General features: G+C 70.0%; 54 protein-coding genes and 1 pseudogene (1 of these 55 cut by a window edge). 30 read left to right on the top strand and 25 right to left on the bottom strand.

What is annotated here, in order from left to right:
- The 5 genes from ahpC to P6166_RS13400 form a co-directional block, all read left to right on the top strand.
- On the top strand, nt 1-39 hold the 3' portion of the coding sequence (gene ahpC, locus P6166_RS13420) for an alkyl hydroperoxide reductase subunit C (protein WP_277764963.1). 525 nt of this gene lie to the left of the window's left edge; only the last 39 of its 564 coding nucleotides appear in the window; its start codon lies off the left edge, out of view; its stop codon occupies nt 37-39.
- Nucleotides 40-240: 201 nt separating this feature from the next.
- A complete protein-coding gene (gene ahpF / locus P6166_RS13415; protein WP_277764962.1) occupies nt 241-1,833 on the top strand; it encodes an alkyl hydroperoxide reductase subunit F in 1,593 nt (530 codons plus the stop codon).
- Between the two features lie 118 nt (nt 1,834-1,951).
- Nucleotides 1,952-2,947: a LysR substrate-binding domain-containing protein gene (locus P6166_RS13410; RefSeq protein ID WP_277764961.1), complete on the top strand. Its 996-nt coding sequence runs from the start codon at nt 1,952-1,954 to the stop codon at nt 2,945-2,947.
- A 98-nt stretch (nt 2,948-3,045) separates the two neighbouring features.
- Nucleotides 3,046-3,477 (top strand): nucleoside diphosphate kinase regulator, encoded by a 432-nt coding sequence (gene rnk / locus P6166_RS13405; protein ID WP_277764960.1) that lies wholly within the window; start codon nt 3,046-3,048, stop codon nt 3,475-3,477.
- A 68-nt stretch (nt 3,478-3,545) separates the two neighbouring features.
- Nucleotides 3,546-4,511, top strand: coding sequence for a transaldolase (locus P6166_RS13400; protein ID WP_277764959.1), 966 nt, complete (start codon nt 3,546-3,548; stop codon nt 4,509-4,511).
- 619 nt (nt 4,512-5,130) lie between these two features.
- On the opposite strand, the gene msrA is transcribed toward P6166_RS13400, so the two are convergent.
- On the bottom strand, nt 5,131-5,805 hold the full coding sequence (msrA, locus tag P6166_RS13395) for a peptide-methionine (S)-S-oxide reductase MsrA (protein ID WP_277764958.1): 675 nt from the start codon (nt 5,803-5,805) through the stop codon (nt 5,131-5,133).
- An 11-nt stretch (nt 5,806-5,816) separates the two neighbouring features.
- Nucleotides 5,817-6,083, bottom strand: a complete 267-nt coding sequence (locus P6166_RS13390) for a DUF2007 domain-containing protein (RefSeq protein ID WP_277764957.1) — start codon at nt 6,081-6,083, stop codon at nt 5,817-5,819.
- 117 nt (nt 6,084-6,200) lie between these two features.
- Here P6166_RS13390 and P6166_RS13385 point away from each other — a divergent pair, with 117 nt between their 5' ends.
- The 8 genes from P6166_RS13385 (at nt 6,201) to P6166_RS13350 (ending at nt 13,658) form a co-directional block, all read left to right on the top strand.
- Nucleotides 6,201-7,952: a glutamine--tRNA ligase/YqeY domain fusion protein gene (locus tag P6166_RS13385; RefSeq protein ID WP_277764956.1), complete on the top strand. Its 1,752-nt coding sequence runs from the start codon at nt 6,201-6,203 to the stop codon at nt 7,950-7,952.
- Between the two features lie 143 nt (nt 7,953-8,095).
- Nucleotides 8,096-8,833, top strand: a complete 738-nt coding sequence (locus tag P6166_RS13380; RefSeq protein ID WP_277764955.1) for an AraC family transcriptional regulator — start codon at nt 8,096-8,098, stop codon at nt 8,831-8,833.
- 43 nt (nt 8,834-8,876) lie between these two features.
- Complete coding sequence (locus P6166_RS13375) at nt 8,877-9,836, top strand: DMT family transporter (RefSeq protein WP_277764954.1); 960 nt, start codon at nt 8,877-8,879, stop codon at nt 9,834-9,836.
- 60 nt (nt 9,837-9,896) lie between these two features.
- Nucleotides 9,897-10,277: a hypothetical protein gene (locus P6166_RS13370; protein WP_277764953.1), complete on the top strand. Its 381-nt coding sequence runs from the start codon at nt 9,897-9,899 to the stop codon at nt 10,275-10,277.
- The gene (locus P6166_RS13365; protein WP_277764952.1) at nt 10,277-10,837 is read left to right on the top strand and encodes a nucleoside deaminase; all 561 of its coding nucleotides are present in this window, start codon (nt 10,277-10,279) and stop codon (nt 10,835-10,837) included. The genes P6166_RS13370 and P6166_RS13365 overlap by 1 nt, the downstream gene beginning before the upstream one ends.
- Nucleotides 10,838-10,846: 9 nt before the next feature.
- Nucleotides 10,847-11,905 (top strand): 23S rRNA (cytidine(2498)-2'-O)-methyltransferase RlmM, encoded by a 1,059-nt coding sequence (gene rlmM, locus P6166_RS13360; protein WP_277764951.1) that lies wholly within the window; start codon nt 10,847-10,849, stop codon nt 11,903-11,905.
- Nucleotides 11,906-11,929: 24 nt separating this feature from the next.
- Complete coding sequence (locus P6166_RS13355) at nt 11,930-12,838, top strand: SMP-30/gluconolactonase/LRE family protein (protein ID WP_277764950.1); 909 nt, start codon at nt 11,930-11,932, stop codon at nt 12,836-12,838.
- A 103-nt stretch (nt 12,839-12,941) separates the two neighbouring features.
- Entirely contained in the window at nt 12,942-13,658 is a 717-nt protein-coding gene (locus P6166_RS13350) for a hypothetical protein (RefSeq protein WP_277764949.1), read from the top strand.
- A gap of 114 nt (nt 13,659-13,772) precedes the next feature.
- On the opposite strand, the gene P6166_RS13345 is transcribed toward P6166_RS13350, so the two are convergent.
- The 3 genes from P6166_RS13345 to ubiH are packed head-to-tail and all read right to left on the bottom strand — an operon-like array spanning nt 13,773 to nt 17,322.
- Nucleotides 13,773-14,882: a Gfo/Idh/MocA family oxidoreductase gene (locus tag P6166_RS13345; protein ID WP_277764948.1), complete on the bottom strand. Its 1,110-nt coding sequence runs from the start codon at nt 14,880-14,882 to the stop codon at nt 13,773-13,775.
- Nucleotides 14,883-14,929: 47 nt separating this feature from the next.
- Nucleotides 14,930-16,117, bottom strand: coding sequence for a UbiH/UbiF family hydroxylase (locus tag P6166_RS13340; RefSeq protein ID WP_277764947.1), 1,188 nt, complete (start codon nt 16,115-16,117; stop codon nt 14,930-14,932).
- Nucleotides 16,114-17,322 carry a 2-octaprenyl-6-methoxyphenyl hydroxylase gene (gene ubiH, locus P6166_RS13335; RefSeq protein WP_277764946.1) on the bottom strand — a complete coding sequence of 403 codons (1,209 nt, stop codon included), beginning with the start codon at nt 17,320-17,322 and terminating at the stop codon, nt 16,114-16,116. The genes P6166_RS13340 and ubiH overlap by 4 nt, the downstream gene beginning before the upstream one ends.
- Nucleotides 17,323-17,424: 102 nt before the next feature.
- On the opposite strand from ubiH, the gene P6166_RS13330 reads away from it, so the two are divergent.
- From P6166_RS13330 to P6166_RS13290, 9 genes are all read left to right on the top strand, one after another.
- On the top strand, nt 17,425-18,006 hold the full coding sequence (locus tag P6166_RS13330) for a hypothetical protein (RefSeq protein WP_277764945.1): 582 nt from the start codon (nt 17,425-17,427) through the stop codon (nt 18,004-18,006).
- An 11-nt stretch (nt 18,007-18,017) separates the two neighbouring features.
- On the top strand, nt 18,018-18,578 hold the full coding sequence (locus P6166_RS13325; RefSeq protein ID WP_277764944.1) for a cob(I)yrinic acid a,c-diamide adenosyltransferase: 561 nt from the start codon (nt 18,018-18,020) through the stop codon (nt 18,576-18,578).
- 40 nt (nt 18,579-18,618) lie between these two features.
- A complete protein-coding gene (locus P6166_RS13320) occupies nt 18,619-19,527 on the top strand; it encodes a histone deacetylase family protein (RefSeq protein WP_277764943.1) in 909 nt (302 codons plus the stop codon).
- Nucleotides 19,528-19,655: 128 nt separating this feature from the next.
- Nucleotides 19,656-22,043 (top strand): LPS-assembly protein LptD, encoded by a 2,388-nt coding sequence (lptD, locus tag P6166_RS13315; protein WP_277764942.1) that lies wholly within the window; start codon nt 19,656-19,658, stop codon nt 22,041-22,043.
- Nucleotides 22,040-23,422 (top strand): peptidylprolyl isomerase, encoded by a 1,383-nt coding sequence (locus tag P6166_RS13310; protein ID WP_277764941.1) that lies wholly within the window; start codon nt 22,040-22,042, stop codon nt 23,420-23,422. Before lptD ends, P6166_RS13310 begins: the two co-directional genes overlap by 4 nt.
- Nucleotides 23,423-23,425: 3 nt before the next feature.
- Complete coding sequence (gene pdxA, locus P6166_RS13305) at nt 23,426-24,415, top strand: 4-hydroxythreonine-4-phosphate dehydrogenase PdxA (protein ID WP_277764940.1); 990 nt, start codon at nt 23,426-23,428, stop codon at nt 24,413-24,415.
- Nucleotides 24,416-24,470: 55 nt separating this feature from the next.
- Nucleotides 24,471-25,283: a 16S rRNA (adenine(1518)-N(6)/adenine(1519)-N(6))-dimethyltransferase RsmA gene (gene rsmA, locus P6166_RS13300; RefSeq protein ID WP_277764939.1), complete on the top strand. Its 813-nt coding sequence runs from the start codon at nt 24,471-24,473 to the stop codon at nt 25,281-25,283.
- Nucleotides 25,284-25,317: 34 nt separating this feature from the next.
- Nucleotides 25,318-25,701, top strand: a complete 384-nt coding sequence (gene apaG, locus P6166_RS13295) for a Co2+/Mg2+ efflux protein ApaG (RefSeq protein ID WP_277764938.1) — start codon at nt 25,318-25,320, stop codon at nt 25,699-25,701.
- Nucleotides 25,702-25,711: 10 nt separating this feature from the next.
- A complete protein-coding gene (locus tag P6166_RS13290; protein WP_277764937.1) occupies nt 25,712-26,680 on the top strand; it encodes a symmetrical bis(5'-nucleosyl)-tetraphosphatase in 969 nt (322 codons plus the stop codon).
- 224 nt (nt 26,681-26,904) lie between these two features.
- Here P6166_RS13290 and P6166_RS13285 read toward each other — a convergent pair whose 3' ends face one another.
- The 8 genes from P6166_RS13285 to P6166_RS13250 form a co-directional block, all read right to left on the bottom strand.
- Complete coding sequence (locus tag P6166_RS13285; RefSeq protein ID WP_277764936.1) at nt 26,905-27,420, bottom strand: dihydrofolate reductase; 516 nt, start codon at nt 27,418-27,420, stop codon at nt 26,905-26,907.
- A 1-nt stretch (nt 27,421) separates the two neighbouring features.
- A complete protein-coding gene (locus tag P6166_RS13280) occupies nt 27,422-28,216 on the bottom strand; it encodes a thymidylate synthase (protein ID WP_277764935.1) in 795 nt (264 codons plus the stop codon).
- Complete coding sequence (gene lgt, locus P6166_RS13275; protein WP_277764934.1) at nt 28,213-29,097, bottom strand: prolipoprotein diacylglyceryl transferase; 885 nt, start codon at nt 29,095-29,097, stop codon at nt 28,213-28,215. The genes P6166_RS13280 and lgt overlap by 4 nt, the downstream gene beginning before the upstream one ends.
- 46 nt (nt 29,098-29,143) lie before the next feature.
- On the bottom strand, nt 29,144-29,635 hold the full coding sequence (locus P6166_RS13270; RefSeq protein ID WP_277764933.1) for a TPM domain-containing protein: 492 nt from the start codon (nt 29,633-29,635) through the stop codon (nt 29,144-29,146).
- Nucleotides 29,635-30,555 (bottom strand): TPM domain-containing protein, encoded by a 921-nt coding sequence (locus P6166_RS13265; protein ID WP_277765000.1) that lies wholly within the window; start codon nt 30,553-30,555, stop codon nt 29,635-29,637. The genes P6166_RS13270 and P6166_RS13265 overlap by 1 nt, the downstream gene beginning before the upstream one ends.
- A gap of 16 nt (nt 30,556-30,571) precedes the next feature.
- The gene (locus P6166_RS13260; protein WP_277764932.1) at nt 30,572-31,231 is read right to left on the bottom strand and encodes a LemA family protein; all 660 of its coding nucleotides are present in this window, start codon (nt 31,229-31,231) and stop codon (nt 30,572-30,574) included.
- Nucleotides 31,232-31,329: 98 nt separating this feature from the next.
- Nucleotides 31,330-32,079, bottom strand: a complete 750-nt coding sequence (locus tag P6166_RS13255; protein WP_277764931.1) for a TerC family protein — start codon at nt 32,077-32,079, stop codon at nt 31,330-31,332.
- A gap of 27 nt (nt 32,080-32,106) precedes the next feature.
- The gene (locus tag P6166_RS13250; RefSeq protein ID WP_277764930.1) at nt 32,107-32,487 is read right to left on the bottom strand and encodes a diacylglycerol kinase; all 381 of its coding nucleotides are present in this window, start codon (nt 32,485-32,487) and stop codon (nt 32,107-32,109) included.
- A 188-nt stretch (nt 32,488-32,675) separates the two neighbouring features.
- Between P6166_RS13250 and P6166_RS13245 the strand changes: the two genes are divergently transcribed.
- Complete coding sequence (locus tag P6166_RS13245; RefSeq protein ID WP_277764929.1) at nt 32,676-33,374, top strand: SGNH/GDSL hydrolase family protein; 699 nt, start codon at nt 32,676-32,678, stop codon at nt 33,372-33,374.
- 34 nt (nt 33,375-33,408) lie between these two features.
- On the opposite strand, the gene P6166_RS13240 is transcribed toward P6166_RS13245, so the two are convergent.
- The 3 genes from P6166_RS13240 to P6166_RS13230 form a co-directional block, all read right to left on the bottom strand.
- Nucleotides 33,409-34,680 (bottom strand): HAMP domain-containing sensor histidine kinase, encoded by a 1,272-nt coding sequence (locus tag P6166_RS13240; protein ID WP_277764928.1) that lies wholly within the window; start codon nt 34,678-34,680, stop codon nt 33,409-33,411.
- Between the two features lie 181 nt (nt 34,681-34,861).
- The gene (locus P6166_RS13235) at nt 34,862-35,575 is read right to left on the bottom strand and encodes a response regulator transcription factor (RefSeq protein ID WP_057649405.1); all 714 of its coding nucleotides are present in this window, start codon (nt 35,573-35,575) and stop codon (nt 34,862-34,864) included.
- 92 nt (nt 35,576-35,667) lie between these two features.
- Nucleotides 35,668-36,315 (bottom strand): arylesterase, encoded by a 648-nt coding sequence (locus P6166_RS13230; RefSeq protein WP_277764927.1) that lies wholly within the window; start codon nt 36,313-36,315, stop codon nt 35,668-35,670.
- A gap of 61 nt (nt 36,316-36,376) precedes the next feature.
- On the opposite strand from P6166_RS13230, the gene P6166_RS13225 reads away from it, so the two are divergent.
- Both P6166_RS13225 and P6166_RS13220 read left to right on the top strand, forming a co-directional pair.
- Entirely contained in the window at nt 36,377-37,033 is a 657-nt protein-coding gene (locus P6166_RS13225; RefSeq protein WP_277764999.1) for an ATP-binding cassette domain-containing protein, read from the top strand.
- Complete coding sequence (locus P6166_RS13220) at nt 37,030-39,510, top strand: FtsX-like permease family protein (RefSeq protein ID WP_277764926.1); 2,481 nt, start codon at nt 37,030-37,032, stop codon at nt 39,508-39,510. Before P6166_RS13225 ends, P6166_RS13220 begins: the two co-directional genes overlap by 4 nt.
- A gap of 25 nt (nt 39,511-39,535) precedes the next feature.
- On the opposite strand, the gene P6166_RS13215 is transcribed toward P6166_RS13220, so the two are convergent.
- From P6166_RS13215 to P6166_RS13200, 4 genes and pseudogenes are all read right to left on the bottom strand, one after another.
- Entirely contained in the window at nt 39,536-39,880 is a 345-nt protein-coding gene (locus P6166_RS13215) for a DMT family protein (RefSeq protein ID WP_277764925.1), read from the bottom strand.
- A 248-nt stretch (nt 39,881-40,128) separates the two neighbouring features.
- A pseudogene (locus tag P6166_RS13210) lies at nt 40,129-40,482 on the bottom strand (Hemin transport protein); the annotation flags it as partial.
- Nucleotides 40,483-40,711: 229 nt separating this feature from the next.
- A complete protein-coding gene (locus P6166_RS13205; RefSeq protein WP_277764924.1) occupies nt 40,712-40,909 on the bottom strand; it encodes a hemin uptake protein HemP in 198 nt (65 codons plus the stop codon).
- Nucleotides 40,910-41,079: 170 nt separating this feature from the next.
- Nucleotides 41,080-42,051, bottom strand: coding sequence for an aldo/keto reductase (locus P6166_RS13200; protein WP_277764923.1), 972 nt, complete (start codon nt 42,049-42,051; stop codon nt 41,080-41,082).
- A gap of 185 nt (nt 42,052-42,236) precedes the next feature.
- Between P6166_RS13200 and P6166_RS13195 the strand changes: the two genes are divergently transcribed.
- The 4 genes from P6166_RS13195 to P6166_RS13180 all read left to right on the top strand — a co-directional run bounded on the left by P6166_RS13195 (nt 42,237) and on the right by P6166_RS13180 (nt 46,621).
- On the top strand, nt 42,237-43,535 hold the full coding sequence (locus P6166_RS13195; protein WP_277764922.1) for a nucleoside transporter C-terminal domain-containing protein: 1,299 nt from the start codon (nt 42,237-42,239) through the stop codon (nt 43,533-43,535).
- Nucleotides 43,536-43,596: 61 nt separating this feature from the next.
- On the top strand, nt 43,597-44,544 hold the full coding sequence (locus tag P6166_RS13190; protein ID WP_277764921.1) for a ribokinase: 948 nt from the start codon (nt 43,597-43,599) through the stop codon (nt 44,542-44,544).
- 230 nt (nt 44,545-44,774) lie between these two features.
- Nucleotides 44,775-45,773, top strand: coding sequence for a tRNA dihydrouridine synthase DusB (dusB, locus tag P6166_RS13185; RefSeq protein ID WP_277764920.1), 999 nt, complete (start codon nt 44,775-44,777; stop codon nt 45,771-45,773).
- Nucleotides 45,774-45,793: 20 nt separating this feature from the next.
- Nucleotides 45,794-46,621 (top strand): class I SAM-dependent methyltransferase, encoded by an 828-nt coding sequence (locus tag P6166_RS13180; protein ID WP_277764919.1) that lies wholly within the window; start codon nt 45,794-45,796, stop codon nt 46,619-46,621.
- Here P6166_RS13180 and P6166_RS13175 read toward each other — a convergent pair.
- The 3 genes from P6166_RS13175 to P6166_RS13165 form a co-directional block, all read right to left on the bottom strand.
- Nucleotides 46,615-47,664, bottom strand: coding sequence for a metal-dependent hydrolase (locus tag P6166_RS13175; protein ID WP_277764918.1), 1,050 nt, complete (start codon nt 47,662-47,664; stop codon nt 46,615-46,617). The two genes, P6166_RS13180 and P6166_RS13175, sit on opposite strands and share 7 nt — an antisense overlap.
- Nucleotides 47,665-47,730: 66 nt before the next feature.
- Nucleotides 47,731-48,537 carry a UDP-2,3-diacylglucosamine diphosphatase gene (locus P6166_RS13170; RefSeq protein WP_277764917.1) on the bottom strand — a complete coding sequence of 269 codons (807 nt, stop codon included), beginning with the start codon at nt 48,535-48,537 and terminating at the stop codon, nt 47,731-47,733.
- Nucleotides 48,534-50,240 (bottom strand): GNAT family N-acyltransferase, encoded by a 1,707-nt coding sequence (locus P6166_RS13165; protein WP_277764916.1) that lies wholly within the window; start codon nt 50,238-50,240, stop codon nt 48,534-48,536. Before P6166_RS13165 ends, P6166_RS13170 begins: the two co-directional genes overlap by 4 nt.
- Before the next feature lie 216 nt (nt 50,241-50,456).
- On the opposite strand from P6166_RS13165, the gene metK reads away from it, so the two are divergent.
- Nucleotides 50,457-51,668, top strand: coding sequence for a methionine adenosyltransferase (gene metK / locus P6166_RS13160; protein WP_277764915.1), 1,212 nt, complete (start codon nt 50,457-50,459; stop codon nt 51,666-51,668).
- Nucleotides 51,669-51,729: 61 nt separating this feature from the next.
- Here metK and P6166_RS13155 read toward each other — a convergent pair whose 3' ends face one another.
- A complete protein-coding gene (locus P6166_RS13155) occupies nt 51,730-52,728 on the bottom strand; it encodes a DUF4105 domain-containing protein (protein ID WP_277764914.1) in 999 nt (332 codons plus the stop codon).
- A 22-nt stretch (nt 52,729-52,750) separates the two neighbouring features.
- A complete protein-coding gene (gene ppc / locus P6166_RS13150) occupies nt 52,751-55,459 on the bottom strand; it encodes a phosphoenolpyruvate carboxylase (RefSeq protein WP_277764913.1) in 2,709 nt (902 codons plus the stop codon).
- Nucleotides 55,460-55,918: the final 459 nt, after the last annotated feature.

Genomic DNA, 55,918 nt, shown 5'->3' with positions numbered 1-55,918 from the left:
ACCCTGGCCCCGTCGCTGGACCTGGTCGGCAAGATCTAAATCAGATCCAAGCCAGCCCCACCCCTCCCCTGCACGCAGGGGAGGAGGTGAACCGGAACCGGTGCGCGCCGGCACGGCGCTCTCTCTCCCGCCTGCCGGCACGTCGCCGGTTGCGGTTCACCCCCTCCCTCCCCACGTTGGCGTATGCCCTGCGGCATCGACGCCCCGCCCTCCCCTTGCCGATCGACAGGAGCTGACACCATGTTGGATACGAATCTGCAGACCCAGTTGAAGTCCTACCTCGAGCGCCTCACCCGCCCGGTGCACATCACCGCGCAGGTCGACGACGGCGAGAAATCGCAGGAAATGCTGGAGATGCTCAACGAGATCAAGGCGCTGAGCAACGTGATCGGCCTGGAGGTGCGCCGCGACGCGGAAGCGCGCAAGCCCAGCTTCAGCCTCAACAGCCCGGGCGAGGACATCTCGCTGACGTTCGCCGGCCTGCCGATGGGCCACGAATTCACCTCGCTGGTGCTCGCCCTGCTGCAGGTGGGCGGCCATCCGTCCAAGGCCGCGCCTGACGTGATCGAGCAGGTGAAGAACCTGGAAGGCGAGTACGTCTTCGAAACCTACTTCTCGCTGTCGTGCCAGAACTGCCCGGACGTGGTGCAGGCGCTGAACCTGGCCGCCGTGCTGAACCCGAACATCAAGCACGTCGCCATCGACGGCGCGTTGTTCCAGGACGAGGTGGAGGCACGCCAGATCATGTCGGTGCCGACCGTCTTCCTCAACGGCCAGGTGTTCGACCAGGGCCGCATGAACCTGGAGCAGATCGTCGCCAAGCTCGACACCAACGCCGGCCAGCGCGATGCGGAGAAGATCAACGCCAAGTCGCCGTTCGACGTGCTGGTGGTGGGCGGTGGCCCGGCCGGCGCGGCGGCGGCGGTGTATGCGGCGCGCAAGGGCATCCGCACCGGCGTGGCGGCCGAGCGTTTCGGTGGCCAGGTGCTGGACACGATGGCGATCGAGAACTTCATCTCCGTCACCGAGACCGAGGGCCCGAAGATGGCCGCCGCGCTGGAACAGCACGTGCGCCATTACGACGTGGACGTGATGAACCTGCAGCGCGCCGAAGCACTGGTGCCGGCCGGCGATGACGGCCTGGTGCAGGTGAAGCTGGCCAACGGCGCGGTGCTGAAGTCGCGCACCGTGGTGCTCTCCACCGGCGCGCGCTGGCGGCAGATGAACGTGCCCGGCGAAGACGAATACCGCAACAAGGGCGTGGCCTACTGCCCGCATTGCGATGGCCCGCTGTTCAAGGGCAAGCGCGTGGCGGTGATCGGCGGCGGCAACTCCGGCGTGGAAGCGGCCATCGACCTGGCGGGCATCGTCTCGCACGTCACGCTGGTGGAGTTCGACGACAAGCTGCGCGCGGACGAAGTGCTGCAGCGCAAGCTGCGCAGCCTCGGCAACGTGCGCGTGCTGACCAGCGCACAGACCACCGAGGTGCTGGGCGATGGCCAGCGGGTCACCGGCCTGGTCTACAAGGACCGTGCCGGTGGCGATTCGCACCGCGTCGAATTGGAAGGCATCTTCGTGCAGATCGGTCTGCTGCCGAACACCGAGTGGCTCAAGGGCGTGGTGAACCTCTCGCCGCGTGGCGAGATCGTCATCGACGATCGCGGCCAGACCAACGTGCCGGGCGTGTTCGCCGCCGGTGATGCCACCACCGTGCCGTACAAGCAGATCATCATCGCGATGGGCCAGGGCGCGACCGCCGCGCTCGGCGCCTTCGACCACCTGATCCGCAGCACGGCCCCGAAGGCCAGCGGCGCGGTGGCCGAGGCCGCCTGACCGCACCGGGCGGCCCGCGACCGGGCGTCGCTGGCCGCCTCCCTGCACGGGGGCGTAAGCTGTCCCCGGGCGTGGACCGCCCTGCGCCGCATACGCGCTCCCCACGGAGGCCCTGCAGATGAACCTGCGTGATCTCAAGTACCTGGTGGCCCTGGCCGACCACAAGCATTTCGGTCGCGCGGCGGCGGCCTGTTTCGTCAGCCAGCCGACGCTTTCCACCCAGATCAAGAAGCTCGAGGACGAGCTGGGCGTGCCGTTAGTCGAACGCGCGCCGCGCAAGGTGATGCTCACGCCGGCCGGCCGCGAGGCCGCCAGCCGGGCGCGCGGCATCGTCGCCGAGGTGGAGCAGATGAAGGAGGCGGCACGCCGCAGCCAGGACCCGGAAGCGGGCACGGTGCGGCTGGGCATCTTCCCCACGCTGGGCCCCTATCTGCTGCCGCACGTGGTGCCGCGTATTCGCGAGCGGTTTCCGCAACTGGAACTGCTGTTGATCGAAGAGAAGAGCGACCAGCTCCTGCGCCAGTTGCGCGAGGGCCGGCTGGACGCGGCGGTGTTGGCGTTGCCGATCCACGACGACCAATTGCACACCGAATTCCTGTTCGAAGAGCCATTCGTGCTGGCCGTGCCCGACAGCCATCCGTTGTCGCGCCGCCGCACGTTGAGCCTGGACGAGCTGTCCGAGCAGCGCCTGCTGTTGCTCGAAGACGGCCATTGCCTGCGCGACCAGGCGCTGGACGTGTGCCACCTGGCTGGCGCGCTGGAGAAGTCCGAGTTCCAGGCGACCAGCCTGGAGACGCTGCGCCAGATGGTGGCCGCCAACGTGGGCGTGACGCTGTTGCCGCTGCTGGCGGTGAAGCCGCCGGTGGCGCGCTCGGAAAACGTGCAACTGATCGGCTTCGACGCCGAGCGCCCGCCGAGCCGGCGCATCGCGCTGGTGTGGCGGCGCAGCTCGGCGATGGGCGAATTCCTCCACCGCCTGGCGCAGTTGTTCCAGGAATTGCCGCCGCACCTGCTGCAACTGGATGGCGCGATCGCCGAACCGCGCGAGGCGGCCCACGGTCGGGGAACCCACGCGGCCGAATCGCCCGCCGAACGGGTGCTGGCGAACAGCTGAATTCCCCTTCCGCCGCCGGTTCCTTCGGCGCGCGATTCTTCCGACAATGGACCGGGCGGCCAAGCGGGCCGCCCGTTTTTCATCCACAGGAGAAAGCCTTGAATACCCTGCACAACAGCGGCCTGCCGCCTTCGATCATCGTCTCCAGCCGCGACCTGGCCCGCCTCGAGGCCCTGCTTGAATCCCCCGCGCTGAGCCGGCTGCCGGCCGCGATCGCGCTCTCCGGCGAACTGGGCCGCGCCCAGGTCCTGCCGCCCGAACAGATTCCCCCTGGTGTCGTGACCATGCATTCGCGTGTGGAATGCATCGACGAGCTTCACGACGAACCGCATACCCTCACCCTGGTGTACCCGCAGGAAGCCGACGTGGAGCGCAGCCGTGTTTCGGTGCTGGCGCCGGTCGGCAGTGCGCTGCTGGGCCTGTCGGTGGGCCAGTCGATCGACTGGCAGGCGCCCGGCGGGCGCGCGTTGCGGCTGCGCGTGCGCGCCGTGCACTACCAGCCGGAGGCGGCGGGCGACTTCCATCGCTAGGCGCGCTAACGTAGCGCCCCCGCTCCTCGTTTTTCCTTCCGTATTCCTCCGCTTCGCGAGAACCGATGATGACTTCGCAACCTTCCAAGCTGGCCCAGCTCCGTGAACTGTCCGTGGTGGTGGCCGATACCGGCGACTACGACGCGATCAAGCGCCTCAAGCCGGTGGATTGCACCACCAACCCGACCCTGGTGAAGAAAGCGCTGGACCTGCCGGTCTACGCTGAGCTGATCGAGCGCGAGCTGGCCTGGGGCAAGCAGCAGGGCGGTGGCGGCGAGACGGTGGTGAACGAGGTGGCGGACCGGCTGACGGTCGGCGTGGGCACGATGCTGGCGGCGCTGGTGCCGGGCCGGGTCTCGACGGAGGTCGATGCGGACCTGGCGCACGACACGGCGGCCACCATCGCCAAGGCGCACAAGTTCATCCAGATGTATGCCGAGCGCGGGGTGCCGCGCGAGAAGATCCTGATCAAGGTGGCGGCCACCTGGGAAGGCGTGGAAGCGGCGCGCCAGCTGCAGCAGGACGGGATCGACTGCAACCTGACGCTGATCTTCAACCAGACCCAGGCGCTGGCCTGCGCGGAGGCGGGGGTGTTCCTGATCTCGCCGTTCGTGGGCCGCATCCTCGATTGGTACGTGGCCAACGGGCAGACGCCGGCGAACATCGACGAGGACCCGGGCGTGAAGTTCGTGCGCGGGGTGTATACCGAGTTCAAGAAGCGCGGTTCCTCGACGGTGGTGATGGGCGCTTCGTTCCGCTCCACGGCGCAGATCGAGGCGCTGGCCGGCTGCGACAGGCTGACCATTTCGCCGGATCTGCTCGAGAAGCTCGACGAAGACCATGGCGAATTGCCGCGCAAGCTCTCGCCGGTGGCCGCGGACGGCGCGTCGGTGACGGCGATCGACTCGGCGAAGTTCGCCCGCGACCTGGCGGCCGATCCGATGGCGACGGAGAAGCTCTCCACCGGCATCGATACCTTCGCCAAAGACCTGCACGCGCTGCGCGAGACGATTCGCGGGAAGTTGGCGGGTTGAGGGAGGAGGTTTTTTTGTGGGGCGGCCGGTGGCCGCCCTTTTTGTTTGGGCTGTTGCCTGTTGTCGTGTTCGGGGGCCTTCGAGGTGGATCGGCTCGCGGGGATCGCGCGCGGCCTGCGGGGGCGGGACCGTTTCGGGACACGCCGTGAATCCATCCATGGAGGCTCGTAGGCGACATCCATGTCGCCTACGGTCCCGAAACGGTCCCGCCCCCGCAGTCCCTCAATATCTCCATGACCGGAGCCACTGCCCGCCAAGCGCCACGCCGACCTCGTGCTTTGGCTTTGGCTTTGGCTTTGGCTTTGGCTTTGGCCTTTGCTCTTCCATCCACGCCTCTCGGCGCGTTGGTATCGAAGTGGGGCTGCTGAGGCGCCTTGCGCCGGCCTGACGGATAGCTTCGTCAGCGGGCCATGGATGGCCCGCGGCGGCGAGTCAGACAGGATGTCTGACCGAGCCGCGACGAAGCTATCCGTCAGGCCGGGGCCCGCACCGCAAGCCGACCTCACCCACCGCCCCACAGCAAAGCGCCCCCAAAAACACCACACCTGCATCAGGCAAAAAGAAAGCCGCGCTGTCACCAGCGCGGCTAACCAAACCCAGCCGGGTCAACAAAGCCCGATCAGACTTCCAACCCGATAGGACAGCTCACCCCGGTCCCGCCGATCCCACAATATCCATTGGGATTCTTCGCCAGATACTGCTGGTGATAATCCTCGGCGTAGTAGAACGCGGGTGCCGGATACACGATCTCGGTGGTGATATCGCCATAGCCGGCGGCCCGCAGCTGCTGCTGGTAGGCGTCGCGGCTCTTCAGCGCGGCCTCGTACTGCGCCTGCGTATGGCAATAGATCGCCGAGCGGTACTGCGTGCCGGTGTCGTTGCCTTGGCGCATGCCCTGGGTGGGATCGTGGTTTTCCCAGAACGTGCGCAATACCTCGTCCAGCGAAACCTTCGCCGGGTCGAACACCACCCGCACCACTTCCGCATGCCCGGTCATGCCCGAGCACGCTTCCTCGTAGGTCGGGTTCGGGGTCTGCCCGCCCTGGTAGCCCACGGCCGTGGTCACCACGCCCGGCAACTGCCAGAACTTGCGCTCCGCACCCCAGAAGCAGCCCATGCCGACCTCGAGCACTTCCAGCCCGGCGAAGTCGCCCTGCAGCGGCTGGCCGTTGACGAAGTGGACGTTGTGCAGCGGCAACGGGGTGTCGCGGCCCGGCAGGGCCTCGCCGTCGCGGGGCAGGCGCTGTTTGAAGGCGCCGATGCCAAGCTTCAGCGCCGATCCGATTCCAAGCATGGGGGACCTCCTCAGGCCGGCAGGAAGCCGGGTTCCGGGTCGCCGTCCGATATGGGGTCGTCCAGGCCGCCGGCCAAGTCCAGCCCGGCCACGACATCCTGGGCCTGCGGCAGCAAGGGGTCGGGCACGCACACGCGCAGCACGCCGAACAACGGCAGCTCGCCACCCGCGCCCAGCAGGGATTCGCCGAAGACGAAGGCCGGGATGCCGGCGTCCTCCAGGGCGTGCTTGACCAGGTGGGCGTCAAACAGGTTCTCGGCGCGGTAGGCAACCTGCATGGGGCGGCTCCTGGGGAACGAGGGTCCAGCATAGCGCGCGGCACCGGCGCCGGGCCCAGGCCACAGCCGGGCGCACGGCCTTGTTAAACTGGCCGTCTTCCCGATTTCCTGCCCGGCATGTCCACCTCCCCCGATTCCGCAGCCCCCGCCTCCGACACCGCCGCGCCCGAAAAGCGCGACTTCATCCGCCAGATCGTTCGCGAGGACCTGGCCAGCGGCAAGCACCAGGCCATCCGCACGCGCTTCCCGCCCGAGCCCAACGGTTATCTGCACATCGGCCACGCCAAGGCGATCTGCCTGGACTTCGGCATCGCCGCCGAATTCGGCGGGCGGTGCAACCTGCGCTTCGACGACACCAACCCGGCCAAGGAAGACCCCGAGTTCGTGCAGGCGATCCAGGACGACGTGCGCTGGCTGGGCTTCGACTGGGCCTCGCTGCGCCATGCCTCGGATTACTTCGAGGTGTACTACCGCGCCGCGCAGAAGCTGATCCGCGAAGGCAAGGCCTTCGTGTGCGACCTGTCAGCCGAGCAGGTGCGCGAGTACCGCGGCACGCTGACCGAGCCGGGCCGCAATTCGCCCTACCGCGACCGCAGCGTGGAGGAGAACCTGGACCTGTTCGCGCGCATGCGCGCCGGCGAGTTCCCCGACGGTGCGCGCACGCTGCGCGCCAAGATCGACATGGCCAGCGGCAACATCAACTTGCGCGATCCGGCGCTGTACCGCATCAAGCACGTCGAGCACCAGAACACCGGCCACGAGTGGCCGATCTACCCCATGTACGATTTCGCCCATTCGCTGGGCGACGCGGTGGAAGGCATTACCCACTCGCTGTGCACGCTGGAGTTCGAGGACCACCGCCCGCTGTACGACTGGTGCGTGGACAACGTCGACCTGGCCGGCGACGCGTCGCTGGTCGAATCGCTGCTCGCCAAGGGCTATCCGAAGGAAGCGGCCAAGCCGCGCCAGATCGAGTTCTCGCGCCTGAACATCAATTACACCGTGATGAGCAAGCGCAAGCTCACGCAGTTGGTCGCCGACAAGCTGGTGGACGGCTGGGACGATCCGCGCATGTATACGCTGCAGGGCCTGCGCCGCCGCGGCTACACGCCGGCCGCGCTGCGCCTGCTGGTGGACCGCGTGGGCATCAGCAAGCAGAACTCGGTGATCGACTTCTCGGTGCTGGAAGGCTGCCTGCGCGAGGACCTGGATGCGAGCGCGCCGCGCCGCATGGCGGTGATCGACCCGCTCAAGTTCATGCTGACCAACCTGGACGAACAGCACGAGGAATCGCTGACGTTCGCCAACCATCCCAAGGACGAATCGCAGGGTACGCGCCAGGTGCCGTTCTCGCGCGAAGTGTGGATCGAGCGCGAGGATTTCGCCGAGGTGCCGCCCAAGGGCTGGAAGCGCCTGGTGCCGGGCGGCGAAGTGCGCCTGCGCGGTGCGGGCATCGCGCGCGTGGACGAGGTGGTGAAGAACGAGGCCGGCGAGATCGTCGAGCTGCGTGGGTGGCTGGATCCGGAATCGCGCCCGGGCATGGAAGGCGCCAACCGCAAGATCAAGGGCACGATCCACTGGGTCAGCGCGCGCCATGCGGTGCCGGCGGAAATCCGCTTGTACGACCGCCTGTTCTCGGTCGAGAACCCGGACGACGAATCGGAAGGCAAGACCTACCGCGACCACCTCAACCCGGATTCCAAGCGCAGCGTGCGCGGCTACGTGGAGCCGGCCGCGGCGCAGGCCGCGCCCGAGCAGTCGTTCCAGTTCGAGCGCATGGGTTACTTCGTGGCCGACCGGCGCGACCATACGGCCGCCGCGCCGGTGTTCAACCGCAGCGTCACCCTGCGCGATACCTGGGCCAACTAATCGGGCCCGCTGGGCGGGCGGCTGTTCTGCAGCCGCCCGCCCACGCCTCACGCCCGAGCTCCCTCGATTCCGCTGCGCACGCCGCGCGACCGGCCGTGCCAAAGCCTCCTAAGATAGGCAGGCCCTTTCCCGCCTGGCCGCCAGTGCCCTCCTCCACCGCCCTCAGCTTGCGCAGCTACGGCCCGGACGCGTCCCGCCACGCGCACGACCACGTGCAGGTCGTATTGCCACTGGCCGGCGGCATGCACCTGGAGGTCGGCGGCCGCGGCGCCGCGCTGGACCTGGCCCACGGCGCGTTCATCGCGCCGGGCACGGCCCACGCGCAGGCGGCGCCGCAGCCCAACTGCTTCCTGATCCTCGATTGCGGCGTGGACGACATCGGGGCGGCTGCGTGCGAGCGCCTCGCCGGCCAGCCGTGGCTCGGCGTGTCGCCGTCGCTGCGCCACCTGCTGGACTACCTCCACCTCCGCCGGCAAGGCAGCGCGCTGCCCGCGGCGCTCGCCCGCCACTGCGTGCCGCTGCTGCTGCGGCAGCTGGCGCCGGACGCGCCCATCGCCGCGCGCCTGCATCGCTTGCTGGAACGCGTCGAGGCCGCGCCCGGCGCGGCGTGGCCGGTCGAGCGCATGGCAGCCGAACTGCACGTCAGCGCCAGCCGCCTGCACGCGCTGTTCAAGCGCGAGCTGGATACCACCCCGCAGGCCTGGTTGGCCGAACTGCGCCTGCGCCACGTGATGGACGCGCTGGCCGCCACCGACGTTCCGGTCGCCACCTTGGCGCTCGACGGCGGCTGGGCGGACCAGACCACCCTGACCCGCGCCATGCGCCGCGCTACCGGGTACACCCCGGCCGCGTTCCGCCGTGCGCGGCGTGCGATGCAGTAGTCCGGGCCAAGAAATACCCTCGCGCGGGCGGCATGCTGCGCCGATGCTCCCTGCCCCCGCCCGTCCCGCCCGTCCCCTCGCCGCCGGCGTCACCAGCGGCGTGATCGCCGGCGCCCTGTGGGGCCTGGTGTTCCTCGCCCCGCAGTGGCTGCGCGATTTCACCCCGCTGCAGATGTCGGTCTCGCGCTACCTCGCCTATGGCCTGATCGCCCTGCTCGTGCTCGCCCCGCGCTGGCGACGTGCGGTCGCGCCGATGCGCGCGGCCGATTGGTGGACACTGGCGTGGCTGAGCCTGCTCGGCAACCTGCTCTACTACGTGTTGCTCGGCACGGCGGTGCAATGGGCCGGCGGCGCGGCCGCCTCGTTGATCATCGGCCTGCTGCCGGTTTCGGTGACGCTCGTCGGCTCGCGCGCGGCCGGGGCGATGCGGCTGTCCGCGCTGGCGTGGCCGCTGGCCGCGTGCGTGCTGGGCGTCGCGCTGGTCGCCGTCCAGGCGTTGGCCGGCGCGCACGACGACGCCCACGGCCTGGGCACCCGCCTGGCCGGCCTGGCATGTGCGTTCGGCGCGCTGCTCTCCTGGACCGCATATTCGGTGGGCAATGCGCGCTGGCTCTCGCGCCGGCCCGAGATTTCCAGCCAGGACGGCTCGCTGCTCACCGGCGTGGTCACCGGCGCCCTGGCGCTGCTCGGCGCCGTACCGGCGTTCGTGAGCGGCGCGACGCACGCGCCGGCGGATTGGGCGCGCTTCTGGGGCGTCGCGCTGGTCATCGCGCTGTTCGCTTCGGTGATCGGCAACGCGCTGTGGAACCGCAGCAGCCGCCTGCTGCCGCTGACCCTGGTCGGGCAGATGATCGTGTTCGAAACCGTATTCGCCCTGTTGTACGGCTTCCTGTGGGAACAGCGCTGGCCCAGCCTGCTGGAGGCATTGGCGATCGCCTGCCTGCTGGCCGGCGTCTACGGCTGCACCGCCGCGCACGTGGAGCGCCGACGCGCGCCGGCCTAACGAGGGCTTTGCGGCCCTCGGCTTAAGATCGCGGGCCACGCCGCCGCCCGGACCCTCGCCATGCGCCCGCTGATCTGCCTCGCCCTTGCCCTGCTCCTGGCGGCCTGCAGCGCCTCCCCCGCCCAGCCGGCCGACAAGCCCGCGCCCCGCCCGTCGTCGGCGGCCGCGGCGGCGCCTGTGAACCTGAGTTGCCGCACGGATGCCGATTGCACCGTCAAGAACGTGGGCAACTGCTGCGGCGCCGCGCCGGCCTGCGTGAACGTGGACAGCCCGACCGATCCCGCCGCGGTGATGGCGCAATGCCAGGCCAGCGGCCGCATGAGCGTGTGCGGCTCCCCGGCGATCACCGGCTGCCAGTGCGTCCAGGGCCAATGCAGCGCGGCGGCGTCCAGTGCCGATACACTGCGCCGCCCGATCGAACCCACGGAACCCGTCCGCTGATGCTGTACGCGCAAGTCCACCTCACCCTGCCCGCCTGGGTCCACGAACATGTCGACCTGTCCGAGCGCTATCCGGGCGACGCGATGAAGGTGGCGCTGGCCATCGAGTTGTCGCGCCTGAACGTGGACGCGCGCAGCGGCGGCCCGTTCGGCGCGGCGGTGTTCGGGCCGGACGACCGCATCATCGCGGTCGGCGTGAACCGCGTGGTGCCGCACACCACCTCGCTGGCGCATGCCGAAAACATGGCCTACATGCTGGCGCAGCAGCGCCTGCAGACGCCGCGCCTGAACGACGTGCTCAAGCCGATCACCCTGGCGACCTCCTCCCAGCCGTGCTGCCAGTGCTACGGCGCCACGATCTGGGCCGGCATCGACCGCCTGCTGATCGGCGCGCGCGCCGAGGACGTGATGGAACTGACCGCGTTCGACGAAGGCCCGCTGCCGGCCGATTGGGTCGGCGAACTCAACCGCCGCGGCATCGAGGTCGTGCGCGACCTGCATCGCGACGACGCGCGCGCGGTGCTGCGCGCCTTCGGGGAAAGCGGTGGCGACCATTACTGAGGCGTCGCCATGAACGGCTTGCTCTGCTACTGCCGCCCCGGCTTCGAACCGGAACTGGCCGGCGAACTGACCGAACGCGCGGCGCAGGCCGGCGTGCCCGGCTACGCGCGCGCGCAGCGCAACGAAGCCCACGTGCTGTTCGTCTGCGAAGACCCCGCCGTCCTGTCGGCCAGGTTGCCGTGGCGCTCGCTGATCTTCGCGCGGCAGAAGCTAGTGCTGCTGGCCGAGTTGCGCGGCATCGACCCGCGCGACCGCATCGCCCCGGTGCTGGCCGCGTTGACCGCGCTGCCGCCCGAGCAGCGCGTGCGCTACGGCGAGCTGTGGGTGGAGCATCCGGATTCGGACGCCGCCAAGCCGCTGGCCGGCCTGGCCCGCAGCTTCGGCAACGCACTGCGCCCGGCACTGCGCAAGGCCGGCCTGCTTACCGACAAGCCGCAGGGCCGGTTGCCGCGCCTGCACCTGTGCTTCCTCGATGGCGACCACGTGCTGCTGGCCCAGGCCGACCCGGCCGACAGCGCGCCGTGGCCGCTGGGCATCCCGCGCCTGAAGCTGCTGCCCGACGCGCCCTCGCGCTCGGCGCTGAAGCTGGAGGAGGCGCTGATGACCCTGCTCACGCCCGAGGAACGCGAGCGCCTGCTGCGCCCCGGCATGCGCGCGGCCGACCTGGGCGCCGCCCCGGGCGGCTGGACCTGGGTGCTGACCCGCGAACACCTGCATGTCACCAGCGTGGACAACGGCCCGCTGCGCACACACGTGCTCGACACCGGCCTGGTCGAGCACCTGCGCGCCGATGGCTTCCGCTGGAAGCCGGAAAAGCCGCTGGACTGGATGGTCTGCGACATGGTCGAGCAGCCCCGGCGCGTGGCCGAGCGGATGGGCGAGTGGATCGCCCAGGGCTGGTGCCGCCATGCGATCTTCAACCTCAAGCTGCCGATGAAGAAACGCTGGGATGAAACCCGGCTGTGCCTGGACCTGTTCCAGGAACGCGCCGGCCGCCCCCTGTTGATCCGGGCCAAGCAGCTGTATCACGATCGGGAAGAGATCACCGTATTCGCCAGCCCGGCCTGAGCCCGGCAACCCAAAGGGAATTCCATGCGCGTCCTCCATCCGCTGTCGCTGTGCCTGCTGCTCCCCTTCGCTCCCGCTGCGTTCGCCGAGCAGACGCCGGCCACCTACCAGGCGTGGGATTACGTGGGCGATGGCGTGTTCACCTCCGACATCGAAGGCCCGGCCGTGGGCCCGGACGGCACGCTGTACGTGGTCAATTACGGCCGCAACGGCACTATCGGCCGCGTCCTGCCCGACGCCGGCAAGGGCGATGCCAAGCTGTTCGTGGTCCTGCCGGCGGGCAGCGTGGGCAACGGCATCCGCTTCGCCGCCGACAAGACCATGCGCGTGGCCGACAAGGCCGGCAAGCAGCTGCTCAAGGTGGACCCGGTCACCGGCGCCATCACCGTGCTGGCGCGCCTGCCCGATTCCACCGGGCCGAACGACCTGGCCATCGGCCCGGACGGCAGCGTCTACCTCAGCGACCCGGACTGGGAGAACACCACCAACGGCCGCCTGTGGCGCGTGGCCCCGGACGGCCAGGTGCAGCTGCTGGAGGACCACATGGGCACCACCAACGGCGTGGAGGTCAGCCCGGACGGCAAGCGCCTGTACCTCAACGAGAGCATCCAGCGCGCGGTGTGGGTCTACGACCTGGTCGACGGCCAGCCGAAGAACAAGCGCCTGCTGCACCGCTTCGAGGATTTCGGCCTGGACGGCATGCGCTGCGACCCGGCCGGCAACCTGTACGTCGCGCGCTACGACGGCGGGCAGGTCGCCGTGCTCTCGCCCGCCGGGCAGGTGCTGCGCACCGTGGCGCTGAAGGGACGCAAGCCCAGCAACGTCACCTTCGACGGCGCCCAGGTGTTCGTGACCCTGCAGGATCGCGGCGCCATCGAGACCTTCTACGTCGACCCGTCCCCGGTCCCCGCCGCGGCCGCGCCGACCCACTGAACCGCTCAGCCGCCGGGTCATCCGGCGGAGACGGCGGTCACGCCGGGTCTCAGCCGGCGCTACGGCCGCGGTCCATGCTGGCGTCCTAGCGGAGGGGTGTGCCATGCAGACGATCCAACTCAACGATGCGGCCGGTTTCGGCGAGGAATTCCTGCGGCTGACGCTGCTGCAGGGGTTCCAGTCGCTGACCAAGCGCGACCTGGAACTGCTGATCTTCGTGCTGCTTGAGCGCGACGGCGCGATCTCGCGCGCGGATTCCAACGCCGCGGTCGCGCTGAAGCTGCGCGTCACCACGGCCAAGGTGAAGGCCTTGCGCCGCGATGGCTATGCGCGCTGGCGCGCGCTGGTGCCGGAGGACGCGGAAGCGGCGCTGCGCCGCATCGTGGCCACGGCGCTGTCGGAAGCCAACATCGATGCCGGCGCCAAGCACGTCAGCGAACGCAGCCGCAAGGAAGGTTTCATCGCGGTGCGCATCGAGCATCCGGACGATGCGCAGCAGTTCGAGCAGGCGATCCTGGAGGTCGGCGCGTTGCCGGTGTACGAGCGCAACCGCGAGGTGGTCGCGGTGCGCTTCGACACGCTGCTGAAGATCGCCGAGCGCTGGGGCTACCTGCAGGCCGACCCGGAGGCGGTGGTGTCGCAACTGCGGCACCTGGCCCCGGCAAGCGAGGAACTGGCCGACCTGTTGAAGAAGGATGTCAGCAAGCTGCGCTGGGAAGACGTGCGCCGCGCGCTCAACGGGCTGGGCGCCAAGGCGGTGGCCGATGGCGCGGGCAGTGGATTGAAGGCGCTGTTGCGGCTGGTGTTCCCGTTCGTCTGAGGGCAGCCAGGCGCGGGGTTGCTCTTGCAGGCGCGGCTTGAGCCGCGACCGGTAGGCGCACGGTCACCGCTCAAGCCGTTCCTGTGGAAAGGGCGCGTGCCTCCTCGTCGCGCCCTAGCCGGCGATCGTCACCTTCTTCCCGCCCGCCTTGGCCGAGGCGAAGATCGCATCCATCACGCGCATGTCCGCCAGGCCCTCTTCACCCGGCGCGCGCAGCGGCGTGCCCTGCATGATCGCCAGCGCGTCCTCGTCCATCTGCAGGGCCTGCTGGTGTTGCACCTTGGCATCGAGCACCTTGCCGTCGCTGGTGCGGCCGCGGATGCCGTCGTAGCTCTGGAACGGTGCCAGTTCGTACCAGCCGCGCTCGCAGTCCACGCGCAGCTGGTTCATGTTCTCTCCGAAGCTGGTGGCGCACTCGGCGACGATGCCGCCGGGGAAATCGAGCGTGAAGCGCGTGGTCTCGTCCACGCCATTGAAGATCTGCGGCCGGCGCGTCTCGTGCCGCGCGCTCACCGCCAAAGGTTCCAGGCCGGTGGCGTAGCGCGCGCCATTGAGCGAGTACACGCCCATGTCGTACATCGCCCCGCCGCCGCGCGCCGGGTCCAGCCGCCAGTTGCCCTTGTCGTTATCGTCGAAGGCGCTGAAGCCGGCCTCCGCGCGCACGCGGCGGATCGCGCCATAGGGCTTCTCATCCACCCAGGACATGATCCGGCGCGTGTTCGGCTCATGGTGCATGCGGTAGCCGATCGCCAGCTTGACCTTGTTGCGCGCGCATACGTCGATCATGCGCTGCGCCTCGGCGGCGTTCATTGCCATCGGCTTCTCGCACCACACGTGCTTGCCGGCCTCGGCCGCGGCGAGGGTGAACTTGCCGTGCAGGCTGTTGGGCAGCACGACGTACACCACGTCGATGTCCGGATTGTCGGCGATCGAGGCGAAGTTGTCGTAGTCGTAGATGTTGCGGTCGGGCAGCTTGTAGCGCGCCTGCCAGGCCTGCGCCTTGGCCGGCGTGCCGGTGACGATGCCGGCCAGGCGGCAGTGCTTGGTCAGCTGCAGCGCCGGCGCCAGCCGTCCCTCGCTGTAACCGCCGAGCCCGACCAGCGCCACGCCCAGCGGCTTGCGCGGGGGTGGCGCGGCCAGCGAGCGCAGCGGCCACGCCGATGCGGCCATCGCGCCCAGGGCGCCCTTGAGTACCTGCCTGCGGGACCACGCGTTACTGCTCATCACGTCCTCCGGGGTGAGCACGGCCGGTGGCCGCGGGAAAGGGTCGATCAACCGGGCCCGATGCCGGCGGCGCGCCGCCACAGCAGGTCCACCAGCGGCGGCAGCCGCCCGGCCGCCCCCAGGGCGAGACCACGGGCCAGGGTCAGGTGCATCTGGTCGTTGGAAAACACCTGGTTGATCGCATCGAAACTGTAGGCCGCCACGGTGTTCTCGCTGCGTCGCGTGCGCGCCCAGCGCTGCAGGCGGTGCGGGGCGGCGAAATCGGCGCGGCGCTGGCGCGCGTCCAGCACCATCGCCTGCAGGGCGGCCACGTCGCGCAAGCCCAGGTTCACGCCCTGCCCCGCCAGCGGATGCACCACGTGCGCGGCATCGCCCAGGGCCAGCACGCGGCCGGCCACGTATTGGCCGACCAGTTGCCGGCGCAGCGGGAACGCCGCCCGCGGCGAGGCCAGGCGCACCTCGCCGAGCCGGCCGGCGAACGCGGTGGCCAGCTCGCGCTCGAACGCGGCCTCGTCGGTCTCCAGCAGGCGCGCGGCCTCGGCGTCGGGCAACGTCCACACGATGGAGCTGCGGCCCTCGGTGAACGGCAGGAACGCGAGCGGGCCGGTGACCAGGAAGCGTTGCCAGGCGGTGTCCTCGTGCGGGTGGCGCGTGTGCACGTAGGCGACCAGCCCGCGCTGGCCGTAATCCTGGCGCGTCACCGGCATGCCGGCGAGCGTGCGCAGGGTGGACTCGGCGCCGTCGGCGGCGATCGCCAGCGCGGCGTCCACGCGGGTGCCATCGTCCAGGCGCAGGCGCACGCCGCGTTCGTCCTGTTCCAACGCGGTCAATCGCGCCGGGCAATGCAGCTGCACGCCGGCGCCGGGCAGCGCGGCCCACAGGCGATCGACCAGCAGGTCGTTCTCGACGATCCAGCCCAGCTGCTCGCGGCCAAAGGCGTCGGCATCGAAGGCGAGTTCGCCGCCGCCGGCCGCATCCCACACGCGCATGCGCCGATACGGCTGCGCGCGCGCGGCGCGGATCTGCGGCCACACGCCGAGACGATCGAGCAGCGCGGCGTTGTCGGCCGCGAAGGCGTACACGCGCAGGTCCGGGCGGGCGGCCTGCCACTGCGGCGGCGGCCGGCCCTCGATCAACGCCACCGACAACCCGGCCTCGGCCAGCGCCAACGCGCACGCCGCGCCGACCACGCCACCGCCGGTCACCGCGACATCCATGCCCCCGCGGCGATTCACGATGCGCTCCGGCACAGCTGCGGCACTTCGCCGCGGAACCCCATTGCGCCGCCGACCAGCATCGACTGCAACGGCGTATGCCGCGCGGCGGCGAACAAGCCCAGGCTGCGCAGCGGCCGCAGCAAGGGCGAAGACTGGGCGGTGAGCCGCGCCAGTCCGCCGGAGAAACCGATGGTCTGCTCGCGATCCGGACGCCGGCGCGCGACGTAGGCGGACAGCAGATCGGCCGCGCCCGCATCCTCCCGGCCGGCCTCGATCAACTCGGCCAGGGTCAGCGCGTCGCGCAGGCCCAGGTTGAAGCCCTGCGCGCCGAGCGGATGCACGGTCTGGGCGGCGTTGCCGAGCAGCACCACGCGCTCGGCGACCAGCTGTTGCGCCAGCACCTGCACGATGGGATAGGCGCTGCGTTCGCCGCTGGACAACAGGCGGCCGGCACGCCAGCCGGCGGCATCCTGCAGGCGCGCGAGCCAGGCCGCTTCGTCCAGCGCGGCCACCGCCTCGGCCTCGTGGCGCGCAACGCCATGCACCACGCCGTAGTGGCGGTCGCCACGCGGCAGCAGGGCGGTCGGGCCGGTATCGCGCAGGCGTTCGTAGGCGGTGCCGTCCGGCGCACGCTGCGCGCGCACCCGCGCAACGAACAGCGTCTGCAGGAAATCGTGCTCGTCGGTGCCGATGTGCAGCAATTCGCGCACCGCGCTGCGGGTGCCGTCGGCGCCCACCAGCAGGCGCGCGCGCACTTCGATCTCGCCCTCGGCGGTGGCGATGCGCGCCGGCCGCAGGCCTTCGTGCACCGCACCGGTGCCGATGAAGCGCGCCGGGCGATAGCGCGTGAGCCCGGTGGCCTGGCCCAGCCGCTGCTCCAGCGCCTCGCCGAAATCGCGCGCGACCACCACCTGGCCGAAGCTGTCGCGGCCATAGTCGGCGGCCTCGAGCACCACGCGGCCGAAATCGCCTTGCCGGCTGACATGGATGCGCCGGATCGGGCCGCCCGGCTGGCGCAGCTGCGCCATCACGCCCAGCGCGGTCAGCGCGTTGACGGTGGCGGCGGCGAAGCTGAGGTTGCGCTGGTCGAACACCGCCGGCAACGTGCCCGGCGCGGTGGCTTCCACCAGGCCCACGTCCAGGCCGAGGCGGTCCAGGGCGATCGCCAGGCTGGCGCCGACCAGGCCGCCGCCGACGATCACGACGTCATGTATCTGGGTCATGCCCGCATGATAGTGCCCGCCATGGGGCCCCGGCGACCCATGCCGGTGCGGGCGGTGAGGCCTTAGAATCGCCAAGGCCCTCTTTACTCTCCTGGAAACCCCATGAACGACCGCAGCCAGCGCGCCTTCGTCCTGCTCCTGCTCGCGCTGCTCATGACCGCCACCCGCATCAACCATTTCGCACCGGTGCCGGATGCGTCGTGGGCGGTGTTCTTCCTGGGCGGCCTGTACCTGCGCGCGTGGACGCGCTGGGCGTTCCCGCTGCTGATGGCGTTGGCGGTGGTGATCGACTGGCTGGTGATCTCCGCGCAGGGGCTGGCGTTCTGGCAGCACTACTGCGTCTCGCCGGGCTACGTCGCGCTGGTGCCGGCTTACCTGGCGTTGTGGACCGGCGGCGCGTGGCTGCGCGGCCTGCCCCAGCGCACGACGTGGATGACGCTGGCGCGCGGCGCCGCGGTGCTGGTGGTCTCGGTGGCGCTGTGCCACCTGATCGCGCAGGGCGCGTTCTACTGGTCCAGCCGCAGCGTGGCCGAGCCGAGCGTCGCCGGCTGGCTGAAGAACTATAGCGACTGGTTCGCACCCTATCTGCGCACGACCTGCGCCTATGTCGCGGCCGCCTTGCTGGTCCATGCCGGCGCGCGGGCCGCCGCACGCCGCGCCGCGCCGCGCGCGGCGGCGCACTGAAGGACGCCCGCATGGGGCACCGGCTCTCGAAGATCTACACCCGCACCGGCGATGACGGCAGCACGGGCCTGGGCGATGGCTCGCGCATCGGCAAGGACGCGCCGCGGGTGGAGGCCTACGGCACGGTGGACGAGGCCAACTCGGCCATCGGCCTGCTGCTCGCCGCCCCCGGCCTGCCGGGCGATGCGGTCGCCTTGCTGACCGCGATCCAGCACCAGCTGTTCGACCTCGGCGGCGAACTCTGCATTCCCGGCCACGCGGCGATCACCGCCCAGGACGTGGCCTGGCTGGAGGAGCGCCTGGATGCCTGGAACGACACCTTGCCGCCGTTGAAGGAATTCATCCTGCCGGCCGGGGGCGAGGCCGCCGCGCGCTGCCACGTGGCCCGCACCATCGTGCGCCGCGCCGAACGCGCCGCGGTGGCGCTGTCGCGACAGGAAGCGGTGCGCGCGGAGGCCATCGGCTACCTCAACCGGCTCTCGGACCTGCTGTTCGTGCTGGCCCGCGTGCTGGCCCGCGCCGCCGGCGAAGGCGAGGTGCTGTGGCAGCCCCAGCATCGTCGCCAGGCCTGATGCGCCCGCGCCGCGGCCCCCCGACGGGCTAGAGTGGGCCATGCTGGTCTTCACCCATCCCGCCTGCCTGGGCCATGACCCCGGCCCGGACCATCCCGAATCGCCCGCCCGCCTGGAGGCGGTGGTATCGGCGCTGCGCGCGCATTTCCCCGACCTGGAATGGCGCGAGGCGCCGCAGGCCAAGCTGGGCGACCTGTGCCGGGTGCACGAGCGCGAGCTGATCGACGCGGTCCTCGAACAGCCGATCCAGGGCCACCGCATGCTCGACGTGGACACCGTGATGTCGCCCGGCTCGCCGGCGGCGGCGCTGCGCGCGGCCGGCGCGGGCATCGCGGCGGTGGACGCGGTGATGGCCGGCCAGGCCGACACGGCCTTCTGCGCGGTGCGCCCGCCCGGCCACCACGCCACCGCGCAGACCGCGATGGGCTTCTGCCTCTTCAACAACGTGGCGGTGGCCGCCGCCCATGCCCGCGACAAGCACGGGCTGGAGCGCGTGGCGATCGTCGATTTCGACGTCCACCACGGCAACGGCACCCAGGCGATCTTCGAGCGCGACCCGGCGGTGCAATACCTGAGCACCCACGAATCGGGCATCTACCCGCACTCGGGCAGCGTGTACGAGCGCGGCGTGGGCAACATCCACAACGCCCTGCTGCCGCCGGGCAGCGGCGGCTTCCGCTTCCGCAACACCTGGGCCGACCAGATGCTGCCGATGCTCGATGCGTTCCGCCCGCAGCTGCTGCTGATCTCCGCCGGCTTCGACGCGCACATGCGCGACCCGCAGGCCGACCTCATGCTGGAGGCCGAGGATTTCGGCTGGCTCACCGCCGAGCTGCGCAAGCTCGCGGTGCGCCACGCGCGCGGCCGGGTGGTGTCCATGCTGGAAGGCGGCTACGACCTGCAGGCCCTGCGCGAAAGCAGCGTGGCGCACGTCGAGGCCCTGCGCTGAGGCACCCCGCGGGCAGGCACCAACCTGACCGCCGATGAATCCGGCCGGCACCCCGGTCCCGGCCTTCATTGCCCCCATGCAGCCTATGGGGCAAGCTAGCGGCCGTTTTCCACGTCGATTCCCCCCGCGTGCGCCGAGCTCTTCGCCTGCTACCCCTGCCCTTGAGCATCGCCATCTGCCTGCCGGCGATGGCCGACGAAAAGCCATTGAACTGGGACCTGTGCCCGGCCGTGGAGCCGCTGCCGGGCTTCGATGGCGCCCCGCCGGCCGACAAGGCCGCCGCGGCCAACCGGCAACAGCTGCCCACCAACGTGGAGGGTGACCAGCTTTCCGGCACCACCACCCTGCCGGAATACCAGGGCAACGTGACGCTCAAGCGGGGCGACCAGTTCCTGCACGCGGACTCGCTGCGGATGGACACCGAGTCGGGCAACTACGTCGCCGAGGGCGACGTGCGTTACCAGGACTCCTCCTTCCGCATGATCGCCGACCGGGCCGAGGGCAACCAGGAGACCGACACCCACAAGGTCACCAACATCCGCTACCAGTTGGTGGACCGCCGCGGCAATGGCGGCGCGCAGTCGGTGGACCTGCAAGGTTCGGTCGGGCAGATGCACCACTCCACCTACACCACCTGCGACCCCTCGCAGCCGGTGTGGCGGGTGCGCGCGCCGGAGATCGACGTCGACAACGAGGAAGGCTTCGGCACCGCGCGCAACGCCGTGCTGCAGATCGGCAAGGTGCCGGTGCTGTACATGCCGTGGTTCAAGTTCCCGATCGACGACCGCCGCCAGACCGGCCTGCTGTACCCGCAGCTGGCCATTTCCGGCCGCAACGGCTTCGACTACACCCAGCCGATCTACCTCAACCTGGCGCCGAACTACGACGACACGCTCTACCCGCGCTACATGAGCAAGCGCGGCTTCATGCTGGACAACGAGTTCCGCTACCTCTACGAGGGCGGTCGCGGCGAGCTGCGCACGGCCTACCTGCCCAACGACAAGCTGCGGGACAAGGACCGCGGCCGCGTCGAGTACGTGGGCTACCACAACGTCGATGCGAACTGGCAGGCGCGCGCCAGCCTGGCCTGGGTGAGCGACGAGCGCTATACCGAGGACTTCTCCAGCCGCCTCAACGGCGTGAGCGTCTCCAACCTGCAGAGCGTGATCGGCATCTACGGCACTGGCCAGTACTGGACCGCCGGCCTGATGGCCGACTACTGGCAGCTCACCGATTACACGCTCACCGAGGCCTCGCTGCCCTACAACCGCCAGCCGCGCGCCTACTTCAACTGGGACCGGCCGTTCGGCTTGTTCGACGTGGGCATCTACAGCGAGGCGGTGCGCTTCGTCCACGACGACATCCACCCCAAGTTCGTCGATGCCGACGGCGAGTACCAGCGCACCGGCCAGGTGATCGAGCAGGCCGGCGGCTCGCGCCTGGACCTCAAGCCCTACGTGTCGATGCCCCTGGCCGGCGCGGCTTGGTATGTCACCCCGACCCTGGCCTACCGCTACACCGCCTACCAGCTGGACCGCGAGCTGGCCGAGCAGCTGCGCGCCACCGGCGGCGATGGCGACCGCAGCCCCACCCGCGGCCTGCCGATCGCCAGCCTGGACGCGGGCCTGTTCTTCGACCGCGACGTCAAGATCGGCGATACGTCCTACCTCAACACCCTCGAGCCGCGGCTGTACTACCTGTACACCCCGTACCGGGACCAGGACAACCTGCCGCTGTTCGACACCCGCGCCTTCACCTTCAGCTGGGGCCAGCTGTTCCGCGACAGCCGCTACACCGGCGCGGACCGCCAGAACGACGCCAACCAGCTGACCGTGGCGGTCACCAGCCGCCTGCTGCGCCAGTCCGACGGCCGCGAGAAGCTCTCGGTCAGCCTGGGCCAGATCCTCTACTTCGAGGATTCGCGCGTCACGCTCAACAGCAGCGAGCCGCCGGTGGAGCAAGGCAAGTCGGCCTGGGTGACCGACGTGAACTACATGATCAACGACCGCTGGACGCTGGGCGCGACCTACCAGTGGAACCCGAACTACCGCCAGGAGGACCTGGCGAGCTTCCGTACCCGCTACCTGCTGGGCAACGACGGCATCGTCAACCTGTCCTACCGCTACCGCCGCAACACCACCGACAACACCGACCAGCTCAAGCAGGCCGACTTCTCGTTCCTGTACCCGATCAACCCCACCTGGAGCGTGGTCGGCCGGTACTACTACTCGCTGCTGGACCGCAAGCCGCTGGAAATCATCGGCGGCGTGCAGTGGGACAGCTGCTGCCTGGCGGTCCGGGCGCTGGTGCGGCGCTACGTGCGCAACCGCGAGGGCGACATGAACAACGCCTTCCAGCTGGAGTTCGTGCTCAAGGGGCTGGGCTCGGCAGGCCAGGACACGGAGCGCACTTTGCGCCGTGCTATTCTCGGTTATTACCGCGACGACCTGTATCTGGTCCCGCCCAGCAACACCACGACCAATCCGGACGATTACGATCCGAACCAGATTCCATGACCAGACTCATTCCTGCTTTCCTCGCTTCGCTGCTGGTCGTGGCCAGTGCCCTTCCGTCTCCCGCCGCCGCGCAGGCCGCCTCCCAGCCGCTGGACCGCATCGCCGCCATCGTCGATGAGGACGTGATCCTGCAGAGCGAGCTGGACCGCGCCGTGGCCAACGTGCGCGCCCAGTACAACGGCCGCGAGAACCAGCTGCCGCCGGCCGACGTGCTGCAGCGCCAGGTGCTCGAGCGCCTGGTCCTGGTCAAGCTGCAGGTGTCGCGCGCCGAGGGCAGCGGCATCAAGGTCAGCGACGACGAGTTGAACCGCGCCATCGCCAGCATCGCCCAGCAGAACGGCACCACCGTCGACGGCCTGCGCCAGAAGCTGGCGGCCGATGGCCTGACCTACGGCGACTTCCGCCGTTCGGTGCGCGAGGAAATCACCGTCCAGCGCCTGCGCCAGAGCTTCGCCCAGAGCCGCATCTCGGTCAGCGAGGGCGAGGTCGACGCGGCCATGGCCCAGCAGAACAACGGCAGCAGCACCCAGTACCACCTGGCCCACATCCTGGTGGGCCTGCCGGAAGGCGCCACGGCCGAGCAGATCGCCACGGGCCAGCAGAAGATCGACGGCGTCAAGAGCCTGATCGACAAGGGCGAGCTGGATTTCTCCGCCGCCGCGGTGCGCTACTCCGACAGCCCCAACGCGCTGGAAGGCGGCGACCTGGGCTGGCGCGCGGCCGACGAGATTCCCAATGCGTTTGCCCAGCTCATCAAGGACATGCAGCCCGGCCAGGTGGTCGGCCCGCTGCGCGGCCCCAGCGGCTTCCAGCTGCTGAAGCTGGTCGAGGTGCGCAGCGGCAGTGGCAACGCCGCCCCGCAGATGGCCACCGAGTACCACGCCCGCCATATCCTGGTGCGCGTCAACGAGAACCAGAGCGATGCGGCCGCCAAGGCCAAGATCGACACCCTGCGCGCCCGCATCGAAGGCGGCGCCGACTTCCAGGCCGTGGCCAAGGAGTCCTCCGAGGACGCCAACAGCCGTGGCCAGGGCGGCGACCTGGGCTGGTTCCCGGCCGATGCCTTCGGCCCGGACTTCGGCCGCCAGGTGACCTCGCTCAATGACGGCGGCCTCTCGCAGCCCTTCCGCACCGAGGCCGGCTGGCACGTGGTGCAGCTCGTGGGTCGCCGCGAGACCGACGTGGGCAACGAGAACCAGCGCGCCCAGGTCCGCGAGACCATCGGCCGCCGCAAGCTGGAAGACGAGTACAACCGCTTCCTGCAGGAAATGCGCGGCGAAGCCTACGTGAGCTTCCGCACCGGCGACCGCGCCGACGACAACGCCAGCGCGCAGCCGACGCCCGCCGCGCCGACCCCGGCGCCCGCGCCCGGCAACTGAGCCATGACCCTTCCCGCCCTCGCGCTGGTACCGGGCGAGCCGGCGGGCATCGGGCCGGAGCTATGCGTCCGGCTCGTGCAGCAGCCGCGCACCGATTGCCGGCTGCTCGCCTTCTGCGATCCGCAGACGCTCGCCCAGGCCGCCGTGGCGCTGGGCCTGCCGTTCCGCGCGCTTCCGCCCGACGCCCTGGCCGAACGCCCCGGCGACCTGCCCGTGCAGCCCGTGCCGCTGGCGCGTGCCGCCCGGCCCGGCCAGACCGACCCGGCTAACGCCGCCGCCGTGATCGCCGCCCTGCACCAGGGCGCGGCCGCCTGCCTGGCCGGTGCGCTGGACGGCATCGTTACCGGGCCCGTCCACAAGGCGGTGATCAACGAAGGCGGCATCGCCTACACCGGCACCACCGAGCTGCTGGCCACGCAGGCCGGCACCGAGGTGGTGATGATGCTGGCCAACGACATCGTGCGCGTGGCCCTGGTGACCACCCACCTGCCGCTGCGCGCGGTGGCCGATGCGATCACCGGCCCGGCGCTGGTCCGCTGCCTGGAGATCACCTGGCAGGCCCTGCGGCGCGACTTCGGCCTGGCGGCGCCGCGCATCGCCGTGCTCGGCTTGAACCCGCACGCCGGCGAGGACGGCCATCTCGGCCGCGAAGAGCTGGACGTGATGATCCCGGCGCTGGATGCGCTGCGCGCGCGGGGCATGGACCTGATCGGCCCGCTGCCGGCCGATACCGCCTTCCTGCCGCAGAAACTGCGCGGCTTCGACGCGGTGGTAGCGATGTACCACGACCAGGGCCTGCCGGTGCTCAAGTACAGCGGTTTCGAGCAGGCGGTGAACATCACCCTGGGCCTGCCCTACCCGCGCGTGGCGGTGGACCACGGCACGGCGCTGGACCTGGCCGGCCGCGGCATCGCCAACCCTTCCAGCCTGCAGGCGGCCACCGCGCTGTGCGCGCGGCTGGGTGCCGCACGCCGGCGCGCACGCGGCGCGTGAGGCCATCGCGGCGGAATTCCGGCGCAAGGCACGCCTTACCCTCTAGAATTTCCCGATGAACCGTTCGCTTCCCCCCGCGCCGGCCACCGGCTTCGGTGCCCCGGCGAAGAAGTCGCTGGGCCAGCACTTCCTGGCCGACCGCCACTATATCGACCGCATCGTCCAGGCCGTGGACCCGAAACCGGGCCAGCGCCTGGTCGAGATCGGCCCCGGCCAGGGCGCCATCACCTTGCCGCTGCTGCGCCGCCACGGCGAGCTGACGGTGATCGAGTTCGACCGCGACCTGATCGCCCCGCTCACCGAGGCCGCCGCGCCGGTCGGCGCGCTGACCATCATCCACCGCGACGTGCTGTCGGTGGACTTCACCGAACTGGCCGCCGGCACGCCGATCCGCCTGGTCGGCAACCTGCCCTACAACATCTCCTCGCCCATCCTGTTCCATGCGCTGGACCACGCCGCGGCCATCGCGGACATGCACTTCATGCTGCAGAAGGAGGTGGTCGACCGCATGGCCGCCGCGCCGGGCAGCAAGGTGTATGGCCGGCTGAGCGTGATGCTGCAGGCCTGGTGCGAGGTGACCTCGCTGTTCGTGGTGCCGCCGGGCGCGTTCCGGCCGCCGCCGAAGGTCGACTCGGCGGTGGCACGGCTGGTGCCGCGGCCGGCGTCGCAGGTGGGCATCGACGACCGCCGGCGCTTTGCCGACGTGGTGCGCGCCGCGTTCGGGCAGCGCCGCAAGACGCTGCGCAATGCACTGAACGGCGTGTGCGACGCACGCCACTTCGAGGCCGCCGGGGTGCGCCCGGAGGCGCGCGCCGAGCAGCTGGAAGTGGCCGATTTCATCCGCCTGGCCAACGTGGTGGTGGATTGACGTGACGCAGATGCGCTTTGCATACACTGGGCCCATGTCCACCCAGCCGCGCTACCAGGTTCAGGTCGAGGTGAGGCCGCGTTTCGTCGACGATCCGAGCGCGGCCGAGCGCGGGCGCTACGCGTTCGCCTACGACATCCGCATCCTCAACACCGGCGACATCGGCGCGCGGCTGCTCAAGCGGCATTGGGAAATCGACCACGGCAACGGGCGCATCGAGCACGTGCATGGCGAAGGCGTGGTGGGCGAACAGCCGTGGCTGCGGCCGGGCGAGGATTTCCGCTACACCTCGGCCGTGCTGATCGATACCGAGGACGGCCGGATGCAAGGCCACTACGAGCTGGTGGCCGACGATGGCACCCCCTTCACCGCGCCGATCGCCGCCTTCGTGCTGGCGACGCCCCGGACGCTGCACTGAGGGGCCGGGCATGAGCGTATGGGCGATCGGCGACCTGCAGGGCTGCTACGACGTGACCCAGCGGTTGCTGGAGAAGATCCGCTTCGACCCGGCGGTGGACCGGCTGTGGTTCTGCGGCGACCTGGTCAACCGCGGCGGTCAGTCGCTGGAGACGCTGCGCCTGGTGCATTCGCTGCGCGAGCAGAGCGTGGTGGTACTGGGCAACCATGATCTGTCGTTGCTGGCGGTGGGTGCGCGCAGCGAGGAGGAGCAGCGCAAGGTCAACCCGGACCTGCTGCGGGTGGTGCAGGCCGAGGACCGCGACGTGCTGCTGGACTGGCTGCGCATGCAGAAGCTGTTGCACACGGACCGCGAGCTGGGCTGGTTGATGGTGCACGCGGGCCTGGCGCCGAAGTGGACGACACAGCTGGCCGAGAAGCATGCGCGCGAGGTCGAGCAGCAGTTGCAAGGCGGTGCATACCGCAAGCTGCTGCGCAACATGTACGGCGACCGGCCGAGCTGGTCGCCGGGCTTGAGCGGCCACGACCGCAGCCGGGCGATCATCAACCTGCTGACGCGCATGCGGTATTGCACGCCGCGCGGGCGCATCGCCAACGAAGAGAAAGGCACGCCGGGGACGCAGGCGCAGGGGCTGTACCCGTGGTTCGAAGTGCCGGGCCGGGTGGAGCGCGACCTGAAGGTGGTGTGCGGCCATTGGTCCACGCTGGGGCTGACCATCACCCAGGGCGTGCATGCGATCGATACGGGTGCGGTGTGGGGCGGGAAGCTGACCGCGCTGCAGCTGGATACCGAGGAGCTGCGGGTGGTGCAGGTGCCGGGGCGCGAGGTGGAAGGGCCGCCGCCGATTCCGCGCGCGCCGCGGCCGCCGCGCGAGGGGCAACGGCAGAATCCGCATCGACGCGGTGGGCGGCCGTCAGGCCAAGGCGGGCAGAAACCGCAGGCTGCGGGGTCTTCCGAGCCGGGTGCTGAGCAGGAGTGAGGCTCGCTGTTTGCGGGGGTATCGGTAATGCCCCTTCGCTCCATGCTTGCCGCGCGGCGACCGGGGCGCAGGCCTGATCGGGACACGCCGTGAATCCATCCATGGAGGCTCGTAGGCGACATCCATGTCGCCTACGGTCCCGATCAGGCCTGCGCCCCGGTCACCCGATGGGTCAACGCGGCTGGTCGAACGGCCAACGCGCGCTGTTCTGCCCTGCGTTCGGGTCAGGTGCCCTTGCGCTGGTATTCGACGAAGTCGAATGCGAAGGCGTGGCGGTCGTCCGCTGGATGCGGTGTGCGCTGCACTTCATGCCACTGGCGCCTGTCCCATTCGGGGAACCAAGCGTCCGCGCGCTCGATCTCGGTGTCCACTTCGGTGAGTTGCAGCACGTCGGCCAGGGGCAGCCATTCGCGGTAGATCTCACCGCCTCCGATGATGCACAGCTCGCCCGCTTCGAGTTCGGCGGTCACGGCCAGCGCCTGTTCGATGGTGGCGACCGGGCGCATGCCGTCGAACGGGGCGCTGCCCTTTCGCGTCATCACCAGGTTCGCGCGGCCCGGGAGCGGGCGGCCCAGCGATTCGGCGGTGCGCCGGCCCATCAGCACGGGCTTGCCGAGGGTAAGGGCCTTGAAGTGCTTCAGGTCGTCCGGCAGGTGCCAGGCCAGGGCGTTGTCGCGGCCGATGGCGTGGCGGCGGTCGAGTGCGGCCACCAGGCTGATGCGCGGTCCGGCGGTCGCCATGTCAGACCGCCACCGGCGCCTTGATCGCCGGGTGCGGGTCGTAGTCCTCGATGGCGATGTCCTCGTAGCGGAAACCGAACAGATCCGTCACTTCCGGGTTGAGACGCAACTTCGGCAGCGGGCGCGGGCTGCGCGTGAGCTGCTCGCGCGCCTGTTCGTAGTGGTTCGAATACAGGTGGGCATCGCCCAGCGTGTGCACGAAATCGCCCACGCCCAGTCCAGTAGCCTGCGCGACCATGTGGGTCAGCAGGGCGTAGCTGGCGATGTTGAACGGCACGCCGAGGAAAATGTCGCCGCTGCGCTGGTAGAGCTGGCAGCTGAGCTTGCCGTCCACGACATAGAACTGGAACAGGCTGTGGCACGGCATCAGCGCCATCTGCGGCAGCTCGGCCACGTTCCAGGCGCTGATCACCAGCCGGCGCGAGTCCGGGTTGCGCTTGATCTCCTCCACCAACCATTGCATCTGGTCGATGTGGCCGCCCTTCCCGTCCGGCCAGCGGCGCCATTGCTTGCCATACACCGGGCCGAGCTCGCCGTGCTCGTCGGCCCACTCGTCCCAAATGCTGACCTTGTGCTCCTTCAGGTAGGCGACGTTGGTGTCGCCCTGCAGGAACCACAGCAGCTCGTGGATGATCGAGCGCAGGTGCAGCTTCTTGGTGGTGACCAGCGGGAAGCCTTCGTTGAGGTCGAAGCGCATCTGCCAGCCAAACACGCTGCGCGTGCCCGTGCCGGTACGGTCGGCTTTCTCCGCGCCGTGCTCCAGCACGTGCCGCAATAGGTCCAGGTACTGCCTCATGCGGTCTTCTCCGTGGCCACTACTGGGGCCGGCTGCAGCACCGGGGCGCGGCGCGATAGCCACAGCAGCCACAGGCCTAGCGCGATCAACGGCAGGCTGAGGATCTGGCCGCGGGTCAGCCAGCCGAAGGCGACGTACAGGCCGTTGTCGGGCATGCGCACGAACTCGATCAGGAAACGGAACACGCCGTACAGCAGCGCGAACAGGCCCGACACCGCATAGCGCGCGCGCGGCTTGGCCGAGTACAGCCACAGCACGGCGAACATCACCACGCCTTCCAGGAACGCTTCGTACAGCTGCGAGGGGTGGCGCGCGAGCGCGTTGAGCGCGCCGCTGGCGTACTGGGCCTGCACCTGCTCCCACGGCAGGTTCTGCAGCGCGGCCTCGGCGCGCGGGAAGATGACGCCCCAGTCGCTGCCGGTGTACTTGCCCCACAATTCGCCGCCGATGTAGTTGCCCAGCCGGCCAAAGCCCAGGCCGAGCGGCACCAGCGGGGCGATGAAGTCCATGACGTCGAAGAAGTGCAGCCGCTGGCGGCGCACCCACCACAAGCTGCCGGCCAGCACGCCGAGCAGGCCGCCGTGGAAGCTCATGCCGCCTTCCCACACCTTGAACAGCAGCAGCGGGTTGGCGATGAAATCGCCGAAGGCGTAGAACAGCATGTAGCCCACGCGCCCGCCGATCACCACGCCGAGCATCGCGTAAAACAGCAGGTCGGAAAAGCCGTTCATGTCCACGCCGGGCAGGCGGCCGGCGCGGATGCGCACCCGGCCCAGCGACCAGGCAGTGAAGAAGGCCAGCAGGTACATCAACCCATACCAGTGCACCTGCACCGGGCCGAGCGAGAAGGCGATGGGGTCGATGTGGTGGAGATAGATCACGGTGCGGCCCGTCTGGAACGAGCCGCTATTCTGCCACCGCCCGGGTCTAGCCGAGGACCTGCGGGCGGTTCGGCAGTTCGTCGGTGTTGGGCTGCCCCGCCACGGCCGGGTAATGCGCGGCGATCAGCGCCGACACCGCCTCGATGGCACCGATCACCGCGCGCTCGGGCTCGCCGGCCTGCAGCAGCGCCTGCATGCGCCGGCACACTTCCTGCCACTGCGCGGGGGAAACCCGCTCATGCAGGCCGCGATCGGCGACGACCTCGATGGCATGGTCGGCCAGCAGCAGGTACACCAGCACGCCGTTGTTGGCGTGGGTATCCCAGGTGCGCAGCTGGGCGAAGGCCGCCTCGGCACGCTGGCGCGCCGTCACGCCCGCCCACAGGGCCCCCAGGCCCAGGTCGGCCTCGACGGCGAACATCACCTGCCCGGCGTGCCGGGTCTCGCCCTCGGCGATCGCGCGGGTGATGGCGTCCAGCGACGCCGGCGGAAACAACCGGCGTGCCGAGGGGGCGAACAGATGGCGGAGCCAGCGCATCACCAGCTCCCCGAGGCGCCACCGCCTCCGGAAGAACCGCCGCCACCGCCCCAGCCGCCACCACCGAAACCACCGCCGCCACCAAAGCCACCGCCTCCCCCGAAGCCCCCGCCGCCGAAGCCGCCGCCGCCCCAGCCACCCCACCCGCCCTGGCGCACGAAGCGCCCCGGGGTGCCGGAGCTGAGGCCGAGCAGCAGGCCGATCAGGCCGGCCAGGCCGCTGGCGAAGAACAGCGAAGTGAGCAGCAGCGCGGCGCCGCCGGCAGCCACGCCGGTCAGCACGGCACGGATGGGCCGCGGCGCGGCGGCGAACACGCCCCGCGCGATGCTGGCGGCGACGAAACCCACCACCAGCGCCACCAGCCAGCCACCGCCGGAACGTTGGCCATGGCCGGCGGGGTTGTCGGCCACGGGCTCGGGCAGCGGTTCGCCGTCGATCAGCTTGACCAACATGCCGCTGGCTTCGCTGATGCCGCCAGCGTAATCGCCCGCCCGAAAGCGCGGCACCATGTACTCCTGGATGATGCGGTTGGCGATCGCGTCGGGAATGGCGCCTTCCAGGCCGTAACCGGGCTGGATGCGCACGCGGCGGTCGTCCTTGGCGACCACCAGCAGCACACCGTCGTCTACGCCCTTGCGCCCCAGCTTCCACTGGTCATACACCCGCTGGGTGTAGGGCGCGATGTCCTCCGGCTGCGTGGTCGGCACGATCAGCACCTGCAACTGGCTGCCCTTGCGTTGCTGCAGGGCCAGGGCCTGCTGCACCAGCTGGTCGCGCTGGGCGGCATCGAGCGTGCCGGTGGTGTCCACCACCGGCGAGTCGAGCGGCGGGATCGCCGCCAGGTCCTGCGCCCACGCGGGCAGCGCGGCCAGCGCCAGCCAGCCGGCCACCAGCACACCGCGCCACGCCCGCGCGATCATCCGCATCGGCGTCGGCTCACTGGCCCGGCTGCGGCGGCGGCGGGTTCTGCTGCGGCTGCGGCTGCGGCTGCGGCTGCGCGGGCGTGTTCGCCGGCGCGGTGCCGAAATCCACCGACGGCGGGCGCGCGATCTGCGCTTCGTTCTCCACCGTGAAGTTCGGCTTTTGCTTGTAGCCGAAGATCTTGGCGGTGATCACCTGCGGGAACGAACGGATGAAGGTGTTGTAGTCCTGCACCATCTGGATGTAGCGGCCGCGCGCCACGGTGATGCGGTTCTCGGTGCCTTCCAACTGCGCCTGCAGGTCGCGGAAATTCTGGTTGGACTGCAGCTGCGGGTACGCCTCGCTCACCACCATCAGGCGGCTCAGCGCGCTGCCCAGCTCGCCCTGCGCCTGCTGGAACTGCTTGAGCGAATTCGGGTCGTCGGCGTTGACCTGGATCTGGCCCACGCGCGAGCGCGCGTTGGTCACCTCGGTCAGCACGCGCTCTTCCTGCTGCGCGTACCCCTTCACCGTATTGACCAGGTTGGGGATGAGGTCGGCACGGCGCTGGTACTGGTTCAGCACCTCCGACCAGCCCGCCTTGACCTGCTCGTCCTTCTGCTGGATGGCGTTGTAGCCACAGCCGGACAACGTCGCGGCAAGTACGATCAGCAACAGGGAACGCAACAGCGACATGGCACGACTCCGGCCGGATAGGTGGGAGGCCAGCTTGCCACGGCCGGGGTTAAAGCGCATTCACCGTCCGGCACGGGGTGGCCGTGCCGGACCGGCGCTCACCACTTGCCGGCGCCGGGCACCTCGTGGGCGGCGGCGCGGCGGCGCATCAGCAGGTTCAGCCACTCCACCAGCACCGAGAAACCCATCGCGGCGTAGATGTAGGGCTTGGGCACGTGCACGTCCAGGCCGTCCAGGACCAGCACCACGCCGATCATCAGGATGAAGGCCAGCGCCAGCATCTTCACCGTCGGGTTGGCGTCGATGAAACGGCCCAGCGGGTTGGCGGCCAGCAGCATCAGCGCCACGGCCACCAGGATCGCGGCGATCATCACCGGGATGTGCTGGGCCATGCCGACGGCGGTGATCACCGAATCCAGCGAGAACACGATGTCGATCACCGCGATCTGGGCGATCACCATCCAGAACACGCCCGACGCCTTGTGGGTGGTGGGATCGTGGTCCTCGCCGCCGGAGATCAGCTCGCGGATTTCCATCACGCCCTTCACCAGCAGGAACACGCCGCCGAGGATCAGCACCAGGTCGCGCACCGAGATGCCCATGCCGCCCACCACGAACAGCTCGCTCTGCATGCGCGCCAGGAACGCCAGCGACACCAGCAGCGCGATGCGGGTCAGGCAGGCCACCGCGATGCCGAAGCGGCGCGCGGCCGGCCGCTGCGCTTCGGGCAGCTTGCTCACCGCGATGGAGATGAACACCAGGTTGTCGATGCCCAGCACGATCTCCAGCGCGCTCAGCGTGAAGAGGGTGATCCAGGTATTGGGATCGGCAAGGAATTCAAACGACATGGGAAGCCCTGGGGAAACGGAAGGGAATCAGAACAGGCGCGGGCCGAGGATCAGGCCCCAGCACACCAGCACGTTGAGCATCAGCACGAACACCGCCGCCGAGCCCATGTCCTTGGCGCGCCCAGCCAGCTCGTGGTGCTCGGCGCCGTAGCGCTCGATCACCGCCTCGATCGCCGAGTTGGCCAGTTCCATCGCCAGCACCAGCAGCAGCGAGCCGATCATCAGCGCGCGCTCGATGGCGCCCTGCCCGAGCCACAGCGCCAGCGGCACCAGCACCACCGACAGGTAGACCTCCAGCCGGAACGAGGACTCGTGCAGCCACGCCGCGCGCAGGCCCTGCATGGACCACACCGCGGCCTTGAAGATGCGCGCCGGCCCGCGCGGCAGATGCCCGGAGGTGTCTGCCATCTCAGCGCTGCCCGCGCACGCGGCGCGACCGGGGATACACCAGGCAAATGCCCATGGAAGCCAGAAGGAACAAGGGAAAGTATGGATTTTGCCATAAGCGCCGGGGCCGGCTGGTGGGAAAAACGTCGGCTGGGCCGTCACGGCCCATCGGGTTAAGGTGTCGGCTCACTGAAATTCGAGGACATTCCGTGACCGCACGCTTGCTGCGCACCTGTGCGCTGTTGCTCCTTCTGGCCGCCCCGCTGGTCCAGGCCCGCGCCCCCGCGCCCGCCCCGCGCATTCCCGAGCAGGTCTCCAACCCGGACTGGGAAGGCGACATCGCCCGCTTCCAGGCGCTGGACGCGCAGCAGCCGCCGCCGAAGGGCGCGGTGCTGTTCGTGGGCAGCTCGTCGATCCGTTTCTGGGATTCGCTGGCCACAGACTTCCCCGGCCAGCCGGTGATCAACCGCGGCTTCGGCGGTTCGGAGGTGCGCGACAGCACTTGGTATGCCGACCGCATCGTCATTCCCTACGCGCCGCGCCTGGTGGTGTTCTACGCCGGCGACAACGACCTCAACGCCGGGCGCACGCCGCAGCAGGTGCGCGACGACTTCCTCGCCTTCGTCGCCCGCGTGCGCCGCGACCTGCCCAAGACCCGCATCGCCTACATCTCGATCAAGCCCAGCCCGTCGCGCGCGCAGCTGATGCCGCAGATCGCCGAGGCCAACCGCTTGATCCGCCAGGCCAGCCAGCGCTTGAAGGACGTGGACTTCCTGGACATCTACACGCCGATGCTCGGGGCCGATGGCCAGCCGCGCCCAGAGCTGTTCCGCGAGGACATGCTGCACATGAAGCCGGCCGGCTATGCCATCTGGCGCGAGGTGGTCGCGCCGGAACTGGCCCGCTGAACCCCGCGGCGGCGCGCGCACCGCGCCGCCGAGGTCAGATGAAGATCACCGAGACTGTGGTCCCCACTCCGGGCTCGGTGACCAGTTCAGTGCGCCAGCCGAAGCGGTCGCACAGCCGGCGCACGATCGACAGGCCCAGGCCGGTGCCCTGCGGGCGGGTCGGGTCGGCGCGGTAGAAAGGCTCGAACGCGCGCGCGGCCGCCTCGGCACTCATGCCGATGCCGGTGTCGCGCACGGTAATGCGGTCGCCGCCGATCTCCACCTCCACGCTGCCCTGGTCGGTATAGGCGCAGGCGTTGCGCAGCAGGTTGCTGAGCACCACGCGCAGCACGCGCGGCGGGGCGTACAACTGCAGGTCGGCGGTGCGGGTGATGTGCAGCGCCACCGGCCGCGCGCCCACCAACTCGCGCGCGCTCTGCACCTCTTCCTCCACCAGTTCGAAGGCATCGAACGCTTCGCTCTGCGGCTCGATCTCCGCCTCGCGGGCGAGGATCAGAAACGCATCGATCACCGCTTCCATGTCGCGCCCGGCGCGCTGGATGCGCCGCAAGCTGCGTTCCAGCCGGGGCGGCAGGTCCGGATCGGCGGAGGCCATGTCGCTGGCCACGCGGATCACCGTCAACGGCGTGCGCAACTCATGGCTGGCATCGCGGGTGAAATTGCGTTCGCGGGCGACATGGTCGCGCACGCGCACGCCCAACGAGTGCAACGCGGAGGCCAGCTGGCGGGTTTCGCCTTGCAGGTCCGGCGGCAGGCGCGCCGGCGCCAGCTCCTCGACGTCCGGGTTGCGCGGATCCCAGCGCGCCACGCGCCGGGCCAGCCAGTTGATCGGCGACACCAGCCGCTTGGAGGATCGGTAGGTGAGCCAGGAGACCGCGTAGATCGCCAGCAGCACCAGCAACACCGGCACGATGCCGAACCAGAACGCCATGCGCTCGGCCTGCGAGCGCATGAACACCAGGTACAGGCGGCCGCCTTCGCGCTGGTCCACCAGCACGAGCTCGTTGTCCTCGGCCAACTCGTGGTAGCCCGGCGCCAGCGGGCGCAGGTTCTGCGGCAGCGACAGGCTCGAACGTCCCGCGGGCACCAGGTAGCCGCGGATGTTGGCGGTGTTGGGCGGTGGCTGCGCGGCCGAGGCCTCGTACAGCTGCCAGTAGTGTCCGGCTTCATCCTGCAGCACCGAGCGCACCAGCCCGTGCTTGATCACCAGCGAGACCAGGTAGCCGCCCATCACGATGGCGAGGCTGGCGAGTACGGTCTGCAAGATGAAAGCGAGCCGGATTTTTCGCGGTAGGCCGTGCGGCATTGCGGCTTCCTGGGTGCGCGGCGGATATGGCTACCGCACGCGTGATCCCGTTGTCAGCCGCGCGTGCATGCGGGAAACACGCATGCGGCGACCCTCGGTGGAAAGAACTCGCGCATCCGGCGCGGGTGCGCCGGATGCGCTGTCGCCGGCCACCTCGCGGCGGCCGGCGACGGGTATGGCATCAGCCCATCGGCTGGGCGATATCGGCGATGCGGTAACCGGCGCTCTGCACGGTGTGCAGCAGCGGACGGTCGAACGGCTTGTCGATGATCTTGCGCAGGTTGTACAGATGGCTGCGCAGGGTGTCCGAGTCCGGCAGGCCGTTGCCCCAGATCTCGCGCTCGATTTCCTGGCGGGTGACCACGCGCGGCGATTCGCGCATCAGGATGGTCAGCAGGCGCAGGCCGATCGGCGAGAGCTGCAGCTCGGTGCCGGCGCGGGTGGCGCGCATGCTGACCGGATCGAGCACCAGGTCGGCGACCTTGAGCACTTCCGAGCCGACCTGGCGGCGCTCGCGGCGGATCAGCGCACGCAGGCGCGCTTCCAGTTCCTGGATCGCGAAAGGCTTGGTGAGGTAGTCGTCGGCGCCGAAACCCAGGCCGGTGAGCTTGTCGTCGAGCGTGTCGCGCGCGGTGAGCATCAGCACCGGCGTGGACTTGCGCGCGTCGTTGCGCAGGCGGCGACACACTTCGATGCCATCCAGGCGCGGCAGCATCAGGTCGAGCACCACGACGTCATAGCTGTTCTCGGCGGCCAGGCGATAACCATCCAGGCCGTCGCAGGCGTAGTCGACCTCGAAGCCACGGCCTTCCAGGTATTCGCCAATCATCTCGGAGATATTGCGGTTGTCTTCGACGACCAGCACGAGGCCGGACGTTTCCTTGGTCTGACGCATGGAGGTTCCTCGGGTCTTCAGCTTTGTGAAACATGCCCGATCGAGGGTGGATGCGGCGTGAAGGCAAATCCGGAACTTTTCACCCTTTCAGATCAATTGCTTAGCAAGGGCTTCAGGGCCGGCCAGACGTTCTCCAACACCTTCGGCTGGCCGGCGGCGGTGGGATGCAAGCCATCGGCCTGCATCAGTTTCGGGTCCAGCGCGACGCCTTCCAGCAGGAACGGGACCAGGCCCACGCCGTGGCGCTTGGCCAGGTCGGCATAGACCTGCTTCAGGCGTTGGCGGTAGGCGGGCCCGTAGTTGGGCGGCACGTCGATGCCCAGCAGCAGCACCTTCGCGCCGGCGCCCTGGCCGAGCACGATCATCTTCTCCAGGTTGGCCTGCAGCTGGGCCGGGGTGAGCCCGCGCAGCGCATCGTTGCCACCCAGCTCGATCACCAGCACGCCCGGGCGATGCTTCTGCAGCAGGCCCGGCAGGCGGGTCAGCGCGCCGGAGGTGGTCTCGCCGCTGATGCTGGCATTGATCACGGCGGGAGGCGCCTTCATCTGTTGCTTGAGGCGCTGCTCGAGCAGGCTCACCCAGCCCGACTGCACCGGGATGTTGTGGGCCGCGCTCAGGCTGTCGCCGACCACCAGGATCGGGCCGGCCGTACCTTTGGCATACGCAAGCCCCGGCAGGAGCAGCCAGCATGCGAGCAGCCAGCCCCAGCCCCATCCGCGCAACACCGGGTTTCCACGCATCGGAGAATTCCTCATCGACAGTCTGACTGCCTCCCAGCCTACCGTGATCGACGCGCGCGGCGTGGGCAAATCCGTCAGCGGCCCCGAAGGCACGCTGCACATCCTCGACGACGTCGCGCTGAGCGTGGCCGCCGGCGACAGCGTGGCGATCGTCGGCGCGTCCGGTTCCGGCAAGACCACCCTGCTCGGCCTGCTCGCCGGGTTGGACCTGCCCAGCCGCGGCTCGATCGTGCTGGCAGGCCAGGCGCTGGACGCGTTGGACGAGGAGGCGCGCGCGGCGCTGCGCGCGCGCGAGGTCGGCTTCGTGTTCCAGAGCTTCCACCTGCTGCCTTCGCTCACCGCCGAGGAAAACGTCGCGCTGCCGCTGGAACTGGCCGGCCGCGAGGATCCCGCGCGCGTGCGCGAAGTGCTGCAGGCGGTCGGCCTGTCCGCCCGCGCGCGCCACTACCCGCGCCAGCTCTCCGGCGGCGAGCAGCAGCGCGTGGCGCTGGCACGCGCGTTCGTGGCCCGGCCGCGCATCCTGTTCGCCGACGAGCCCACCGGCAGCCTGGACCACGCCACCGGCCGGCAGATCAGCGACCTGCTCTTCGCACTCAACGCCGGCAGCGGCACCACGCTGGTGCTGGTGACGCACGACATGCACCTGGCGCAGCGCTGCCAGCACGTCTACCGCATCGACGAAGGGCGCCTGCAGCGCCAGGACAGCGTGGCCGCATGAGTCCCTGGCGACAGGCCGCGCGCGCGACGCGGCGCGAATTCCTCGCCGGTGACCTGCTGACCGTGTTCGCCGCGCTCGTGCTCGGCGTGGCGGTGATGACCGCCGTCGGCACGCTGGTCAACCGGGTCACGCTGGCGCTGACCAGCAGCGCGGCCGAAGTGCTCGGCGGGGACCTGGGGCTGAGCGGCCGCCAGGACATCCCGCGCAGCTTCGATGAAGAAGCCGCGCGGCGCGGGCTGCGGCATACGCGCATGGTCAGCTTCCCGAGCGTGCTGTTCCATGGCGAGGCCAGCCAGATGGCCGGGATCAGCGCGGTCGAGGCGGGCTATCCGCTGCGCGGCACGCTGGAGATCAGCGGCGACACGCCGGGCAACACCGCCCACGTGGCCGAACCGCCGCCGCCCGGCCAGGCCTATGCCGATGCGCGCCTGCTCGACGCCCTCGGCCTGCGCGTGGGCGACGATCTCGAATTCGGTGCCGGCCATGTGCGCATCGCCGCGGTGCTGGCGGCCGAGCCCGATGCGTCGGGCGAGTTGCTGCAGCTGGCGCCGCCACTGATGGTCAACCGCGCCGATGTCGATGGCGCCGGCCTGCTCGGCCCCGGCAGCCGGGCCTCGTACCGGCTGATGTTCGCCGGCGAGGCGGACGAGATCGCGCGCTTCCGCGAATGGCTCAAGCCGCGCGCCGGCGACTGGCGCCTGCTCGGCATCGAGGACACCCAGCGCGGGTTGCGCAGCGCGTTCGATCGTGCCGGCCGCTTCCTCTCGCTGTCGGCGCTGCTGGCCGTGCTGCTTTCCGGCGTGGCCACCGCGCTGGCGGCCAACCGCTTCGCGGTGCGGCGCATCGACCAGGTCGCCGTGTTGCGCTGCCTGGGCGCGCGGCAGAACGACATCCTGGCCACTTTCGCATTGCAGTTGCTGTTCACCGCCGTGCCGGCATGCGTGATCGGCGTGGCGCTGGGCATGGCGGTGCAGGCGGGGCTGGTCGAACTGCTGGGCAGCCTGGTGCCCGACCGCCTGCCCTTGCCGCAGGCCATGCCCGCGCTGGCCGGCGCCGGCATCGGCCTGCTGCTTCTGCTCGGTTTCGCCTTGCCGCCGTTGCTGCGCCTGCGCGGCATCCCGCCGATGCGCGTGCTCAACCGCAGCTTCGCCGCGACGCCACCGGTTTCGGTGCTGGCGTACGCCGCCGCGCTGGTCGCCACGCTCGCGCTCACGGTGCAGGCCACCGGCGATGCCCGCCTCGCGGGCTGGGTGCTCGGCGGCCTGGCCGCGCTGGCCACCCTGGCCGGGCTGGCGGGGCTCGGGCTGCTGTGGCTCTTGCGCCGGCTGCAGCATCGCCTGCACGGGGCATGGCGGCTGGGGCTGGCGTCGCTGGCGCGGCGCCGCGCGCTGAGCGTGTTGCAACTGGTGGGCCTGTCGTTGTCGCTGTGCGCGCTGCTGTTGCTGGCGGTCGTCGGCCCGGGCCTGCTCAACCAGTGGCAGGCGCGCCTGCCGGCCGACACGCCCAACTACTTCCTGATGAACATCCAGCCCGACCAGGCCGGCGCGGTGCTCTCCAAGCTGAAAGCGCTGGGCGTCGCCGCGCCGGAGGTGGAACCGTTCGGTACCGGCCGGCTGGTGTCGATCAACGACCGTGCCCCGCAGCGCCTGGACCGCGAAGCGGACGACAACGACGACGGCAATCGCCCGGTGAACTTTTCCTGGCGGCACACCTTCCCGCCAGCCAACACGCTCGTCGCCGGCCGCTTCTGGGCACCCGGCAGCCGCGCCGCGGAAGCCTCGGTGGAGGAAGGCTGGGCACAACGCTATGGCGTCAAGCTCGGCGACCGCCTCACCCTGCTGATGGGCGAGCAGCAACGCAGCTTCACCGTCACCAGCCTGCGCAAGGCCGAGTGGGATTCGTTCCGGGTGAACTTCTTCCTGCTGCTCAACGAGGGCGCGGTGGGCGATGCGCCGTACAACCTGATCTCCAGCTTCCACCTGCCGCATGCGCGCGCCAGCGAACTGGGCGCGATGACGCGGGATCTCCCCAACCTCTCGCTGCTGGACATCGACGCGATCCTCTCGCGGGTGCGCGAAGTGATGGCGCGGGTGGGCCAAGCAGTGCAGTTGGTGATGGGCTTCAGCCTGATGGCCGGCCTGCTGGTGCTGCTGGCGGCACTGCAGTCCACCGCCGGCGAGCGCCGCTACGACAGCGCCGTGCTGCGCACGCTGGGCGCGCGGCGCGCCCAACTGCGGGGCGCGGTGCTGGTGGAGTTCGGCGCGCTCGGCCTGAGCGCGTCGATCCTGGCGGTCGGCGCAGCCGCGGCGATCGGCACGCTGGTGGCGCGGCAGGTGTTCGAACTCTCGCTGCCGGCGCCGTGGCCGGCGCTGTGGCTGGGCGGGCTGATCGGCACCGCGCTCAGCATGCTGGCCGGCTGGTGGGGTACGCGCCGGGTATTGCGCGTGCCCCCGGCGCTGGCCCTGCGCGAGGAATGAAGGCGGGGCGGCGCGTGCGCCGCCCTTATTCCTTGAACATGAAGAACGCCGCCACCGCGATCAGCACGAACGCGACCCAGTGGTTCCACTTCAGCGACTGCCCGAGGTAGGTCGCCGAGAAACCCGCGAACACCAGCAGGGTGATCACTTCCTGGATGCCCTTCAACTGCGGGGCCGAGTACACCGCGCTGCCCAGGCGATTGCCCGGCACCTGCAGGCAGTATTCGAAGAACGCGATGCCCCAGCTGGCGAAGATCACCAGCAGCAGCGGCGCGCTCTTGTACTTGAGGTGGCCGTACCAGGCGAAGGTCATGAAGACATTGCTGGCGAGCAGCAACAGCACGGGGTAGACGTAGGCGGTCCAGGGCATGGCGCATTGCACGATGGGGGGAAGTGCGCAGCATGCGGCATCGCCGCGGCGGGCTCCAGAGACCGGACGTGAATGCATCGGCGCCCGCGCACGCCGCGCGACCGGCGCGACGCGGTTGCTCAGGTGCCAGGCGGCTGCGCCAATGAAGCCACCGCCAGCGTCTCGCCAGGGGGCCAGCGCCGCGCGACCTGCCGCCCGAGCGCCGAAGGCGTGGCCGCCTGCGCCGCCAGCGTCATGCCCAGCGGCCCGGCCGCTCGCAGGCGCAGCACGGTGCCATGCCAGCCATCACCTCCGCGGAAGCGATTGGCCAGCCGCCGCCAGAGCCGCTCGGCGACACCGCCGCCGGCTTCCGCCAACGCCGGCACGCCGGCCAGCAGGCGGTCCCAAGCCAGGAAATCGCTGTCCGGCAGCAGGCACAGTTGCCAGCAGCACTGGCCGTGTCCATCGAAGAATTCCAGCCGCTCGCGCAGGCCGTCGCTGTCCAGTTGCTGGCAGGCGGCGATGGCGCGGGCGCGCCGCCAGCCTTCCAATTCCGAACCCAGCGCGGGCCGGTACAGGCACAGGACGATGCCCAGCGCGGCCAGTTGCCCTGGGTGGGGCATGCCGGGCGCGGGCAGGTCACCCGGGCCGCGCCAGCGCAGGGCGTCGGAGAGGGCGGGAAACTCGGGCACCACGTCAGGCAACCCGGTGACATCCGGCCCCGAAGGGAACGAAACGTGCAACATCGGCGCTTCCTGGACAGGGCCGTCCGGCGAAGACCCCGGCCGGGGTGCACGCAGGCAACCGCCGGCCGAGGGGAGAGAGCGGGCCTTCGCGGACGAACGCGGAGGATTACTTGGTGAGGATCAGCTTGTCGTTGCTGGTATGGCGCAGGCGATAAACGCGATCGCCATGCTGGATCAGCACTTCGCGGCGGCCCTTCAGCAGGGCCTCGCTGCTGAGCACGTCCTCGGCGGGCACGATGCGCGGCGCCGGGCGCTCGCGCAGGTGCAGGGTGTCGGTGTGCAGCAGGATCGGGGTGGCGTTCATGGGTCGTCTCCTTGCGATGACGACTTGATGATAATGATTCTCATCTCAACATCAATAGCTATTCTCGTCTTTTGCCATTTATTTGCCTGATCGAACGCGGCCGAGCGGTAGGCACGCGGCATCGCCCGGCGCTGGCGCCGGGTCGCCTCGACTGCGCGGGAAACCGCCGGCTAGCGGGCGGTGGCGGCCTCCAGGCGGCGCCAGGTCGCTTCGTCGTAGCGATCCACCAGATCGAGCGCGCCGAGGTTCTCCAGCAACTGGGATACCCGGCTGGCGCCGAGGATCACGCTGGAGACGTGCGGGTTGCGCAGGCACCAGGCGATGGCCAGGCGTGCCGGGCTTTCACCCAGTTCGGCGGCAACCGCGCTGAAGCGGCGCGCACGCTCGACCCGCTGCTCGGCGGGCTCGCCGATCACCATGTCCCGCAGCCACTCGCGGCCGGGTTGGCCCAACCGGGCGCCGGCGTCGATGCCTTGGTTGTACTTGCCCGTCAGCAGGCCCGAGGCCAGCGGCGACCAGATCGTGGTGCCCATGCCGCCGGCGCACAGCGCGGCATATTCGCGCTCCACGCGCTCGCGGTGCAGCAGGTTGTACTGCGGCTGCTCCATCGACGGGGCGAAGGCGCCGCTGGCGCGGGCGATCGCATGCGCCTGCTCCAGCTGCGCGGCCGACCACTCCGAAGTGCCCCAGTACAACACCTTGCCCTGGCGCACGAGCAGGTCCATCGCGCGCACCGTCTCTTCGATCGGCGTATCCGGGTCTGGGCGATGGCAGTAATAGAGGTCCAGGTAATCCACGCGCAACCGTCGCAGCGCGCCCTCGCACGCATCGACCACATGCTTGCGCGAAAGCCCGCGCTGGGTCGGGCGCGGTTCGGCGGCGCTGCCGAAGAACACCTTGCTCGACACGCAGTAGCCATCGCGCGGCAGGCGTAGGTCGGCGATGACGTCGCCCATCACCTGCTCGGCGCGGCCCTGCGCGTAGACCTCGGCGTTGTCGAAGAAGTTGATGCCGTGGTCCCACGCGGCGGCGATGAGGTTGCGCGCTTCGTCCCGGCCGACCTGCCCGCCGAAGGTGACCCAGGCGCCGAAGGAGAGCGCCGACAGCTGCAGGCCGGTGGATCCAAGACGGCGGTATTGCATGGCATTGCTCCTGTGGGCCACCGCGACGTCCGCCGCGGCCGGGGCGGCAGTGTACCCGCCCCTGCATGCGCGGCGGGCCAATGCCTTGAGCGCAAAGGGAAAGCCTCCAGCTGAACCTGTCGTCCTTGCCCGCCCTGTTCCCCTGCTCTAGGCTTTCTCCTTTTGCCGGGGTCCGGGGGACGCGCATGCTCGAAGGTTTGGGAAGGATCGGCTTCGGCCTGTTCGGGTTGGCGGTGCTCATCGGCATCACCTGGCTGTTCTCCAACAACAAGCGTGCGGTGGACTGGCGCCTGTTGCTGACCGGCGTGGCGCTGCAAATCGGCTTCGCCGCCCTGGTGCTGCTGGTGCCGGGCGGGCGCGACGTGTTCGACTGGCTCGGCCAGGCATTCGTGAAGGTGCTGAGCTTCGTCAACGAAGGCTCCAACTTCATCTTCGGCAGCCTGATGGACGTCAAGAGCTACGGCTTCATCTTCGCCTTCCAGGTGCTGCCGACCATCATCTTCTTCTCGGCGCTGATGGGTGTGCTCTACCACCTGGGCGTGATGCAGGCGGTGGTCAAGGGTATGGCCTGGGCGATCACCAAGGTGATGCGCGTGTCCGGCGCGGAGACCACCAGCGTCTGCGCCAGCGTCTTCATCGGCCAGACCGAAGCCCCGCTGACGGTGCGCCCGTACATTTCCAAGATGACCCAGTCCGAGCTGCTGACGATGATGATCGGCGGCATGGCGCATATCGCCGGCGGCGTGCTGGCGGCGTACGTGGGCATGCTCGGCGGCGGCGATCCGGTGCAGCAGGCGTTCTACGCCAAGCACCTGCTGGCGGCGAGCATCATGGCCGCGCCGGCGACGCTGGTGGTGGCCAAGCTGCTGGTGCCGGAGACCGGCACGCCGCTGACGCGCGGCACGGTGAAGATGGAAGTGGAGAAGAACACCTCCAACGTCATCGACGCGGCCGCCGCCGGTGCGGGCGACGGCCTGCGCCTGGCGCTGAACATCGGCGCGATGCTGCTGGCCTTCATCGCGCTGATCGCGCTGATCAACGCGCCGCTGACCTGGCTCGGCGACGTCACCGGCCTGGCCGCGGCCATCGGCCGCCCGACCAACCTGTCGACCATCTTCGGCTTCGTGCTCGCGCCGGTGGCGTGGGTGATCGGCACGCCGTGGGCGGATGCCACCACCGTGGGCTCGCTGATCGGCCAGAAGGTGGTGATCAACGAATTCGTCGCCTACACCGAGTTGTCGCGTATCGTGAATGGCCAGGTGCCCGGCGTGTCCCTGAGCCAGGAAGGCGGCCTGATCGCCACCTACGCGTTGTGCGGCTTCGCCAACTTCAGCTCGATCGCCATCCAGCTCGGCGGCATTGGCGGCCTGGCGCCGGAGCGCCGCCACGACCTGGCCAAGTTCGGCCTGCGCGCGGTGCTGGGCGGCTCGATCGCCACCTTCATGACCGCGACCATCGCCGGCGTGCTCTCGCACTTCGGCTGATCGCGTCCGCGTCCTGCGTTGTAATGGCATTACCCCCGAAAGCAATAGAAAGAGAAGCCTTATGAGTTCGGTCGTCGTCGTCGGTTCGTTCAATGTCGATCATGTGTGGCGGTGCGAATCGCTGCCGGCCCCGGGCGCGACGATCGCCGGTCGCTACAGCACCGGCCCGGGTGGCAAGGGCTTCAACCAGGCGGTGGCCAGCGCCCGTGCCGGCGCGCGCACGCATTTCGTGTGCGCGCTCGGTGACGACGCCGGCGGCGCGATGGCGCGCGGCCTGGCCGCGCAGGACGGCATCACGCTGATCGCCGAAGCGAGCAGCGAGCCGACCGGCACCGGTGGCATCTATGTCGATGCACATGGCCGCAACACCATCGTGATCGGCCCGGGCGCCAATGCGGTGCTGAGCGAAGGCTTCATCGCCGCGCAGCAGCCGCTGGTGGCGGGCGCGCGCGTGCTGCTGGCGCAGTTGGAGTCGCCCGTGGAGACCATCGAGGCGGCGCTGGCACTGGCCCGCGATGCGGGCGTGACCACGGTGCTGAACGCCGCGCCGGCCAACGCACCCAGCTCGATTGGCCTGCTGAAGCTGGCCGACGTGCTGACCCCCAACGAGACCGAGTTCGCCGCATTGCTCAGCCGCCATGTCGGCGAGCGGGTGAATGCCGATGACGTGGCCGCGCTGGATGGTGGTAGCCTCCACGCGCTGTGCCGCAAGCTGTCGGCCGGCACGGTAGTGGTGACGCTGGGTTCGGTGGGCTGCTTCGTGTCGCACGCCGACGAGCAGCTGCGCGGCGACAGCCAGCCGTATTACCGCGTGGCCGCCGAGGCGGCGCAGACGATCGACACCACCGGCGCGGGCGATGCGTTCAACGGCGCACTGGCGGCCTCGCTGGCGCAGTTGCCGGCCGAGCCGTTCGCGCAGCACGTGCGCTTCGCCACGCGCTTCGCCGGCCGCTCGACCGAGGCCGAAGGCGCTGCGGTGTCCATGCCGCGGCTTACGCCTTCGGCGTAAGGGGTGCGGCCATGCCTGCGATGCAGGCATGGCCCCCAAGGTTGTGCTTCGCAAAACCTTGGGCCCCGCTTCCTCCCTCGCCTATCCCCCGCGCCTTCGGCGCGCCCCCCTTAACAAAGGGGGGCTCTGCTCCAGCTCGTTTGATGCGGTCTGGTGCGGAGCTTTGGGGCGCTCCTTGTCACGCTGGCTTCATGGCCGACCGCCGCTCACCTCGGCGGTACAATGACCCCATGCGCATCGGCCCCCACCTGATCGAACCCCGCGTGATCCTGGCCCCCATGGCCGGCGTCACCGACAAGCCGTTCCGGCAGCTGTGCAAGCGGCTCGGGGCGGGCTTGGCGGTGTCGGAGATGACGATCAGCGACCCGCGCTTCTGGAACACCCGCAAATCTCTGCACCGCATGGATCACGCCGGCGAGCCGGACCCCATCAGCGTGCAGATCGCCGGCACCGAGCCGCAGCAGCTGGCCGAGGCGGCGCGCTACAACGTCGACCACGGCGCGCAGATCATCGACATCAACATGGGTTGCCCGGCCAAGAAGGTGTGCAACGCGTGGGCCGGCTCGGCGTTGATGCGCGACGAAGCCCTGGTGGCGCGCATCCTGCAAGCAGTCGTCGGCGCGGTGGACGTGCCGGTGACGCTGAAGATCCGCACCGGCTGGGATGGCGACCATCGCAATGGCCCGGTCATCGCGCGCATCGCCGAAGATAGCGGCATCGCCGCGCTCACCGTGCACGGCCGCACCCGCGACCAGCACTACACCGGCCAGGCCGAATACCAGACCATTGCGGCGATCAAGTCGGCGCTGCGTATTCCGGTCATCGCCAACGGCGATGTCGATTCGCCGGAAAAGGCGCGCCGGGTACTCGATGAAACCGGCGCGGACGCGGTCATGATCGGCCGCGCGGCCCAAGGCCGCCCGTGGATCTTCCGCGAGGTGGCGCATTACCTGGCCACCGGCGAACGGCTGCCGCCGCCGACGCTGGCCTTCGTGCGCGACACGCTGCTCGGCCATCTGGTCGACCTGCACGCGTTCTACGGCGAGCCGCAAGGCGTGCGCATCGCGCGCAAGCACCTGGGCTGGTATGCGAAGGACCACCCGGAAAGCGGCCAGTTCCGCGCGGTGGTCAACCGCGCCGAAACCCCGGACGCGCAGCTGGCGCTGACGCGCGATTACTTCGACGCGCTGATCGCCGGGGTCTCCCCGCCGCTGCAGTCCGCCGCCTGATCTTTCCCCCGGAGCGCCCCATGAGCTCGCCCATCGCCTCGCCCACCTACCTGCACGGCTTCTCGGATACCGAACAGGCCCGCCTGGTGAAACAGGCGCGGCTGCTGGAAGCCACGTTGTTCAACCAGATCGACTACACCGGCGCACGGCGCCTGCTGGAAGTCGGCAGCGGCGTCGGCGCGCAGACCGAAATCCTGCTGCGCCGCTTCCCCGAGCTGCACGTCACCGGCGTGGACCTGAGCGAACCGCAACTGGCCACCGCGCGCGCCAATCTCGAGCGCCTGCCCTGGTGCCGCGAGCGCTACGACCTGCGCCAGGCCGACGCCGGCAACCTGCCGTTCGAGCCCCGCCAGTTCGATGCCGCGTTCCTGTGCTGGGTGCTGGAACACGTGCCTTCACCCGCGCGCGTGCTCAGCGAGGTTCGCCGCGTCCTCGCACCGGGCTCGCCGGTCTACGTGACCGAAGTGATGAACGCCTCGTTCCTGCTGCATCCGTATTCGCCCAACGTGTGGCGCTACTGGATGGCGTTCAACGATTTCCAGTACGACCACGGCGGCGACCCGTTCGTCGGCGCCAAGCTCGGCAACCTGTTGCTGGCCGGCGGCTTCCGCGACGTGCATACCGAGATCAAGACGCTGCACCTGGACAACCGCGAACCGGCACGCCGCAAGACGATGATCGCGTTCTGGGAGGAAGTGCTGCTCTCGGCGGCCGATCAGCTGCTGCAGGCCGGCTCGGTAAGCGAGGACATCGTCGCCGGCATGCGGCGCGAGATGAACGAAGTGCAGAACGACCCGGACGCGGTGTTCTTCTATTCCTTCGTGCAGGCGCGCGCCACCGTCTACTGAGCCGGCGCCGGCGGCGACGCCTGCCAGATACGCGTCCACATCCGCGCCAGCGCCTGGCGCAGCTGGCCCCGCCGTACCGGCGCGCGATAGGCGGCCTGCAGCTGGCGCGGCGCGATTTCCTCCCAGCGCCCGCCGGCGCCCTGCCGCGCGACGACGAAATTGAAGTTGTACTCCGGCTCCAGGCCCATGCGCAGGTCGCTGAGCACCAGTTCGCTGTCCACGACCTGCGCGCGCATGAAGCCGCGGTTGAACCAGTTGAGGCGCTGCACCGCGGGCAACGCGGCGGTTTCGGCCAGCGCCTGGACCTGGCTGGGATGGCCTTCGAACTGCATCGGGCCGCGGTCGGCCACCAGCGAGCGCTCGCCGATCACGTAGCCGTTGGGCGTCATCGCCACCACGCGCCACAGCAGCGTGTTGAACGGCATCGGCACGGAGAAGCGCGGCGCATCAGCCAACCCCATCGCCGCCAGCGCGCGGTCGGCCTCGCGCTGCACCAGGTGCTTGGCCAGCAGCGACCAGCCCAGGTACGCACTGCTCAACGCCAGCCCGGCGACCAGCGCGCGCTGCGCCAGCGGCCGCGCCGGCACGCACCAGGCGATCGCGCAGGCCATCGCCAGCCACACCGTGTAAAGCGGGTCGATGATGAAGACGCTCGACCACATCGTCGGATGCGGATGCAGCGGCCACCACAGCTGCGTGCCGTAGACGGTGAACGCATCCAGCAGCGGGTGGGTCACCAGGGCCAGCTGGATCGCCCAGAACCAGCGCCTGGGTGCCTGCGCGACGCGGCCATGGCCGAAATGCCGGAACAGCGTCCAGATCAGCGCACCGAGCAGCGGCAGCACGAACAGCGAGTGGCTGAAACTGCGGTGCACGGTCATCAGCGTGACCGGGTTGTCGCTGGCGGCCCACAGCACCAGCGAATCGAGGTCGGGCAGCGTGCCGAGCGCGGCACCAGCCAACAAGGCGGCGCGGCGGTGCGAGGCCGGCGCGACGGCGGCGGCCACGGCGCCGCCAAGGACGATCTGGGTCAGCGAATCCATGCGGGCAACGACGGCTCCGGCGAAAGGTCCACCGAAGATAGCCGTTTCCCGGTGGCGGCGGCGCGATCAGGCCGCGTGCGGCAGGGCCGGTGCGTACTGCGGCGCGAGCGAGGCCAGCACGCGGCCGGTGTGGTCGATCAGCTGCAGTTCGCCGGTGACGGTCTCCTGCACGGCGGTCAGGCTTTCGACCCAGTCGCCGTCGTTGGCGTACACCCGCCCATCGCGTTCGACCAGCGCGGCGCGGTGGATATGCCCGCACACGATGCCGTCCAGCCCGCGCCTGCAGGCATCTTCCAGGCCCGCGCGCACGAAGCGCTCGATGTAGCGTTCGGCCGCGCCGCTTTGCCGCTTGAGATACTCGGCCAGCGACCAGTAGCGCAGTCCCAGGCGCCGCCGCAGCTGGTTGGTGAGCCGGTTGCCGGTCAGGATGCGGTAGTAGAGCCAGTCGCCCAGCTTTTCCTGCAGGCCGCCGAAGTGGGTGACCGCATCGTAGTCGTCGCCGTGGGTAACCAGCAGCCGGCGGCCATCGCGGGTGACGTGGATGGCGCGTCGGCGCACCTGCATCGCCGGCATCGCCAACCCGCAGAAGCGGCGCAGCGCGCGGTCGTGGTTGCCCGGCACGTACACCAGCGTGGTGCCGGCGGCGGCCTGCGCGTGCAGCGCTTCCACCACGCGCTGGTGCGCGGCGTCCCAGTGCGCGCGGCGCTGGGACATCCACCACAGGTCCACGATGTCGCCCACCAGATAGAGGGTGTGGCAGCGCAGCGAAGCGATGAAGTCCGCCGCTTCGGCGGCGTGGCAGTGGCGCGACCCCAGGTGCAGGTCGGAAATGAACACGGCGCGGCGCGGCGGATCGAGCACGGCAAGGGTCATGCGTGGATCTCCGGGGTCGTGGAAGGGCCGAGGTAGCGTTCGCGCTTCTTCGGCTTCAGGCGCTGCAGGTCCACCTCGATCAGGCCGTCGATGGCATCGCTGAAGTCCGGGTCCACGCCGAAGGCGAGGAAACGCGCGCCGCCCGGCTCGCACAGTTCGACGTACTGCTTGTAGAGCATCGGCAAGCTGGCGCCGAGCGCGTCCAGGTTCTCGCGCAGCACGCGCATCGCGGTGGCCGCATCGAGATCGGCGAACAAGGCCGGCTGCTCGGCGGTGAAGGGCCGCTTGGCGGCCGCGTGCGGGCGCCCGTCGGCGTGGTAGCGGCTGTAGTACGCCACGATCTGCGCGCGCGCGGCCAGCGGCAGCGAGGCGCTGATCGACACCGCGCCGATCAGGTAGCGGATCGAGGGATGCGCGCGCAGGTAGGCGCCGATGCCCTGCCAGAGATAGTCGATGCTGCGGCTACCCCAGTAGTCGGGCACAACGAAGCTGCGGCCCAGTTCGAGGGCTTCGGCCAGGCGCGGCACCATGTCGTCGGCGTAGTCGAACAGCCCGGCGGTGTAGAGGCCGCGCAGGCCGCGCGTGGCCAGCAGGCGCGCGCAGCGCGCCACGCGATAGGCGCCGGCGATGCGCGCGGCGGCCGCATCCCACAGCACGATGTGTTCGTACCAGGTGTCGTAGCGATCCAGGTCCAGCGCCAGCCCGCTGCCCTCGCCCACCTCGCGGAAGGTCAGCTCGCGCAGGCGGCCGATCTCCCGCAGCAGCGGGGCATGCGCGGCCAACTGGCCCACGCGCACCTCCTTGCCGTCGGCGGTATGGCCGAGCAGGCGCAGGGCGGCGACGCCGGCGGCCACTTGCGCCGGGGGCGTAGGGTCGGCCAAGGGCGCCTGGGCCGGCAGCGGCCGGCGCGAGAGTTCGTACAACTCGCGGCGCAGCGCCTTGAGCACGCTGGCTTCATCGCCCCCGGCCGGGTCGAGGTGGCGCAGCGTCCCCACGCGCAGCCGCAGCCGCTGCTGGCGACGGCTGAGCGTCTCGCGCGCCAGCAGCACCGTGCCGGCCGGGCGGTACAACGCCGAGGCGCCATAGAAGAGCGCCGAGTTGCGCGCCTGCACGTGCACCGGCAGCACCGGCGCGCCGCTGCGCCGCGCGAAGCGCAGGAAGCCGCGGCGCCAGTGGCTGTCGCGCACGCCGCGCCAGCCCAGCCGCGAGACCTCGCCGGCCGGGAACACGATCACGCACTGCTCCTGCGCCAGCGCTTGCTCCACCGCCTCCAAGCTGGCGCGGCTGGGCTGGCCACCCAGGATGCGCACCGGGAGCAGCAGCTCGCGCAGCGGCTCCACCGCGGCCAGCCAGTCGTTGGCGACGATGCGCACATCGCGGCGGCGGCGGCCGACCATGTCGAGCAGGGCCAGCGCGTCGCGCGCGCCGGAAGGATGGTTGGCGAGCACCAGCACGCGCCCTTGGGCGGGAATCTCCCCGAGCGCGGCGGGGTCGGCGTGCCACGCCACCCGCAGGAAGGCCAGCGCGGCGCGCACGAACGCCAGCCCGCGCACGTCGCCCTGTTCGGCCAGGAAGCGCTCGGCATTGGCCAGCCCCGACCAGCGCCCGAAGCCGCGGACCAGCGGCCGCACCCAATGTCCCCGCCGCCCCGCGAACCAGGCCGGGTAGCGTTGCTGCAGGGCCGTTTCCAACATCGTCGCCATGTTGCGCGTCCCGCGTCCCCCACTGCCCGCGCATGCTCCCGGCCCGCCGCGACGGTTTCATGGCAGCCATGCGGCAGCTGCGTGACGGCGGCACCGCCCGCCCGGACGACTTCGCCTTAACCCGGGGCAACCCGGGAGGGGGCACAATGCAAGCACTCCCCGCGGCGTGTATCATGCGCGCCCATCTTTCCATCCGAATCAAGGGATATAAGCCTGATGTCCAGCTACCTCTTCACCTCCGAGTCGGTCTCCGAAGGCCACCCGGACAAGGTTGCCGACCAGATCTCGGACGCCGTCCTCGACGCCATCCTGGCCCAGGACCAGCGCGCCCGCGTGGCCTGCGAGACCATGGTCAAGACCGGCGTGGCGATCGTCGCCGGCGAGATCACCACCAGCGCGTGGATCGACCTGGAAGCGTTGACCCGCAAGGTGATCGTGGATATCGGCTATGACAGCTCCGACGTCGGCTTCGACGGCGCCACCTGCGGCGTGCTGAACCTGATCGGCAAGCAGTCCCCGGACATCAACCAGGGCGTGGACCGCAAGAAGCCGGAAGAACAGGGCGCGGGCGACCAGGGCCTGATGTTCGGCTACGCCACCAACGAGACCGACAGCTACATGCCGGCCGCCATCCACCTCTCGCACCGCCTGGTCGAGCGGCAGGCGCTGGTGCGCAAGAAGAAGAACTCGCCGCTGCCGTGGCTGCGCCCGGACGCCAAGTCGCAGGTCACCCTGCGTTACGAGGACGGCAAGGCCACCGCGATCGACGCGGTCGTCCTGTCCACCCAGCACGATCCGGGCGTGAAGCAGAAGGACCTGATCGAAGCCGTGCGCGAGGAAATCCTCATGCCGGTGCTGCCGGCCAAGTGGCTGCACAAGGGCACCAAGTTCCACATCAACCCGACCGGCAAGTTCGTGATCGGCGGCCCGGTGGGCGACTGCGGCCTTACCGGCCGCAAGATCATCGTCGACACCTACGGCGGCTGGGCCCGTCACGGCGGTGGCGCGTTCTCGGGCAAGGATCCGTCGAAGGTGGACCGTTCGGCCGCCTACGCCGCGCGCTACGTGGCCAAGAACGTCGTGGCCGCCGGCCTGGCCGACCGCTGCGAAGTGCAGGTCTCCTACGCCATCGGCGTGGCCGAGCCGACCTCGATCTCGGTCACCACCTTCGGCACCGGCAAGATCGCCGACGACAAGATCGAGAAGCTGATCCGCAAGCACTTCGACCTGCGTCCGTACGGCATCATCCAGATGCTCGACCTGATCCACCCGATGTACCAGCAGACCGCTTCCTACGGTCACTTCGGCCGCAAGCCGAAGGAATTCACCTACACCAACGCCGCCGGCAAGCAGGTCAAGGCCACCGCGTTCTCGTGGGAGAAGACCGACAAGGCCGACGCGCTGCGCGCCGATGCCAAGCTGAAGTAAGCGAACCCGCAAGGGAACGCCACGAGGCCGCCTCCGGGCGGCCTCGTGCGTTTCGGGCGCCTCATTCGCCCGGTACGCCCTGGCGGATGCGGGTGGAAAAGTCCGGCGCGTCGCCCGCCGCGCGCGCCCGCGCGGTGACCTGCCCGAGCCGGCGCAGGGTGGCCATGTCGTACCCGGGTTGCAGGCCGCCGTGGTCGTAGGCGTAGTCGGCAAACCGGCCCGAGAGCAGGAGGCGGTAGTCCAGCGGCAGGCCGGGATCGATGCGCCGGGCGATGTCGAAGACGACCGTGGTGCAGTTGTTGTCCAGCGTGTTGTACCAGCGCGGCTGCGCGGCCAGCGCCTGCGCCTGGCGCACGTAGCCCAGGAACAGCGTGCGCAGCTGCGCCGGCGGGATCGCCAGCCGGTACAGGTAAAGGTCCTCGCCACGCACGTTGGTGCGCACGCGCAGGATGTCGCGCTCGTCGGCCGCCACCAGCGTGGCTTCGAACTGGCGGAAGAAACCCCCGAGCGCGGAGAACGATTCCTCGCGCTCCTTGCGGATCTCCAGCGAAAACACCACGCGTTGCCCATCGTCGAATTCGAAGGACACCAGCGTGTGCGCGATCAACGGACCCATCCAGTACGACAGGTCCGCGCCCACCAGCCGGTCCAGGTCGTAGCTGCGGGTGTCCCAGCGCGGTACCGCGCTGCCGTCGGCGTGCCAGTCGAAGTTGCGCACGTTGTGCAGCGTCACGCGCGAACCCTGCACCCGCGCATCGAGCGTGCGCGCGACCTCATCGGCCCAATCGCGGTCCTGGCGCGGCTGCAGCGTCCACCAGATGCCGAACAGCAGCGCGAACGCGGCCCCGAACAGCCCGGGCAATGCCCAGTTCTCGCGCCCGGGACGCAAGCCGTACCAGCCCGCGGCGGCCATCAGGCCCCACACCAAGCCCACGCCGATGCGGATGGGTGTGCCGGCGCGCAGCAGGTAGTAGATCGCCAGCGCGCCCCACAGCGCCGCCAGGGCGAGCAGCAGGCGCAGCAGCAGATGCCGGCGTACCCGGCGACCCTCGCGCTTCATCGTGCCCTCGCCGCTCCCGGACTCAGCCCGTATTCTGCACGCCCTGCGAAACGCCGTTGACGCAGGCCACCAGCGCACGCAGCAGCTCTTCGTCCTCGCCGCCGGTCGCGCGCCAGCGTTCGAGCAGGTCCACCTGCAATACGCTGATCGGGTCGATGTAGGGGTTGCGCAGGCGGATCGACAACGCCAGCCGCGGATCGTGCTGCAGCAGCGACTGCTGGCCGGTCAGCGATTTCACCCAGCGCTTGGTCAGCGCCAGTTCCTCGACGATGCGCGAGAAGAAGCGCTCGTGCAGCGGCCCGGCCAGCCGCGAGAACAGCTCGGCGATATTGAGGTCGCCCTTGGACAGCACCATCGCCACGTCGTCGAGGAAGGTGCGGAAGAACGGCCAGTCGGCCGCCATCTCGCGCAGCACGTCCTCGTGGCCGGCATCCGCCGCCGCCTGCAGGCCACTGCCCACGCCGTACCAGCCCGGCACCACGGCGCGCGCCTGGCTCCAGGCGAACACCCAGGGGATCGCCCGCAGGTTGGACAAGGCCGCGTCCTGGCCGAGGCGGCGCGAGGGGCGCGAACCGAGGGTCATGCGTTCGATCACGTCGATCGGCGTGGCCAGGCGGAAATAGCGCATGAAATCCGGCTCGCCGACGAAGCCGCGATAGGCACGGCTGCTGGACTCGGCCACCTGGTCCATCACCGGCCGCCAGCGCTGCTCGCGCGGTTCGGCCGCGCGCGGCCGCAGGCTGGCGTGCAACACCGCGCCGGTCATTTGCTCCAGCGAGCGCAACGCCAGCGCACGGATACCGTACTTGCGGTGGATCACCTCGCCCTGCTCGGTGACGCGCAGGCGTCCGTCCACGCTGCCGCGCGGCGCCGCTTCCAGCGCACGCGTGGTCTTGCCACCCCCGCGGATGATCGAACCACCGCGGCCGTGGAAGAACGTCAAGCGGATGCCGGCCTCGGCGGCCAGTTCCAGCAATTCGACCTGCGCACGCTGCAGCCCCCAGCGCGACGCGGCGATGCCGCCGTCCTTGCCGCTGTCCGAATAGCCCAGCATCACCATCTGCACATCGCCGCGCGCGCGCAGGTGGGCGCGGTAGACGGGATCGGCGAGCAGGTCGCGCAAGGTGTCGGTGCCGCCGCGCAGGTCGTCCACCGTCTCGAACAGCGGCACGATGTCCAGCGGCACCGCCTCGCCATCCACGAGCCCGCCGCGGCGCGCCAGCGCCAGCACGGTGAGCACGTCGGCGCGATCATGCGCCATGGAAATGATGTAGCTGCCGATCGCCTCGGCGCCATGCCGGCGGCGCGCGTCGGCCAGCGCGGCGAACACCGCATCCAGCCGCGGATTGCCTTCCTCCTCCGTCGCCGGCAGCGCCTGGTCGCCATGGGCGTAGGGCGCGAGCAGCTCGGCGCGGGCCATGGCGTCGAGCGATTCCCAGTCCGCGCGCTGCAGCGCGGCCGCCACCGCGCGCGCGTGCACGCTCGACTCCTGGCGCACGTCCAGCCGCGCCAAGTGGAAACCGAAGCTGCGCACGCGCCACAGCAGGCGGCGCACCGCGAACCAGCCGGCGTGCAGCCCGCGATGGGCCTGGAGGCTGTCGAGGATGAGCTGCACGTCGTCGGCCAGTTCTTCCGGCGAGGCGTAGCCGCCCGGCGCGTCGGCCAGCGTCGCGCGCAGGCGCGCACGCATGAGGTCGTTGAACAGGCGGTACGGCATGTCCGCGTGGCGCGGTCGCGATGTGGCGGCCGCTTCCGGCAGCAGCCCGCGGTAACGTTCCAGCCGCTGCGCCAGCGCATCGCTGACCGACACCAGCGTGGTGGACTGGCTGAGCAGGCTGGCGAGCTGCCATAGCTCGTCGAGATAGCGCTCCAGCACCGCGCGGCGCTGCGCATCAAGCGTGGCGGTGATGGTGTGGGCATCCACGTTGGGGTTGCCATCCATGTCGCCGCCCACCCAGGTGCCGAAGCGCAGCAGGCGCGGCACGGGCAGCGGCGCCCCGTAGGTTTCCTCGATGGCGTGCTCGAGCGTTTCGTACAGGGCCGGCATGATCCGGTACAGCACGCGCGTGAGGTAGAAGCCGACGTGCTCGCGTTCGTCGTCCACCGTCGGGCGCACGGGCGAAGAGTCGGCGGTCTGCCAAGTAGCGGTGAGCGCCATGCGGAAGCGCGCCGCATCGGTGGCGCGTTCACCCGGCGTGCGCAGCCCGTCGAGATCATCGACGAGGCTGGCGACCATCAACTGCTCCTTCTCCAGCAGCGCGCGACGCACGGCCTCGGTGGGATGGGCGGTGAACACCGGCTCGATGTCGATGCGCGGCAACCAGTCGGCCAGCTCTTCCCGCGTCACGCCCTCGGCCTTGAGCCGGCGCAGCGTGTCGTGCAGCCCTTCCGGCTGCGGCGTATCGGTATTGCGCTGGTAATCGCGGCGGCGGCGGATACGGTGCACGCGCTCGGCGATGTTGACGACCTGGAAATACGTGCTGAAGGCGCGCACCAGCGATTCGGCCTCGCGCGGATCGCGGCCGGCGAGCTGCGCGCTGAGCGAGGCAGGCGGCGCATCGGTTTCGCGGCGCGCGATGGCGGTGGTGCGGATGCGCTCGATCTCGTCGAGGAATGCCTGCGACACCTGCTCGGCGAGCATGTCGCCGACCATCGCGCCGAGGCGGCGCACGTCGTCGCGAAGGGGGATATCGGGCGTGGCAAAGACCAGACTGCTGCGGTATTCGTTCATCGATGACCGGGCGTGGGACGTTTGCGGGAAGGCGACGGTGGGGGCGCCTGGGTCGCCCAGCCTAACCGAAAACTTTCGGCGAGTTTCCTGCTGAAACGTGGTTTCTGCTGCAACGAATTTCGCGCTTTTCTGTGGGTCGATGATGCGGATGTCTGCGCTGCCTTACGGTGCGGGCCCCGCCCTGCCGCATGTGGACGTCACGGCTCAGCAGACGTCCTGTCCGATTCGCCGCCGCGGGCCATCCATGGCCCGCTGACGTCCACATGCGGCAGGGCGGCGCAAGGCGCTTCCATTTCCATGCTTCGTCCCTGCCGCGCCACCGACTGGTGCGAAGGCACGCCGTCCAACTCGCCCCTTGCCATCCGATCGCGAAGATGCCTGAGGCCTTCGGGGGCAGGGCCCTTTCGGGACCGTAGGCGACATGGATGTCGCCTACGAGCCTCCATGGATGGATTCACG

It is taken from the genome of Stenotrophomonas sp. HITSZ_GD, from assembly GCF_029543105.1.
GTDB lineage: Bacteria > Pseudomonadota > Gammaproteobacteria > Xanthomonadales > Xanthomonadaceae > Stenotrophomonas_A.
This window is presented reverse-complemented; position numbering and strand designations above follow the sequence as displayed.

Coding starts and splice junctions, on each gene's coding strand:
- ahpF (WP_277764962.1), top strand. CDS start 241: ATGTTGGATACGAATCTGCAGACCCAGTTGAAGTCCTACCTCGAGCGC.
- P6166_RS13410 (WP_277764961.1), top strand. CDS start 1,952: ATGAACCTGCGTGATCTCAAGTACCTGGTGGCCCTGGCCGACCACAAG.
- P6166_RS13400 (WP_277764959.1), top strand. CDS start 3,546: ATGACTTCGCAACCTTCCAAGCTGGCCCAGCTCCGTGAACTGTCCGTG.
- msrA (WP_277764958.1), bottom strand. CDS start 5,805: ATGCTTGGAATCGGATCGGCGCTGAAGCTTGGCATCGGCGCCTTCAAA.
- P6166_RS13390 (WP_277764957.1), bottom strand. CDS start 6,083: ATGCAGGTTGCCTACCGCGCCGAGAACCTGTTTGACGCCCACCTGGTC.
- P6166_RS13385 (WP_277764956.1), top strand. CDS start 6,201: ATGTCCACCTCCCCCGATTCCGCAGCCCCCGCCTCCGACACCGCCGCG.
- P6166_RS13375 (WP_277764954.1), top strand. CDS start 8,877: ATGCTCCCTGCCCCCGCCCGTCCCGCCCGTCCCCTCGCCGCCGGCGTC.
- P6166_RS13370 (WP_277764953.1), top strand. CDS start 9,897: ATGCGCCCGCTGATCTGCCTCGCCCTTGCCCTGCTCCTGGCGGCCTGC.
- P6166_RS13365 (WP_277764952.1), top strand. CDS start 10,277: ATGCTGTACGCGCAAGTCCACCTCACCCTGCCCGCCTGGGTCCACGAA.
- rlmM (WP_277764951.1), top strand. CDS start 10,847: ATGAACGGCTTGCTCTGCTACTGCCGCCCCGGCTTCGAACCGGAACTG.
- P6166_RS13355 (WP_277764950.1), top strand. CDS start 11,930: ATGCGCGTCCTCCATCCGCTGTCGCTGTGCCTGCTGCTCCCCTTCGCT.
- P6166_RS13350 (WP_277764949.1), top strand. CDS start 12,942: ATGCAGACGATCCAACTCAACGATGCGGCCGGTTTCGGCGAGGAATTC.
- P6166_RS13345 (WP_277764948.1), bottom strand. CDS start 14,882: ATGAGCAGTAACGCGTGGTCCCGCAGGCAGGTACTCAAGGGCGCCCTG.
- ubiH (WP_277764946.1), bottom strand. CDS start 17,322: ATGACCCAGATACATGACGTCGTGATCGTCGGCGGCGGCCTGGTCGGC.
- P6166_RS13330 (WP_277764945.1), top strand. CDS start 17,425: ATGAACGACCGCAGCCAGCGCGCCTTCGTCCTGCTCCTGCTCGCGCTG.
- P6166_RS13325 (WP_277764944.1), top strand. CDS start 18,018: ATGGGGCACCGGCTCTCGAAGATCTACACCCGCACCGGCGATGACGGC.
- P6166_RS13320 (WP_277764943.1), top strand. CDS start 18,619: ATGCTGGTCTTCACCCATCCCGCCTGCCTGGGCCATGACCCCGGCCCG.
- P6166_RS13310 (WP_277764941.1), top strand. CDS start 22,040: ATGACCAGACTCATTCCTGCTTTCCTCGCTTCGCTGCTGGTCGTGGCC.
- pdxA (WP_277764940.1), top strand. CDS start 23,426: ATGACCCTTCCCGCCCTCGCGCTGGTACCGGGCGAGCCGGCGGGCATC.
- rsmA (WP_277764939.1), top strand. CDS start 24,471: ATGAACCGTTCGCTTCCCCCCGCGCCGGCCACCGGCTTCGGTGCCCCG.
- apaG (WP_277764938.1), top strand. CDS start 25,318: ATGTCCACCCAGCCGCGCTACCAGGTTCAGGTCGAGGTGAGGCCGCGT.
- P6166_RS13290 (WP_277764937.1), top strand. CDS start 25,712: ATGAGCGTATGGGCGATCGGCGACCTGCAGGGCTGCTACGACGTGACC.
- P6166_RS13285 (WP_277764936.1), bottom strand. CDS start 27,420: ATGGCGACCGCCGGACCGCGCATCAGCCTGGTGGCCGCACTCGACCGC.
- P6166_RS13280 (WP_277764935.1), bottom strand. CDS start 28,216: ATGAGGCAGTACCTGGACCTATTGCGGCACGTGCTGGAGCACGGCGCG.
- P6166_RS13270 (WP_277764933.1), bottom strand. CDS start 29,635: ATGCGCTGGCTCCGCCATCTGTTCGCCCCCTCGGCACGCCGGTTGTTT.
- P6166_RS13265 (WP_277765000.1), bottom strand. CDS start 30,555: ATGATCGCGCGGGCGTGGCGCGGTGTGCTGGTGGCCGGCTGGCTGGCG.
- P6166_RS13260 (WP_277764932.1), bottom strand. CDS start 31,231: ATGTCGCTGTTGCGTTCCCTGTTGCTGATCGTACTTGCCGCGACGTTG.
- P6166_RS13255 (WP_277764931.1), bottom strand. CDS start 32,079: ATGTCGTTTGAATTCCTTGCCGATCCCAATACCTGGATCACCCTCTTC.
- P6166_RS13250 (WP_277764930.1), bottom strand. CDS start 32,487: ATGGCAGACACCTCCGGGCATCTGCCGCGCGGGCCGGCGCGCATCTTC.
- P6166_RS13240 (WP_277764928.1), bottom strand. CDS start 34,680: ATGCCGCACGGCCTACCGCGAAAAATCCGGCTCGCTTTCATCTTGCAG.
- P6166_RS13235 (WP_057649405.1), bottom strand. CDS start 35,575: ATGCGTCAGACCAAGGAAACGTCCGGCCTCGTGCTGGTCGTCGAAGAC.
- P6166_RS13230 (WP_277764927.1), bottom strand. CDS start 36,315: ATGCGTGGAAACCCGGTGTTGCGCGGATGGGGCTGGGGCTGGCTGCTC.
- P6166_RS13220 (WP_277764926.1), top strand. CDS start 37,030: ATGAGTCCCTGGCGACAGGCCGCGCGCGCGACGCGGCGCGAATTCCTC.
- P6166_RS13215 (WP_277764925.1), bottom strand. CDS start 39,880: ATGCCCTGGACCGCCTACGTCTACCCCGTGCTGTTGCTGCTCGCCAGC.
- P6166_RS13205 (WP_277764924.1), bottom strand. CDS start 40,909: ATGAACGCCACCCCGATCCTGCTGCACACCGACACCCTGCACCTGCGC.
- P6166_RS13200 (WP_277764923.1), bottom strand. CDS start 42,051: ATGCAATACCGCCGTCTTGGATCCACCGGCCTGCAGCTGTCGGCGCTC.
- P6166_RS13195 (WP_277764922.1), top strand. CDS start 42,237: ATGCTCGAAGGTTTGGGAAGGATCGGCTTCGGCCTGTTCGGGTTGGCG.
- P6166_RS13190 (WP_277764921.1), top strand. CDS start 43,597: ATGAGTTCGGTCGTCGTCGTCGGTTCGTTCAATGTCGATCATGTGTGG.
- dusB (WP_277764920.1), top strand. CDS start 44,775: ATGCGCATCGGCCCCCACCTGATCGAACCCCGCGTGATCCTGGCCCCC.
- P6166_RS13180 (WP_277764919.1), top strand. CDS start 45,794: ATGAGCTCGCCCATCGCCTCGCCCACCTACCTGCACGGCTTCTCGGAT.
- P6166_RS13175 (WP_277764918.1), bottom strand. CDS start 47,664: ATGGATTCGCTGACCCAGATCGTCCTTGGCGGCGCCGTGGCCGCCGCC.
- P6166_RS13170 (WP_277764917.1), bottom strand. CDS start 48,537: ATGACCCTTGCCGTGCTCGATCCGCCGCGCCGCGCCGTGTTCATTTCC.
- P6166_RS13165 (WP_277764916.1), bottom strand. CDS start 50,240: ATGGCGACGATGTTGGAAACGGCCCTGCAGCAACGCTACCCGGCCTGG.
- metK (WP_277764915.1), top strand. CDS start 50,457: ATGTCCAGCTACCTCTTCACCTCCGAGTCGGTCTCCGAAGGCCACCCG.
- P6166_RS13155 (WP_277764914.1), bottom strand. CDS start 52,728: ATGAAGCGCGAGGGTCGCCGGGTACGCCGGCATCTGCTGCTGCGCCTG.
- ppc (WP_277764913.1), bottom strand. CDS start 55,459: ATGAACGAATACCGCAGCAGTCTGGTCTTTGCCACGCCCGATATCCCC.